Raw genomic sequence first — 56,932 nt, forward strand, 5'->3', positions numbered from 1 at the left:
GTTATCCCGGTTTTACCCGCCAGCATCAGGGCGACCGGCTTGATTTTTGAAAGGTCTTCCATGCTGTTGCGCCAGGCAGGATTGGGGTGGGCCAGGACCTGGCCGGTCTGATCAACAATGACCGCATGCCCCTTCTTGCCAAAGGCGACACTTTTTCCAACTTCGGAGAGATACCCGGTGGAAAGGTTTGCAACGGTGTAATTCCCATTGTTTTCAGCCCGGATCATAAAAAGACTGGGGGCACCGTTTTCGTCCGGTAAAACGCGACTGAAGATGATCTCGCCCACTTTTGATCCGGCCAACAGCAGCTCTGGCCCCAGACGGGTGAGTTGATCAGGGGTGATCTCTGGGCGGACCTCGCCCAGGGCGTTTTTCTCGACATGCTTCAACTGGGTGCCGTCCGGGGCGATAAGGCAGATGTGGTTGAAGTCGATCCCCTGGAGCAGCTCTGAAATCTGAGAGGAAGGCAGGTCGGTTAGCATGCTTTGCGCAAGGACCCTGAACAGATTTTCCGTATCGGCAACATAGTCTTCCAGCCTGCTCGCAATGTTGGTTGCAAAAAGCAGATGCTTGTCCTCGACGATTGCCATTTCCCTGTTCTGTGCCGATTTCTGAGCCCAGGTGGCCAGAAAAAAAACCGGCAGGGTTGATATGATGGTGAACCCGATGAACAGGATGTGATGGAGTGCCAATCGCCTTGGTTGTACCTTTCCCGTAGAGATCGTCAACTGGGGACGCCCCTCCTGATCCTGTCAGCCAAAGATGCCCGGGATAAGGCGCCAGAGAGCGGCCTGTTTCCAGAAATCCAGGCGGATGGTGAAGTCAATAACGCCTGCACTATACCAAACCTGCCCAAGTATAGCTGAAAGTGCCCGTTACGGATAGCTGGATGATGGATTTTATCGATTTGGTTGAAGTGTAAACGTACCCGTTGATGCAGAAATTATTTTTCAAGCAAGAGTTTGTTAGGGGCGGTTTTAAGTAAAAACGGAGACTTGTGATTTTATGTTCTTAAGAGATAAAATTAAACTCTTGGTTGTGATGTTCTGTTTTTATGAATTGTAAGTAAATATTTGTTTATTTTAAGAATTAGAATTTTTTATTTTGTATTCATATTGTGTTTATTTAATTTCTGATTAATTTTTATTTTACATAATGTTCCTGCTCGCCAGATGGGCGAATGGGAGAAATGAAACATGCAATATCCAGGCAAGGAACTCTTCTTTGACCGCAATGATTTGATCGTCAGCAAGACAGATCTCAAAGGGCGTTTGACCTATACGAATGATATTTTTCTGCAAATAGCGAGTTACTCCGAGAGTGAGGTGATCGGTAAGCCTCATAACATCATCCGCAATCCCAATATGCCTCGGGCTATTTTCGAGCTTTTGTGGAAAAACCTGGCCGAGGGCGAGGAAATTTTCGCCTATGTGGTGAATTCCTCCAAAAATGGGGATCATTACTGGGTGATTGCTCATGTGACCCCCAGTACGGTCAATGGGGAAATCGTTGGTTATCACTCTACCCGGCGAGTACCAAACCCGCAGACGATCAAGAAAATCATCGAACCGCTATATGACAAGCTCAAGAAAATTGAAGATGCCAACAGTAATCGCAAGGAAGGTATCAAGCAGTCAATTGAAGCCCTCAACCAGATCCTGGCCGAGAAAAACCAGTCCTATAATGAATTCATTGCCACTCTGGCCCGGGAGGATTGAGTATGTTTGCGCGGAAAAAAGAAACCGTTCAGAGTAAAGGTATCCGCCCGGAAGCCCTGGAGCAGATACTTCAGGTCTGCGAAGCGATCTGCCAGGGTAATTTTGAAGCCCGTATTCTGGATATTACCCCTGAAGACAACGTTGAACGCAAACTCTGCAACCGGATCAACGAAATGATCGACCGCACGGATGCCTATGTCCGGGAATCAACAGCCTGCCTGGGCTTTATCTCGAAAAACCAGTATTTCCGTAGAATTGCGGTTCATGGCATGGTCGGGTCTTTTGGTGAAGCCGCCCAGCAGATCAATACTGCAGCAGACGGTGTCGAGAACAAGATGAAAACCTTTGGCGAGATGGTTGATGCGATTGCCTCGATTTCAAGCCAGTTGAACAACAGTGCCCAGTCGATGAACCGCACGGCATCCGAAGCGGCGGAACGTACCGTTACTGTCGCTGCAGGCGCTGAAGAAGCCGGAGTAAATACCCAGACTGTTGCGTCTGCCGCCGATCAGCTCAATGCATCGATCAAGGAAATCAACCAGCAGGTTTCTCGTTCCTCTACGATGGCAACAAATGCCTTTACCGAAGCCGAACAGGCCAATCAGTTGGTGCGCGGCCTGTCAGAGGCCTCGGCAAAGATTGATCGCGTGGTCAGTCTGATTAATGATATTGCCGGGCAGACCAATCTGCTGGCACTTAATGCGACGATTGAAGCGGCACGGGCGGGCGAGGCAGGCAAGGGCTTTGCCGTTGTTGCTTCCGAGGTCAAGGCGCTTGCGACCCAAACGGCCAAGGCCACTGAAGATATCAAGATACAGGTTGCGGAAATTCAGGAAGTTTCTGGTAGTGCCGTAACAGCCATTGCCCATATTACCAAGTCGATTGGTGATATCAACCAGGGGGCTTCGGGGATTGCCGCTGCTATGGAAGAGCAGGGAGCCGCGACCCAGGAAATTGCCAGAAACGTCGGCGAGGCGGCTTCCGGTGTGAATGATATTACAGCAAACATCAGTGGCGTGACCCAGAACGTTGATCAGGTCCACACTGTTGCCGGAGAGGTCATGGGCATTGCCGAAGACCTGGCAGGACGTGCAGATCGTCTGTTGAAGGTATTGAACAGTTAGCCGGATCTGCTGTTGCAGACGGAAGACAAAAAACCTGTGAACGCGCCTCTCATCCGGGGGCGCGTTTTTTTATGGGCCGAGGGAAGAGTTACCTCCTTGTTTTTTCGGTATTTGTCCTTGTGATATTCTGCCCGTCTAGTTCGTTACTCTGCCAATGTAGGAGAGGCCGTAACGGGCAGAAAGCTGGTTGATTTCTCCGGTGGCGGCGAGGTGATCGAGCGCGTCGTTAAACCGCTTTTGAAAAGCGTGGTCTGTATTTTCCCTGGGGAAGGCAAAATAGCCGACTACAGTTCGAAACTCTGGCTCCTTGATCTCTATTTCCTCCAGCGCTGCTTCTTTCCTTATCTCATACAAGGCATTTCGCTCGTTCAGGGCAACGAGATCGACCTGGTCATTGCGGAGCATCAACAGGGCCTGTGCTGCCGTGGCAACCTTCTCGGTTCTAAGCAGGGGCCGCGCTGCATCAAATTCCGGTCCGTAAGCCCAGCCGTTGATTGTCAGGATACTGTAACTGCTCATGGATCTGAAATCACCATCCCAGGGGACGGGCTTGTCCTTGCGCTGCAACAGCACCATGCGATCTTCGTAAAAATGAGTGTTGGAATAGGTCATGTAGCCATCCCGTTCCGCAGAGCGGTAGGGGCCAACAAGACCATTGACGGTGCCTTGCTTTAGCAACTGCTGTGCCCGGGCCCAGGGATAGACCTTTACCTCGATTGGATCTCCGGTTAGTGCGGAAATTCTTTCAAGGATATCGACCGATAATCCCCGTGGCGTCCCTTCGTTATCCTGTTCCAGTATAAAGGGAAAAAATGCACCCGCAAAAATCTGGGCTTTGCGGGGTTCCTCTGCCTGGACGGAACCATTTGCAATGACAAAAAAACAACAGGCGGCAATCAGGCGAACAATCACTTTTTTTCCAACTCTTTAAACTTGTTGTGCCAGAGTTCGTCTCCTCTTTTTCCTGCCCGCTGTCAGGACAGAAAAACTTGTCACAGTGTGACAGTAAATGCGCTTTTGATCCATCACAAGCAGTTGAAATTCTATTTTTTCTTCATTTTTCTGACAGAGTAACCGAGACGGGACGATGGTCGCTGCTGTGGGCGTATTGAGGCAGGGGGGCATTGATTTCTTCGTGGATTTCGTGCTCGACCCTGCCGGCACCGGATCTGATCTCGAAGGGTTTGGAGCCATCCACCAGCGCCTGGGTAAAAAGAATATGGTCGAGCAGGATATGCGGATCGCGTTCGGGGTCGACAAAGTCCTGAAAGTTTACCGACCAGCGCAGCTCTTCGGGTGCATCAAAAAGGGCGTGGTTGAGGAAACGTCGGGCAAAAAACACATCCCCCTGGATGTTGGAGAGCAGATCAAAAAACAGATACTGGCGTTCGAAATACTCCTTGCCGGGACCATCGTTGAGATCGCCCATGACAAAGATGTTTGGTGCGGCCAGCTGGGCAAACTTGCGATCGATATAGTTGCGGACGTTCTGGGCTTCGGTGGTCAGTTTGATGCGCGCCTTGATTGCCGCACGGATATAATCCTGCTTTTGCTGTCCGCCTGCTGCCCAGTCAGAGGCGCCTCGCTGGACAAACTTGCTCTTGAGATGCAGGCCGATAAACTCCAGCCGTTCGCCGCGCCAGTCAAGCAACAGGGTTTGCGGGGTGCGATAATGGCGGTGGGTCTGTTCCTCGAAATCGCCCCAATAGTGAACTTTCCAGCTTTCCCCGGCAAATTCGCGAAAGGTCGCAACAGGCAGAAGAGAGGCATCAGAAGCAAGATGATTTTTGACCAGGAACCAGATGTACTGGCTGCCCCGGATGCCATACTGGTCATCTGCCGCTTCGATCAGTTGCCACTTACCCGCTAGATCATTGTCACAGAATTCCTTCATGTCCGTAGCCGAAGCGGGGCCTTCAAGAACGCAGAGTACATCGGCATCAAGGGCTGTGATCTCGGCGGCGACTGATTCCCGTCGTCGGGCACGCCGTTGCTGGACAGTGGCACTGCCCCCGGTTTCGAACAGGCGTTTCATGTGCTCGATGTTCCAGGATGTGATTTTAAGATCAGACATGGATACCTCCTGTTGGGCTGTGTTCTTTTTTGTCTCGCCAGAAATGCTGCTTGCTACCTTGCCGCGTATCCTTATAACACGCATGGATTTTAAATTTACAGCGTGTCGCGATTTTCCTGTTCACGATTTATTGCTTTAATTGAGAATTATTCTCATTGAACTGATCGTGACGACGCCCTATATGGCAGAACAGAAAACCGCAAACTCTATATGAGTGCTTCTATCTTGAGGGGGATAGTTTGATGACAGACAAGACCAGAGCAGCATCGTCCAGAACAGAAGAAGCCCCTGTTTCGCCTTCAGGGCAGACTGATGGACGATCAACGGCGTCGGCAGCTGGCGCAGGCTGGAATGTTCCCAAGGTTTTGAGGGAACAGGCGTCCCTGCGGCCTCTTCCCACGGGGGCTGCCAATGATGGTCCCGTTGCTGATGGTTCTGTCACTGAACGCCCGAAAGCCAGATTGCCCCGCATTCTTTCGGTGATCAGCCGACGTCAGCTAAGCCCGCATATGTTGCGGGTGACGCTGGGTGGAGAAGGGTTGCGCAATTTCCCCGAGGGGCAGGAAGGGGCGCATGTGAAGCTGTTGATCCCAGAGCCGGACATTGATCCGGCAGGCTTTCTGTCCCAGATCGAGCAAGGACAACGCCCGGTGACGCGAACCTATACCATTCGTCATCATCGGCCCGATCTGCGGGAAATTGATATTGACTTTGCCTTACATGGTCAGGATCAGGGAAAAGAGGAAAGTCCGGAAGGGGAGGGCAGTGGAGGCCCCGCGAGCAACTGGGCCCAACGTGCCATTCCCGGTGATTTTATCGGCCTGTTTGGGCCTGGCCCGAAAAAGATGACCTTCCTGAACGCAGACTGGTTTTTACTGGCTGCTGATATGACGGCTATTCCCGCTGCTGCCGCTGCGCTGGAAGAAATTCCACGTGATGCTGTTGGTACAGCCGTGTTTGAAATTACGTCAGAAGACGACCGCCAGGAGATTGATGCCCCGGAAGGGATCGATATTCACTGGCTGGTGAACCCGACCCCGGAAAAACCCAGCAAAGAGCAAAGCCGGTTTATCCGCGCGATCCGCTGGAGACCTGGCCGACCCAGTATTTTTGTTGCGGGCGAAGCCTCTGTGGTCAAGGAGCTGCGTGTTCACCTTTTGCAGGAACGCGGTATCCCGCGCGAGGACAGCTATGTCAGCGCGTACTGGAAAATCGGTGTCAATGAAGATACTCATCAGAAAATCAAGCGCGCAACCGCAGATTAACGGGCTGGCTGGTTCCGGTTTTTTTGCCAGTCAGCAATCAGCTTTTCCGCAGCGGCTCTTGCCTCGGGCTGAAGCTGTCGGGCTGCAGTGTTTTTGCGTTCCAGCGCTTCTTCGTGGCCATTAAGCGTGGCAATACCAAACCACATATATGCCTTGGTGTAATCCGGGCCCAGTTCGTTCTGGCTCTGATAAAGCTCTCCCAGCGCAAACTGGGCCTCCAGAAAGCCGCGGTTGGCGGCATTGCTGAACCAGGTTGCGGCCTGCCAGTCGTTGGGCAAAGTACCTTTGCCATCGCGGTAGAAGGTGCCGAGACGGTACTGGGCTCTGGGATGTCCCTGGTTTGCAGCCTGCTGGTACCAGCGAAAGGCTTGGCTCTGGTTTTCTTGGTTGCTGCCGCGGTCGTCAAAAAGCTGGGCGAGGGCATATTGGGCGTCGACATGCGTGCTCTTGGCGGCTCTTTCAAACCAGAACACGGCCTGTTCCATGTTTTCTTCCGCACTGTTTTTGTTCGGCAGGCCTTCCCCTTTTTGATACAGCAGTCCAAGCAGATATTCTGCCTCTGGCCTTCCGAGTTCTGCCGCTTTTTTTAACCAGGGAAAGGCGGCACGTGGATCTGTAATTGCGGAGGCCGGGAGACTGTTGGTCGAGGCCGATGTGGAAATGTTCTCGCCAGGAGAAGCTTCACTAGATAACTCACCCGAGAGTTCCAGCGTGATCTGACCGTTCAAACCTGCAGTGTCTATCTCGATCTCTCCGTCAGGGCCTTTTCCGGTAAGGTGCATCAGCCCCAGCGGCAGATAGGCGGCTTCGATACCCTTGTCTGCGGCCTTCTGATACCAGAAAAGAGCCTTCTGGTTATCCTGTTCAGTTCCATAGCCATTGCTGTACATGTGTGCCAGATAATACTGGGCTCTTCCCTGTCCGCCTTCTGCTGCCTTGCTCAGCCACTTGAAAGCTTCTTTCTGGTTTTTAAGTGTTCCTGTGCCGCGGTTGTACATGATGCCCAGCTCGGTCTGGGCCAGGCGGTCTCCTTTCTGGGCCGCGGTTTTGTAGAGGGCAAAGGCTTCTTTCTTGTCGCCGCGTTCCAGTGCAGCAATTGCGTCGGCATTGTCATCCGGGATCATCAGCAGCAACCAGCCGCTGACCAGAGCGAGCAGAAGAATCAACAGAACCAGAATTCGGGCCAGTACAGGTTTCATCTTGCCATTTCCTCTCGTGTTGGAACGGCCAGGTTACTGTGATTGCTTAGTATATCTGTAAAATCGTGCTAATTCTATGCCCGCTTTCTGAAGGAAGGGTAAAGACGGCAGACGAACAGTTTTGTGGCACAGTTCCAACAATCACGGGCCAGAAGCCCAGCTAAACCGGTTTTAGGGTCTGGGTTATCTCTCTGCTTTGTTCTGCTTTGTTCGGACCAGAACGGTTTACTGGTTGTTACGCCTGGTAATCCATTCCGCTGTAAGCTTGTTGGCCTGTAGGATCTCGTTCTCGTTCATTTCGCTCGAGATTTTCTCAAGCAGGGCGGTGATCCCTTCTTCATCGTGGACGCCATACTCCAGCGCTAGTGCCGCATGGCTGTGGGCCTGTACCAGATCCTGGCTAACACCCCGCCCCTCAAAGTAGAGACGCGCAAGAGCCGCGAGGGCCTGGGGGTCGCTTTTTGCCCCGGCTTTTGCGTACCAGAAGAATGCCTGGGCCGGGTCTGCACTGGTGCCACGTCCTTTATCATAAAGGCTGGCGAGGTCGTACTGGGCGTCCGTTACGCCTTTTTGAGCCGCCTTTTCGTACCACGGCAGGGCCGATTTGGCATTTTCAGCAGCGCCTAGCCCGGTGTTGTATGCCACGGCAAGGGCGTATTGTGCCTCGGCAAATCCCTGTTCTGCCGCCTTGAGATACCAGAAGAAAGCCTGATCGTAATCCTGTTCCGTACCCTGGCCGTCTGCGTGCATGAAGCCAAATTTGTACTGGGCCCGGGCCAGTCCCTGTTCAGCAGCCCGGCCATACCATTTGTAGGCCTCGACGTAATCCAGCGGGCGTCCCTGACCCAGGGCGTAGAGATCCCCCAGCCGTTCCTGGGCAATTACATAGCCCTGATCAGCCGCCCGTTTGACCCAGACAAAAGCCTGCTCGGAATTCTTCCGGGTGCCGTATCCCTGACGATACATACGTCCGAGGTTGAACTGGGCCGGTGCCGAGCCTGCTTCGGCGGCAGCACTGTACAGCTCGAACGCGTCTTCATAGTCCCCACGCTGATAGGCCTGGACAGCATCACTGTAATCATCGGCAAGGGCCGGGCTGGAAATGCCAGACGTCGAAATGAAAGATAAGGCTGTGTAAACAGACAAGGCAAGAACAGGCCCGAAACGTTTCATGAATTCCCCCACTATGTACAGTTATGGCTGTATCCCCGAGAGTATAGCCATTCTGTTGTATTCTTCTCAAGCAGCTGCTTTATCTGCGAAGACGAAAAGCATCCGAGATCATTATTCTGCAAGACTGTATCTATGATAGCAGGAAATAGGAAGTTTATTTGTTTTGGGGGAACACAATCAGAGAGGCGGTACTTTCCTGCCCTGTGAAGGACGTTTTCCGGCAGGTTGTTCCTTTCCTGTAAATATCGAATGGTATTTTCTTGACGATCCCTGCTGATAAGTTTTTGATCCTATGGTGAATTATAATGTTCTGAACGTCTGTTGCGGCGTGTCGGATATTTATCAGGCAAGGAAAATGTGGTGCCCGGACATGATCATCCCGAGAAGGCTAATATGGCGGTAACTCATCTGGCAGGAGAGGTGATCGAACACGATGGTTTTGTCGAGTGGGAGAACATCTGGATTGGTCTGAAGGATGGACGCAGGCTTTCGGCCCGGGTCTGGATGCCACGGGTTGCTCTGGAAGAGGGCGGGACGGTTCCGGCCATTCTCGAATATCTGCCCTATCGCAAGCGCGATGGCACCGCGCCGCGAGATGAAAGCAACTACCCGATTTTTGCCCTTGCCGGTTATGCCGGGGTCCGGGTGGATATCTGTGGCACCGGGGAAAGTGACGGCGTGTTCGATGACGAATACTCGCCGCGGGAGCTGGCAGACGGGGTTGAGGTGATCAACTGGATTGCTGCGCAACATTGGTGCAGCGGCAAGGTCGGGATGATGGGGATTTCCTGGGGCGGGTTTAATGCACTGCAGATTGCGGCATTGCGGCCGGAAGCGCTCAAGGCTGTGATCTCTATCGGGTCGACCACGGATCGTTATAACTGTGACATCCATTACAAGAACGGTTGCCATCTCTACAGCAACCTCGGCTGGGCCGGGGTGATGCAGTGTTTTGCCAACCGTCCGCCTGATCCGGCACTGGTGGGGTCGCACTGGCGGGATAAGTGGCTGGAACGGCTGGAAGGCGCAACGCCGATCCTTGCGGGGTGGCTGGCGCATCAGCGGTTTGATGATTTCTGGAAACGCGGGTCGGTCGGGCAGGACTATGCCGCCATCACTGCGCCTTGTCTGGTGATTTCCGGCTGGGCCGATGCCTATCGCAATGCACCGCCGGATGCGGCTGCGAACTTTACGGCGGTGACCAAGGCGATCAACGGCCCCTGGATCCACAAGTATCCGCATTTTGCCTATCCCCATCCGCGCGCCGACTTTCACAAGGAAGCGCTGCGCTGGTGGGACCGCTGGCTCAAAGACGCGCAAAACGGGGCCGAGGATCTGCCGGATTACCGCGCCTATATTTCGCAGAACGTGCGCCCGGGCACCTGGCGCGAAGTTGAGGAGGGACGCTGGGTCGCGGAACAGTCCTGGCCCTCGCCGGATATTGAACAGCGGAGCTGGTATCTCAACGGGGATGGCAGTCTTGGGCCTGCTGCGAGCGGGGAAACCCTGCTGTCGATCTGTTCGCCGCAAGACACCGGGACAGCCTGTGGCGAGATCTTTACCCTCAAGCCTGATTCAGAAATGCCGGGCGATCAGCGCGGTGATGACGCGGGATCGCTGGTGTTTGAGACGCAACCGCTTGAGGCACCACTTGAAATCCTCGGGCAGGTCCGGATGGCGCTTGACGTGGCAATCGATGCACCGCTGGGCAATCTGGCGGTCCGGTTGGTTGATGTCCATCCTGACGGGGTCGCGCAGCGGGTGAGTTTTGGTCTGCTCAATCTTGCCCATCGCCAGAGCCAGGAACAACCCGAGCCGATGATACCGGGACAGGCCGAGCGGGTAGAGATTTCGCTGGATGATGCGGGTTATCGCTTCCTGCCCGGACACCGCATCCGTATTTCGATCTCCACAGCCTACTGGCCAATGATCATGCCATCGCCGTTTCACGTCACTGCGACAATAGAATGTGGGGCCGGGGCGGTTGTGACCTTGCCGATCCGCAAGAACGCCGCTGCTGCCCTGCCGGGAACGATAGATGAAACCGATATGCCAAAACCTGATGCGTCGGTGCCGGTACCACAATATCAAATGAACACGCCGGGCAAGGTCGAGCGCTGGGTCCGCCGCGATCTGGCCAACAACCGCAGCGAATATCATGTGGTTGAGGACACAGGCGAGAGCGAACAGCCGCACGGCCTGCGCGACCGTCACCTGCGCGAGGACTGCTGGAGCATCTGCCCGGATGATCCCTTGGGCGCAACCGGGCGCTCGGCCTGGACCTGCTGGATGTCGCGACAGAAAACTGAGGCCCGGGAATCAGAAGCCCGGGAGAAAGAAGTCAGGGAGAAAGAGGGCGGGACCAGCGACTGGTCGATCCGCTTCGAAAGCGTCGTCGCCATGACCCTGCAGGCCGACAGCTATGACATCACCATTGATCTGCGGGCCTATGAGGCAGAAGAGCTGATCTTTGAACGCAGCTTTGAACACTCGATTGTCCGGGACTGTATGTAGAAAAGGCTCTGTGCTGTCGTAACCAGAGAAAGCCTTTCACGGAGGAACGGCAGGGGGAGCTACCGATCGTTTAACCCCTTGCCGTCGAGAATTGCCGGTATGGATTTTTCAATTCTCGCCATACGGGTCCGGGACTGTTTGGCACCTGAAAAATGGAGGTTGTAGGCTCTTTGCCGTCCGGGAGTTAAAGCTGTAAAGGCTTTTTTCAGGGCAGGGTTTTCTTCCAGTCTCGTTTGAAACTCTTCGGGAAATACGAGTTCATTTTTCTCTTTGAAATCGACTTCCTGTCCCGATTTTTCCAATTCAATGGCTTCATGAATATAGGCTTTCAGGATGGCTTGTTTCTCTGTTATCTCCTGAACACTGGTAAACTTGAACCAGCGCATTGCCTGTGAATTCTCTCCCGGTCTGATGAGAAGGGCATCGCGATCCTTGAGCAGGGAACCTTTTAAAAACCCCAGCGTACAATGGTCTTTGAGGGCAAATATCATAACGACGTTATTTTTCTGAAAGGTGTAACATAGCTTGCCCCACTTCACGTTTTCGACCAGATCACAATCAAGCACGATTGTTCTCAAGGCCTTGCGTTCTTCCTGCCATTTGGGACTTTGCAAAAGGGCATCAACCTTTGGGTTTACCATGTTCATTTTTATGGATTTCCTCTAGTTTGTTTTCTTGCGGGATTCAAGAAGGGCCTTGATTTCATCAAGACGTTTTTGTGCCGCTTCCAAGCCATGGTCAGCCGACTGGCCGTACCAGTAAGTCGCTTCCTGTAAATCGCCGGGGCGTCCCAGACCTTTCTGAAAGATCTCGCCCATTTGGTACTCTGCTTCGGGCAGGCTTTGTTTTGCAGCAGCCAGTGTCCAGTGAAATCCTTCAGCGAAATCCGGGGGAGTGATTCTGTTGATATACAGATAGCCAAGGGCGAACTGGGCTTCCGGCAGGTTTTGATCCGCTGCTTTTCTGAACCATTTCAAGGCTTCGCTTCTGTTGGCGGCTGTGCCACTGCCGTTTTCATAACTATGGCCAAGAAAGTACTGATAGGTAGCGCTGCCCTGTTCTGCAGCTTTCCTGATCCAGAAGAAAGCTTGGCTGCTGTCCTGGGGCGTACCCTGACCTTCCTGATACATCCGGCTGAGCAGGAACTGGGCATCTTCATGCCCGTCTTCTGCCGCGATCTTGATCATAACAAAGGCATTGACCAGATCGCTGTCGTGATAGTAGGCGCGACCCACATTCAGAAAATCCTCCGGTGTTTTCGGGGTAGCACTGTCCAGGTGATCTTTCGATTTCTGTTCCGCGTCAAATCCTGAGGACTGGCGAGATGATTCCTCTGTCGGCTGAGGCGGGTCTTGATAAGGGTTTACCTGTTCACTCAGAATTAGCCCGATCAGGTCAAGAGCAGGTTGGTAGCCCTGTTCGGCAGATTTTCCAAGCCAGTAAGTGGCTTTGTCTGTATCCCGCTTCACGCCTTCTCCATCGAAATATCGCGTTGAGACAATAAACTGGGCTTCAGGGTCTCCTCCTTCTGCGGCACGCAACAGTCTCTGAAGCGGGGTGACAGTAATTTCAGGTTTGCGTTTCGGGAAAGGAACCTGTGATTTGTCAAAGGTCTCTTGTTGTTTGGTCGTGTTGGCAGGGGGGCTGCTGGCAATTTGTCCTGTATTATTCTCACTATCTGGTCCACTATCCGGCCCGGCTTCCTGACTAATATCGGGGCTTAACTGCTCCTGTCGGGTAGAATACTCGCTGGTGCCCTGTTCCCCTGTTGAGCTGTCATCTTTGCCCGGTGCGTCATTATATTCAGCCGCATCTTCATCTTCATCCGGGCCAAACAGCTTCTGGAACAGGCTCTGGTTTTGTGAACCAGTTCTTTTGCGCGCAGCGATCGCCCGTTCCAGGGCGTCGAAAAAGCCAAGCTTTTCGTCTGTGTCCCCGGTTGCGGGAGGCAGTTCGCCTGAGGGTTGTTCAGCTGCGGCCTGGGTCTTTTTCTCGTGTGCCTTTCTGGCGAACTGTTCTTCTATCCGGGTATTATGTCTGGCTCCTTCAGCACTGCCGAGCTTTTCTGCTCTGCGGAACCAGTCCTGCGCGATGCGGTCATCCCGGGGGACGAGCAGGCCTTCTTCATAGTATCGCGCCAAATCGAGGAGGGCGGGTTCATGGTCCTGTTCTGCCGCCCGTTTCATCCATGCCACAGCCTGTTTTGGGTCCGGCGCTGTGCCCAATCCCTTTTCATATAGCAAGGCGAGTTCGTATTGGGCTTTTACCAGGTCTTGCTGTGCGGCGGCCTTGAACCATCGTACGGCTTTTTCATAGTCCTGTTCGACCCCTTCACCGTTCAGGTGCAGGGTCGCGAGAAAGTATTGTGCGTCCCGGTCATCAGCCTTCGCGCCTTTTTCGAGCCAGAAACTGGCGAGGCCAGAATCCTTTGGAGTGCCGATCCCTTCCTGATACATCAGGCCCAGGGGGTAGAAAGCCATGTCGAAGTCCAGATCTGCCGAGCGCTTGAACCATTGGAAAGACAGATCTGGGCTGTGAAATTCGGTGTTCCTTTTAAGATAGAGCCTGCCCAGTTCATGCATGGCAATTTCATTGCCCTGTTCCGCTGTCAGCAAATGCCATTTCAGGGACGTTGCAAGATCATGGTCTTTATTCCTTTTGTCGCCGTAGTGGATGCCGAGGTTAAACTGGGCATCCGAACTGCCCAGATCTGCTGCACGGGTCAGCAGTTGGATGCCCTTGTCGGTATCCTGTCTGACGAGGGCATATGTGTTGTCGTTTCCATTAAGATATTGATTGCCAAGATAAAACAGGGAAGGTATGTGATCCTGTATGGCAGCTGCCGCGAGGTAGCGAATGCCCGTTGCTGGATCGGCAGGGACCTCTTCCCCGGCCAGATATGCTTTGCCGAGAACGTATTGGGCTTCGTCATAGCCCTGTGCCGCAGCGCGAAGATACCATTCAAAAGCGACCGGGATATCCCGGTCGGTGCCGATGCCCTTGTGATAGAGACCTGCCAGTTCAAACTGGGATCCAGCGTCGCCTGCCTGGGCTTTTTTCAGGGTCTGCTCAAACTGTTTCTGGTCCGGGGTCATGCTTTTCGAGGAGGCTTCTTCCATAAGCTGGAGCCTCGCCAGACTTTGCTTTGCATCGGGGTTGCCCTGTTCGGCGGCTTTCCGATACCAGTGAATTGCCTGTTCCTGATTCTGTTCAGTTCCGGTGCCTCTTTCCGTCATATAGCCGACAAGATACTGGGCGGCCGGGTTTCCGGCCTCGGCATGTTCGTGAAAAAAGACAAAAGCCGTGGCAAAGTCACCCTGGGTCATGGCCTGCATGGCCTCTTGCTGGGTAATGGCAACGGCGGGGGCAACAGGAAGCAGGAACAGAAATCCGGACAGGAGAGCCGGGGTGCAAAGCCGTAACAACAAGCGAGGTAGCATGAATAATCCCGAAAGAATCTCGAGGACAGGAGGCCCTTGGTTTTTGGAAATCCTAGCGGGAGATCACAACCTTTGGAAGATTTTTATTCCGGCGAGAGTCATTGTTAAGAGTTTTGTCGGGGTTAAGAGTTTTATCGGGGTTAAAAGCTTTATCGAACACTGCTTTGTGCAGCTTCCAGCGGGACAGCAGGATTTTCCCACCAGCAGGCACCCGCTGGATCGGGCGGGATGCGGGCGACAAAGGGGTTTTCGATGCCAGTCAGCCGGGCGACGCGGTCATGGCGCCCCCGTTCCCACGGGCTGACGGGATCGGCCTTGCTCCAGCGTTCGAACCGGTCCGCTTCTCCTGCAATCAGCGCTACCCCGTGGCGGGCAGACATATAGAGCCAGATCCGCGCGACATCCCCGCGTTTGCAAGGCGGCGGGGCAAAGCTGCTGTTGGTGTCCTCGATCTCGCATCGGCCAAAGTCAGAGGTCTGGGCGGGGAGTTCGCCATAGCGGTCATTGCCGCGCAGGGCATTGACCTGCCCGATGGCGGGCACAAGGTTGTGCAGATCAAAGATCATGGCCTGGGCGGCGGGTGACTCTTTCTCGCAGCGACTGCGTGAACCGCGTTTGCCGTCGGCCTCTTTGGTCCAGCAGTCAAAGTTGCGCGCTGGCATCAGCGAAGCCGGAACCACATGTTCCCACTCGACCCGACCGGCACGGTTTTTGTGTTTGTCCTGGATTTTATAGCCACAGGATTCCCCCTCTATCGAAACCGGGTCGATCTTGCCAGATCCGTCGCTGTCACCATCACTGCTGTACCTGCAGCCACAGTAAAAACTGCGCGGGCGATCCTGAAAGATGACATCATCGGCAGCGTTCTTGGCTTCGCGCCAGCTCTCAGGTTGCCATAGCGGAACTTGTTCAGCCAGTGCCCTGTTCGGGTCAGCAGGGGCAGCGGGCAGGGGCAGGCCAGCCATTTCGGACGGGGGGCTGCCGGGGGGATCGGACAGCTCTTCAGCTTGTAATTCGCCTGATGCCTGTTCACCTGATGCCTGTTCGCCTGATGTCGGTCTCGGGGGCACCTGTATCGGCGACCCTGTTCCGGATGTGACAAGCGCTGCAGCAGAGGTCTGGGCGGAAAGATCATGGGCCGATCTTTCCTGCCAGATCTGCTTCAAAAGGATGATCAGGGCAATGGCGAAGAGGGCACAGAGCGGGGGGATCAGGCGTCGGGAGAGTGATTTGCGGGAACGTGATTTGTAAGGGGGCATGGATGCAATCAGAAAGAGACAATAAAGTGAGAGGGGGTATATACTGCTTGCTCTGGACAGGGCATCCACAGGCATTTTCAAGGTTGAATTTTTAAAGGAAATTTGTCGTATTAAGTGTTTTGATGCAGTATGTTAGAAAGCAGAAGCGAGCTGGCTCGCCTCATATCATGTGTGTGCGGTATCGAAAGGGTTCTTTTTGTGGCAAAGCGGGATTTTCTTGGGTTGATGGCGGATCATGCCGTCATTGACATGGCAGAGGCTGCCTGGATTACGAATGATCACCTTGAGAAGATCAACTGGAAGGTCTCGCAGCTGGCCCTTCAGCAGGAAAGGGACCGCCTGAACCGTGAACTGCTTGAAAGTCACCGTGCGGCGTTGTTTGAGATCAACAACTTTCTGGAGGGGTGGGAGGAAGATGACCACCCCGGACTTACGCCCAGCGAGGAGATGTCGCAGCTCTACAGCTTCAAACATTATCTGGCGAGGCTGGAACAAAGCGACTTTCCGGATCTCTCTGACAAGGAATATCTGGAGAAAACCCGGCAGCGGGTTAACGGGCTATGGAAGGCGACCAGCGCAACCTATGGGCCGAGGCTTGCCGAGGCGGTGGAGGAGAGCGGAGAGCTGCAGAAAAAGCTGTCAGAGCTGAAGCAGCTTTACCCCCTGATGTATGTGCGTGACCAGATGGCTGCCAAACGTTTCTGGTTTGGTCGCGAGATTACCTTCCTCAAGTTTGCTCTGGGAATCAGCGGATGCTTGCTGCTTCTGTTGTTGCGGGGAAATAGTACGTCCGGTTTTATTATCGAACCGGTCGTCGCGGGTTCCCTGACGTTTTTCGGGTTGCTAATTTTGCTGATCCAACTGCAGAAAAGTAAGGCAAGGCGTCTGCGTGCCGAACTGGAATATATCTGTGATGAAGGCGGATATCCCCTGCCGGATATCCGTGCCTACCGATTTAATCTTGAGGGGATGATACGAACCCTGCGGGAAGACATTGGCGCGATAGTCTTTAGCAAGTGGCCCGTCCGACACGGGCCGAGTGGACTATCCGAACGCCAGGGCGCAGTTCTTGATGCGGCCTGGCTCATGGATATTATTGTGGACACAAAAAACAGGCTGATGGCGTTGAAACAGGAATACAGAACACTGGATCGGAAACTGGACGCCCGCTAATGCAAGTTTCTGCTTGGGACCGCTTGCCATAAAGCTGGTTATTAAAAGGAGAGTTGTCGTATTAATTGTTTGAGCGCAATATGTTAGAATAATTTCAGAAGCGCGGGCGTCATCGCAAAGCGCAGCCAAAGTGAAAGGGTTCTTTTTGTGGCAAAGCGGGATCTCTTCTCCCTGATTGCGAAGCAGGCGGCACTACGTAAGGCAGCTTCTGCCCGGACAAACGCGGCTGAACGGCGCAAGCGCGACAGCGAGGCCCGCAAGAAGGAAATCGAGGCGGAACGCGACCGACAGGCTCTGCTCCTGCTGGAAGAACATCGCGGGGCGTTGTTTCATATCAACGAACTGCTGGACAGTCGGGAAAAGATGATGGCTGCTTCATCTTCTTCTTTTTCCGGGCAACCCGTTTCCCCCAGCGCAATGATGGAGCAGTTGCGTGAATTCCGGCATTATGTCGGGGAGCTGGAACAAAGTGACTTTCCGGACCTATCCGACAAGGAATATCTGGTCAAAACCCGGCAGCGGGTCGCGGAGCAGTGGGAAGCAACCTGCCAGCGCTGTGGTCAGCTGATGCGCGATGTGGTGCGCCACAAAAGTGAACTGCAACAGCATCGGCGCGAACTGGAACAGCTCTATCCCCTGATTTTCCTGCGCGATCGTATGCGTGCAGGCCGCTTCTGGTTTGACGGCGGGGTGACAAGGCTGCGTATCGGACTGGGGTTCGGGGCTTTTATCCTGCTGCTGTCCATTTTGTCCCTGGGGGAAAGCCGATACCAGGATCTGTTATTTGTCGTGACGGGCGGATTTTTGCTCTGCCTGCTTGGTCTGTTCGGTTGTTCGCTCATGCAAAAAGGTGCCAAGGACAAATTGCGGCAGGAGCTGGATCTTCTCTGCAAGTCTGAAAACTGTCCGCCACCGGTAATTGCGAAGGACTATTTTGACCTCGACGGAGTAGAGCACCTTATCCCCAATGATCTTGCCACGATTGTCTATGGCAAGCGTTACAGGACAAAGGGGAAGTCAGGCCACCCCGAACGCGACACCAGCCAGGAGGCTGAACGCGAAGCCGCCAGGCTGACCAGTGCCGGGTTGAGCGGGATTACCGATGCAATCGAAAGCGAACTGCGCGGGATCAGGCTGCAACTGGCCGAACTGGACCGCGAGCTGGGCTGGGAAGCAGCTGCAGAAAGCCCCCCGAAAACCACAACCTGATCCGGGGCGGGTATCTTGATGGTTGTCATAAAAAAATGATCTTCCCGCGTGTGCTCTCCTGACATAAACTGTCATCAGGGATGGCTATGCTGCAGCCTCTTTACAGGATTATAGCTGGGAACATGGGGACGTTCTGGTCGGGAAAGCCGGAAAATCGAAAAGCCGGGAAATCGGGGGAACAGGAACTTGGTTCCGGGTTTTTCCAATACCGCGCTGTTTAATGCCCGGCATTCTTATATACCCGGCTCACTTTTCAAATGAGGGAAAAAAATGACACAGCAGGAAAAAGCAAAAGTTGCGAAGATGACCGGAAAGTGCCTTTGCGGGGCTGTCAAATTCACGGCGACCGACGTGACCACAGATCACGGTGCCTGCCACTGCGGCACCTGTCGCAAATGGGGCGGTGGTCCGGCGCTGGCCACGGATGTCGGCAGCATTCGCTTTGAAGGCGAAGAGAATATCTCGGTTTATGCTTCGTCGGACTGGGCCGAACGCGGTTTTTGCAAGAGCTGCGGCACCCACCTGTTCTATCGCCTCAAGGAAGGTGGCATGAACGTGGTCTGGGTCGGGGCCTTTGACCAGCAGGAGGCCTTCTCGCTCGCAGCTGAAATCTATATCGACAGCAAACCCAAAAGCTACAACTTCGCCGGCGACCACCCGCGCCTGACCGAAGCCGAATTCCTCAAGTCTATCGGCATGGGGGGATAATCAGCCCATGATCCGTTTGAAAATGACGAAAAAAATGGACCCGGTTCATCAAAAAACGCTGTAAACCAGCCGTTTTTATTTTGATGAATCGGGTCTTTTATATTGTATTTCAGCCTGTTATCGGGCCTCGGTCATAGCATAGCGGTGCATAAAGGGAAGCCATGACAACAGGGCTGTGGTCAGTGTCACAGTACAGCGAAGCATAAAAATACCCCGCGCCTGGCAGCTGTATGGCCTTGATTCTTATCGTGGTGCTCTTGTCGGCCGTTACTCTGAAATAATCGTGGATAGATCTTGAATCGGTTGTGCAGATGATCTTAATTTGCTACCTCTTCGTGCTGGTTTTTAAGGTGGAGACGATTGATGAGAGTACGAGGTTTGGTTGTGGTGTCGCTGGTTCTGTCGGGGTTGCTGGTCGCAGCTTGTGCCGAGACAAGAGATCCACAGGTGGTGAGCATAAAACAGGCTGATGACAAGTCATTGACTTGTCAGGATATCCAGACCGAATACAAGACAAACACTGAAGTTGCGGCGAGCAAGATCTCTAAAAATAACTCGGACGATACGCAGGACATTATCGTCGGGGGCTTGATATGGCCGGGTCTGGCTGATTTCAAGAACGCCGATGGTATTGAAGGGAATGCGTTACTTGACAGGAATGTATTTCTGAGGGAATTGGCCAGCTCAAACGGTTGTGAGGTTGCTGCCTGGCCTTTGCAGCCAGTTCGATACGATTAATTCTTCGCGGGCAATGTTTTTACGATCAACCTGGTAAACTCCCTGTGATATTCCGGAACAGCTCAAGGCCCACACTGGCCGGACCGATCTGGAATATCTGATGGGCCTGACGCTCAGATGCTTTCCATCATCAGTACGGCAGAGGTATCCGGGGCGAGGGCTTTGAAGGTGTGGGGGCGGTCGCCGGGGTAGGTGAAATAATCGCCGGGGGCCAGTTCGACCGGGGCCTCAAGCGGGCCGACCAGGGCGCGGCCGCTGCAGAGGATGACATGTTCCATGGTCCCGGCGGGGTGGGGGGCGGAATCGCGTGCCTGACCCGGCTGGACGCAGACCCGGAAGATATCCCGCCGGGCCGAGGGTGGACAGCTGGACAGCAGGGTGGCGATATAGTTGGCTTCTGACGAGAGGGCCCTGGGGCCTTCGCCCGCGCGGATCAGCCGGGTGGTTGGCTGCGGCGCATCAATCAGGCGGCTGACGGGGATGTTCAGGGCCGTGGCCAGGGCCCAGAGGGTTTCAAGGGCGGGATTGCCTGCGCCTGATTCCAGCTGTGACAGGGTTGATTTGGCAATCCCTGCCTGTTTCGCCAGCTGCGACAGGGACAGCCCGGCGCGTTGGCGTTCGCGGGGCAGGGTGGCGGCAATCAGCTCTATCGGTTTCATTCTGCTTGGTCTCTGTACTGGCGGGTTAACTTGTTGGTATGTTTGTTCGGTAAAAAGAACATAAGTTCATCTTGACGAACAAAACAGCTCTTGGCACTATAACGAACAAATGTTCGATATGGAATGAAAAGATGCTGAAGAACACTCCGAACAGCCCGGACGATCCGAACACGCTGAACATCGGGAACAGCCCGAACATCCGGAACATCCGGAACAGGCTGGGCGATCCGGGGCACCAGAGCCCGGACAAGGAATCAGCTGCGCCCCTTGCCCCGGCAGAAGAGGGAAGCTCACCCGATGTTTTTCAGGAAGGGAGCAGTGTTCCCCGATCCGAGTTCTGGCTGGGCGTGCTCGATATCTCGCCGCTGGCGCTGGGTGTGGCGATATACGGGCTGGCCTTTGGCCTGCTGGCGGCGCAGGCGGCAATGGACGAGCTGGAAACCGGAGTGATGGGGGCACTGGTTTTTGCCGGATCATCGCAGATCGTCGTGGTCGAGCGTCTGGTTGCGGGGGCCGGGGCGGTTTCCGCTGTGGTGGCCGGGATCGCCCTCAACCTGCGCCTGTTGCTGGTGACTGCGTCCATCCGCGAGGTGTTCCGGGGCCGTCCCCTGTGGCAACAGCTGCTGGGGGCGCATCTGACCACGGACGAAAATTGGGCGTTGATGCTGGCGACCCGGGCCCGGGGAGTGACGGTGGGCTATTGGTATCTGGTCGGGGGCGGGGGTGCTTTACTGGTGACCTGGTTGATCGCGACCGTGTGCGGGGTGCTGTTTGCCTCGGCCATTCCCGAGCCCAGAGCGCTGGGCATGGACTTTGCCTTTACCGCCGCCTTCATCGCCATAGCCCGCTCGCTCTGGCGCGGGGATCTCTGGCCCTGGCTGACGTCTGTTGCTGTGGTGGCGCTGGTGGTTCTGGGCAAGCTGCTCGACCCCTCTCATGCGCTGGTGCTCGGCGGGGTTCTGGGGGCGGTAATGGCCAGTTGGCGCAAGGAAGAAACAGCATGACGCAAGCCGTTGCAGATATCTATCCGGTGATTTTTATCCTGGCGCTGGCGACCTTTTCCATCCGCTTGTCCGGGGTTCTTCTGGGGCAACGCCTGCCGCAGAGCGGGCGCTGGGCCCGCGGGCTCAAGGCGCTGCCGGGCTGCCTGATTATCTCGCTGGTATCGGTTTTGGTCTTATCCGGCGGGCCGAGGGAATGGCTGGCGGGGGCCGTTGCGACGGCGGTTGCCCTGTTGAGCCGCAGCCTGCCGCTGACCATGGCCACAGGTATTGCCACGATCTGGCTGCTGCGCCATTTTTTCTGATCTCCTTTATCTGATCCCCTTTATCTGGTCATCGTTATCTGATCTGTCGGGGATCTGTTCCGGAAGGCAAAGGTCTGCTCTCCTGTCGCTCCCCTGGCATCCCGGCCGGGATCAGGGCTTGAGGCTGGCGTAAAAGCATGATTTGCTGAGGAACTCGTCCGGTTATCTTCCGGTTCGCGATTTATTTCCGATCTCATTATTCCGACCTTTGGAGCAGACAAGAGCATGGACCACAATCACGCAGGCGACAGCTATTCCGATGACTATCTGCGCAAGATCCTGCAAGAGACCAGAAACATTGCGCTGGTCGGTGCCAGTGACAAGCCTCACCGGGCCAGCAACAGCGTGTTCGGGTTTCTGTTGCAACAGGGATATGATGTGTTTCCGGTCAATCCGGCCCTTGCCGGATCGGGGGTGCGCAGCCAGGGCGGTGCCCCCTGCCTGATCTGGGGGCGGAGCTGTCATGCCTCGCTCGCCAGCCTGAAAGCGTCGGGGCAGGATATCGACATGGTCGATGTTTTTCGCAGCTCTGATGCGGCGCTGGAGGTGACAAAGGAAGCCATTGCCGTGGGGGCAAAGGTGGTGTGGATGCAGCTGGAAATTGTCAATCACGAAGCCGCGGCCCTGGCCGAAGCCGCCGGGCTTAAGGTGGTGATGAACCGCTGCCCGGCCATCGAGATCCCCCGGCTTGCAGGGCTTGGCCTGCTGTAACAGCCAGCCTGTTCGGCAGGCGCTAGGCTGTACGCGTACAGGCCGGTTGGCCCGTTTGTATGGGCTGTCTTCATACGGCAGGGCGAATTGACTGTTTCTGTCGCCCGATGTGCCAGCCCGGAATAGGACCATTCTATCCCGATGATACGCAAAGGCTAAACCCTGGCGCGGTCAGATTACTTTGGGCTCGGTAAACACCTGCGGGGTGATCGCCGTGCCGTCGTTGGTCATGGCGTGGGCGAGAAAACAGTTGATCCCGGCGGGGATAATCGTGCCGCGTTGTGCGGCCTCGAGAAAAATGTGCTTGGCAGTTTCGCCTGTGCGCTCAAACCAGTCCGGATCGTCAAAGGTGCCGCCATAAACCCCGACAGCATCGGCAAAACGTTCAAAAGTCAGATAAAGCTTGGTGCCACAGGTGGCGCAAAAATGGATATAGACCTTTTTGCCGCTGCCCTCGGATTTGTGTTTATAGACCTTTGCGCTGCCCCGGATGGTGGCGAACTTGTCGGCTTCGAAAATCGGTTCCACCAGATAGGCGCTGCCTGTGGCCTTCTGGCAGAATTTACAGTGACAGAACGTGACACGGCTTGGCGCGGCCTGGACAGCATATCTGACCTCTCCGCAAAGGCATCCTCCCTCGGCAAGGGACATGATCTATTCCTCCATCATAGCCAAGGATACAGCGTAGCATAGTCTTGATTATTTCCCCCATGATTTAACAAACCGGTGAATTGGCGAAGCAAGCTGCAAAAGCAAGGAGTGTATTTGCTGGCTCTGCTGTTCTCCTGTGATAATTCAGGCGCAATCATGGATTGTTTTATCTTCGTTTTGGCCTCGATCTGTGCTATAAATCTGTCCCTGTGAGGGGTGCTTTTCCTTGGCTTTACCTAAAACGAGCCCGGTTCAATTGAAACAGTGCCCGGTTAAACAACGCGTGGGGATGACGCCATGTCACCACAGGAAGTGGCGCGGATCAATCAGGTCTATCGTGCCTATCTCAATTCGCTTTATGAAATAGATTATCATCACGAATGTCATGACCGCCTCGCCAGCCGGTCGCAGCATATCGACTTTCTGATCGCGCTGGGGGCTGCCTCCAGCGGGGGCACGGGACTGGGCATTCTGGCCTCGCCGGATTTTGCCTGGCTCTGTGCCATCCTGACCACCATCTCGACCGTCGGCGCCGTTGCCAAGGGCATCTATGACTGGAGTGGTCGCCTGAAAAAATCTATCGAGTTGGTCGAGTTCTATACCCCGATCAAACACGGCTTTGCCAATCTGATCGAGGATATCAGAGCGCAACAGAGCTGGAACGATGATTTCGAGGCACGCTATACCAAACTGCGGGATGAGCTGGCACTGGTGCCGATTGATTCAGGCAAGGGACTGCCGGTGGAGATACAACGCCAGATCCAGAACCGGATCAAGGAACGGATGCAGTATAAAAACTGGTGGGGCTGGCAAGCACAGTAGGCAGGATATCGACCTGCCCTAGGATATTGAATGGCCAAAAGATATCGAACGGCCAAAGGATATTGAACGGCCTGTGGCGGTATGCGCCCGTGAAGGAGAAAGATGATGAAGAAACAGCTTGTTCCGTGCCGGAAGGTTTTGGCCTTGTCAGGTCAGGGCGCGGCGCGAAAACAGACCCGCGGCCTGGGTCTTGTCCTGCGTCTAGGCCCGCGCCCGCGCCCCGGCCAGAACCCGGACAACCCGAACCAGCCCACACCCGAAGGCCCGCCCGATCCCTGGCTGGTGTGATCTCTGGCCTTAAGTAAATTTCTGGCAAAGGTGAAGTCACTGTTTCCACCGCTTTCCCACCCAGAAGTTTTCGTGGCTGGAGCAGGCTATTTGTCAGGAACAACAGGGGGAATTGCGCTCTGCTGGCGTTTGCGCAGGGCGTTTCGGTGGATGGTGTAGAGGGTCGAGGCGATGATGATTGCTGCGCCGCTCAGGGTGTAGACGGTCGGGATTTCGTCAAAGAAAACAATGCCGATCCCGGTGGCAAAAAGCAGGCGGGAATATTCCATCGGGGCCACCGCGACGGTTTCGGCGACGCGAAAAGCCTGGATATAGAGCCAGTGCATCAGCGACATCAGCGCGGCAATCACCCCGATAATCAGCACATCCGAGAGCGAGGGTGGCACCCAGTACCAGATGGCCGGACCGATCATGTAAAGCGTGATGAAGCTGTACTGATAGGCCATGATGGTCGAGGGTTTGTCGACCTGCGAGAGCTTGCGCAGAATGATCATGACGGCAGCAACAAAAAATGCCCCGGTCAACGCCAGCAGGGCATAGAGATGTTCCTGCACAAAAGCGGTCACTGTGGCAAGAAAGGCCTCGAAGGTCAGAAGGGTTTCTCCGACCACCTCCGGCCCGGAGGAAAGGTCGGGACGGATAATAATCAGCACGCCGATAAAGCCGACAATGGTCACCGACCAGCGCCGGATACCGACGACTTCGCGCAGGAAAACAATCGCCAGCAGGGTGGTGAAAAGCGTGCGGACAAAGCTGATCGCCGTGACCTGGGCCAGAGGCAGGTGCACCACGGCGGTGAAACCTGCACTCATGGCAATACCCGAACAGATCCCGCGCAGCAGATGAAAGCGGAAAAGCGTGGTGCGAAAGGTGGTGCGCCAGTTGCGGATGACCACCGGCGCGATAATGCTGACAGCGAAGAGCTGGCGGATAAACAGGATCTCGAACACCGGGATACGCTGGCCGATCAGCTTGATCAGCCCGCCCATGCAGGCCCCCGCCAGAGCGGCGAGCAACACCAGCAACGATCCGCGTACATTGCCGGGGATGTTGCCCCAATAGGGGTGCCAGCGGTTGTGCAGGGTGTGGCTGCAATAGTTCTGGAAGCGGGCCGGAAACAGCTGATCGGGTATCAAGGGCATATAAAGGTTCACAGAAACAGTGGCTATAGGAACAGGGCGCGAGACAGGATAGGTAAACTGGTAATCAAAAAAAACGGCGAGACACAGATCTGCTGGGGCCTGAGGCGTATGGCCCTGAGGCATGTGACCCTGAGGCGTGTGACCCGGAAACATATGACCCGGAAACATATGACCCCGAGAGATAAAGGGGTGTCTTGCGCGGAAGGATTTTCTCTGGCCCGGTCGAAAGCCTGCGGGGGGATCCAGAATAAAACCTGAAGATAACGGAAATTGCGCGAAGGGGTACAGCTTGCACCTCTTCGCGCTGCGGTGCAATAGGGGGGATTGCTGTTTTATGACAAAGAAATAAAAGCCTTGGGGAAAAGTGACCGGGGGCGACTTTTCTGCTGGATTAAAATCATGGATTGCAGATATCTTACGCGGAATATGCCCGACTGATGTCTGTCGGATCAGATTTTTTGCCCGGAAACAGACAGTTCAGCCAGAAACAGACAGTATAGAACGCCCCGGTCGTAAATTGACCCCTTGTCGTTCAGCGACAGTGCCGAACTCTCCTTGTGCTGGGGGCGTTGGCTGGGACGTTTGGGTGTGGGGTACTGGACCCAGGGCCGAGGTGGTGTGGTAATAAAGGGGGGGAAATGGAGATCATATTTTTCGGGGGCCTGGCTTTTATTGGCTTTTGGCTGATCCGGGGATTTTATCGGCAGCAGCGCCGTCTTAAATGGCAGGCCGGGGCCAGGATTATCGGCAGCCAGCAGTTTCCCCAGACGGTCAGTCGCAAGCTGCAGGAAACCTATCCGCATCTGCAAGATAACGAGATTGAACAGGTTCTCGACGGTTTGCGTGACTATTTTCATATCTGTCATCAGGCAGGCAAACGTATGGTGTCGATGCCGTCGCAGGTGGTTGATGTCGCCTGGCACGAGTTTATCCTTTTTACCCGGGATTACGGGGAGTTCTGCGAACGGGCTTTTGGGCGTTTTTTACACCATACACCAGCGGAGGCCATGGCAAGCCCGACCCGGGCACAGGACGGTATCAAGCGCGCCTGGCGTCTGGCCTGCGAGCTTGAGGGGCTGGAACCCAAAAGTACGAAAGTCTTGCCCGCGCTCTTTGCCCTTGATGCGGTGCTGAATATCCCGGATGGATTTTATTACAGTCCCGATTGTTCAGGTAACCTGACGGGCAAAAGTAGCGCGGCAGGCAGTTCCTGTGGTGGTTACTGTGCAACGCATATCGGCTGTTCGTCGGGTTGCGGCGGGAGCACGGGTGGTTGTGGTAGTGGCTGTAGCAGCGATTCCGGTTGTTCCAGTGGCTGCGGGGGAGGCGATTAGTGGCGGTGACTAGAGGGACAAACTGTGAATTTTGATTTCAGTTATCAGGAACTTCTCCTGGCGGCAGGCGGTGTATGTCTCGCAGGCTTATGGCTGCGGCGCTATTTCCCCTGGGAGTATTATCAGGCAGAAATCAGGCTTTCCAGGATTGTCAGGGATCTAAAGTTTCCTGCCTCTGTCGATCAGAAACTGCGCGAAAGCTATCCTCATCTGAATGACAAAAATATCGCGAAGATCAGGGATGCTTTACGGGAGTATTTCTATTTGTGCCAGGATGCAGGCAAAAGTGAGCTGGCAATGCCTTCGCGTGTCGCCGGTGTCGCCTGGCAGGGCTTTATCGATGCGGGTGGGGAGTACGAGGTCTTCTGCCAGCAGGCTTTTGGCAGACTTCTTCCCTATAGCAAAGCCGAGGGTCTGTTCCCTTCAGAGAAAACCCAAAACCAGATCAGGCTCCGGCGCACCTGGAATAGGGCCTGTGCATTTTATGATCTCCCCGCGGATGATCCCGTAATCCTGCCCGATCTCTTTGCTCTGGACCGCGATTTGGCTATTCCGGATGGCTTTCACTACAGTCTGGATGAGTATGATAAAAAAGGGCGAAAGATCGAGAAAATCGAGGATATGCCCTTCGGCTTTGTCAAAGACTGAAACGCTTTACGTTTTCACCTGCCCGCCAAAGTGGGATTAACATCAGGCGGCTTCCTGTTCGATGCAGATCTTGTGACTGTCGTGGTCGCTCAGGGGTTCTTTAAGCAGGCTGCAGAAGTGCGGTTGGCCTGCTGAAAGCTTGCCGTCCGGGCTGTTTTTACGAAAGTGGCGGCAGCTGTTGCAGATGCCAAACGGGCGGTTGCCCTGCTGCTGCAGCTTGGCACGGAGCAGCTGTTCCATGGCGACTTCCAGGCTCTGTCGCTCCGGCGGGCTGAGGGCCTCGAACAGGCTGCCAAAACTTGAGAGGGCGTCGCTCTGGGCCAGTTCTTCCCCGGCGGCGGTCAGTTTGAGCGCAACCGAACGGCGGTCCAGCGGGTCGGGATTTTTTTCAACCAGTCCCTTTTTTTCCAGAGACATCAGCGTTTGTGACGTCGTGCCCTTGGTTGCGCCGAGATAGGCGGTCAGGCCCCCCGGCGTGCGCGAGAAACGGTTGGCCCGGGCAAGAAAACGCAGGGCATCCCACTGGGCAGGCTTCAGCCCGCTGGCATGGCCGTCATGATTGACCAGGCGGGAAAGCCGGGCCAGAAGGCTGATAAAATGCTCGACGCTGCTTGTCTTGGGGGGCGTCATGAAAGTCTCTTCCGGGTTAGGTCTGGTTTCTGGCAGATTTCCTGATCAGAGTTTGCATCTGCTCACAGGAAAAATAGTATCGACTAAAAACAATTGTTGCAAGCCGGAAAGGGGATTGTTATCTGTTATTGAGTATCGAGTCGATACTATTTGATAAAGAACAGGAGCAAATGATGACAAACAAGGATAAAATAACAGGAGGGGCCGTGGCCCGACGGGGGCTTGTGATGGCTGCGGTTGTTTTGGGCAGCTGGTCGGCAGGTCCGGCAACATCCCTGGCGCATGATATCCTCAGCCCGGTCAACCAGGCGGTCGAACCGCCTTTTGATATTATAAAGTCATCCGCCACGACCGACGGGCGCTGGGCCAGTTTTATGATGGAGCTGGCCGGGAAAAGCGGCAGCATCGTGCCGGAGGCAACAGGGGCTTTTCGCGGGGCAGAGGTTTATGCCTATGTCTGGCCGACAAAAATTGACCCTTCCGGTGTGGGCTTTGCCGAAGGTTCGGGCATTCTGGCGCTGGCGATTACAGCGCATCCGGATTTTGATGACACGCCGCTGCACGATGAAAACGGTGACGGCGACCCGGCCAATGATGGCAAAAACTGGCACGCACACTGGGCGGTTCTGGCCGAAGATGCTGCCTGTGGAGCTGGATTCAAGGTGAAGGAAATCTCGCCCGGTCGGGATCTGGTGCCCGCAACCATGCCGGACCTGCCGATTGCACTGGATGCGCCGGGACAAAGCCCGCTGTTGAACGATAACAGTCTGAAGATTACCCTGCCAGTCAAGGGTGCAGAGGCCGCCGCCTTTGACGCCATGACCGCGCGCCTGACCGTCTCGCAAGAGGGAAGTGAGGGGGCTTTGCTTTGCGTCACACAGGCCCATGACGTGGCATCCGGTGATCTGTCGTTCCCTGGCATCATCATGAACAAATAATCCGGGGACAGGGCAGAGGGAAATTTCGGGAGCAGGTTGTTGCAGGTACCCAGGCCTGCTCCCCGAACTCTGTTGTGAAAACCTGCTGCTGAAATTAAGGGAGAGAAACCATGAGAAAGTTGCAAAAAGCCCCGGCGCTACAGGTCGCGCAGTGGTTCAACAGCAAGGAAGACATCACATTGGAAAGCCTGCGCGGGCGGGTGGTGCTGATCGAGGTGTTCCAGATGCTTTGCCCCGGCTGTGTCGAGCTGGGACTGCCGCAGGCCAAACGGGCAGCACAGCTTTTTTCGCCAGATGATCTGGTTGTGCTGGGGCTGCATTCCGTGTTTGAACACCACGCCGCCATGAGCCCGGTGTCACTGAAAGCTTTTTTGCACGAATACCGTATTTCCTTTCCTGTCGCGGTGGATCAGCCTGCGCTCAAGGGCACAATCCCGCAAACAATGGAGCTTTACCAGTTGCAGGGCACCCCCAGCCTGATCCTGATTGATCGACAGGGCTATCTGCGCCGGGTCAAGTTTGGTTCAATTGATGACATGCAACTGGGGGCCGAGATCATGTCCCTGATCCGTGAAGATTGCGCCGTGGAGGAGGACGGCACGGCAAGAACGGATGCTGCGTCTATTTCCCCGCAAGATAGAGGTGATAGGGAAAGCAGGGAAAATAAAGATGAGCAATCAGGTTGTGGTGACAGTAGCTGCGCGATTTGATCAGCCAGATCATTCAGCAGATTGTCCAACCGATCATCAGGCTGGTGAAAGGTAACAAAAAGCGGGTGTTTCAGGGGAAGGGGGCAAGTGCAAGGTTTTACCAATGGATTTGAAAGGGGTGTTTTTCACGCAGTTGTGAGAACCGCAAAAGCCGAAACTGTTCTATTGAGAGAGTACAATTGACGTGAGTTCAATTGACGTGGGTTGAAAACAGGAAGGCCTTATGGACAGGATCAAGTTTGTTCATCTTGCTGAAATAAAACAGGAAGAGATTATCGCGCTAATGAACGACGCGCAGATTGGCAAACAGATGCCCCTGCTTGCTGGCGGTTTCTCGGCCGAAAGCTGTCGCGCCTTTCTCAAGGCCAAAAAGCAGCTTTGGGACCAATATGGCTATGGCCCCTAGGCCTTTCTGATCGAAGGAGAGTTTGCCGGATGGGGCGGCTTGCAGCCGGAACAGGGCGACGCTGACTTTGCCTTGGTTCTTCATCCCAGATTCTGGGGTTGGGGGCGGCAGATCTTTAACAAAATCAGGGATCAGGCTTTTAATGAAATGGGCCTGAAGTCCATCACAATCCTTTTTCCGCCAAGCAGACCGAACTCAAAAGCCATCTACCGCCTGGGGTTTGTTGAAGACGGCCAACTGGTCGTTGACGGGGAAGCGTTTATGCGGTTTCGTCTTAAGGCAGAGGGCGGCGGAAAAGCTACTGGGGGCATTCATGAGCGGGTGGATAATCGATATCCTTAAAGATGCGGTTGCAAATGGCGGGCCTTATTGCTGGGTTTCTCCTGAAGATGTGGGGGGGATTGATCGGCAGGAAGTCTTGGCGAATAACCGGAAGCGGTGGTTTTTAAGTGTAAAAGAATATCGCCTTTTGCGAGACGATGAGTTTGCGCGTGGGCATGATCCCGCGGATGTGTCTCTGACCGAGTATCTGACTGATTGTCTTCTTGAAAGAGAAAGTCTAACAGCCATACCTCCAGAACTAAGAATTACCGGGCGAGATTATGTAGAAGCTGTAAGGTACATGATCTGTGAATTGGGGTCATCCTATGCATCGAATATGTTACAAATGTATCGCGATCTGATTGATGAAACCAACGCAAGTGCGTGCCTTGTTTGTCTTCAAGAAGAGTTTGAGCCCGCGGAGCCATTTATCAAGGACATACTGCGAGATTTCATTCTCGAAGTCTTTCAGTTCGGCGAACTCTGGTATGAGGAAGGCAAATATAAAAATGTTTTAACCGATGCTCAAAATCGGTTTTTGCGGAAAATATATGATGATCTTTACTATACCTACAATAACGATGACCTGAGATTTTTCCGTGATGGCAGTCCAAGATTTTGAAATGGGTCTTGAGGTCATGAAGATCCTTTTTCCGCCAAGCAGGCCGAACTCAAAAGCCATCTACCGCCTGGGGTTTGTTGAAGACGGACAGCTGGTCGTTGACGGGGAAGCGTTTATGCGGTTTCGTCTTAAGGCAGAGCCAGGTATGCTCCAGAAATGATACAAAACATCTTAAGTTGACAAAATGTATCAAAATGATCATGGTGGAACAAAGGACACCAGATCATGACCGACAGTATTTCCATGACACCGCAATTTCACTCAAAGAAAAACAGGCAGGCTGAGGATCAAGTCCAGATCCCGGAAAGGCTGCGTTGTTATATTCCTGTCTGCGAGGCCATTGCCACATTGCTGGCACCTCAGGTCGAGGTGGTGCTGCACGATCTGGCGAGCCAGCGCATCGTCCATATCGCCAACTGTTTTTCCCGGCGGCGGGTCGGGGATGACTCGCTGGCCGAAATTGACGAATTGCCATCCCTTGATCAGGATGTGATCGGGCCCTATGCCAAGGTCAATTACGACGGGCGGGCGCTGAAATCGATCACCTCGGTCTTGCGTGATCCGGCGGGGCAGCCGATTGGCCTGCTCTGTATCAATCACGATCTCAGTCTGGCTTCGGGGCTGATGGCGCAGTTGCAAAAGCTGGTTGGCTTACCCCAGATATCAGGACTCCAGATATCAGGACCTCAGGCATCAATGCCTCAGGCCTCTGGGGCAGAAGGCGATCGGGCAAGTACCAAAGATCAGGCGGCGGTGCTTTTTGCCAATGACTGGCGCGAGCAGATCAACCAACAGATCGATGTATTCCTGCGGGCGCGGGGTCTGACCCTTGCGGCGCTGACCCGGACAGAGCGACAGGAACTGGTCAGTGATCTGGCCGACCTCGGTTTTCTCGAAATTCGCAACGCGGTGCCCTATCTCTGTGATGTGCTGGGGATATCGCGGGCGACACTTTACAAATGGCGCAAGCAGCAAGGCGGTTGATTGCGTCGCCGTTCCTTTTGACTTTTAACAGGCAGAGACAAATCCCATGCGTGACTTCACCCTCGAGACTTTCTTTTCCAAGTGGGAATTTGCCGCCCGCTATCACATGACCGCGTCAGACATGCAGAGCATGAGCGTGAGCGAGCTGCTGGCGCTGGCGGATCAGGACGACCGCGAGGCTTTTGACAAGCTGCATCTGGGCTACACCGAAACCTGGGGCGCACCGGATCTGCGCGCGGAAATCGCGAAAACCTATGACCGGGCCGAGCCGGATGACATCCTCTGTTTTGCCGGGGCGGAAGAGGGCATCTATATTGCCATGAAGGTATTGCTTGAACCTGACGACCACGCGATTGTTGTGGTGCCGAACTATCAGGCCGCCGAAACCCTGCCGCTGTCGATCTGTGCGGTCAGCGGGGTGCCGCTGGATGCCGGGGACAACTGGTCGCTGGATATCGCGGCGGTGCGGGCGGCGATCCGGCCCAACACCAGGCTGATTTCGATCAACTTCCCCAACAACCCGACCGGCGCGGTGCTGGAACGCAGTCGCTTTGACGCGCTGGTTGCACTGTGTCGCGAACACGGGATCTGGCTGTTCAGTGACGAGGTCTACCGCGGGGTCGAACGCGAGGAAAGCCTGCGCCTGCCCCAGGTCGGGGATGTTTATGAACGCGGACTGTCGCTGAATGTCATGTCCAAAGCCTATGGCCTGCCGGGCCTGCGCATCGGCTGGATCATGACCCGCGACCGGGAAATCCGCAGCAGGATGGAGCGTTACAAACACTATCTCTCGATCTGCAATTCCGCCCCGAGTGAGCGGCTGTCGCTGATCGCGTTGAAGGCTCGCGATAAAATCCTTGCGCGCAACCGGGTCTTGCTGGCGGAAAACGCGCTCAAGCTCGGGAATTTCTTTGCCGAATTCCCGGATCTGTTTGACTGGCGCCAGCCCGAGGGCGGCTGTGTCGGTTATCCGCGCTACAAGGGGCCGGGCTCAACCGATGATTTTTGCGAGAAACTGGTAAGCGAAAGCGGCGTGCTGTTGCTGCCGCCGCACATCTATCACTCTGAACTGCTGCCTACGCCCTCAGACCGTTTCCGCGTCGGCTTTGGCCGCGCCAACATCGACGAAGGCCTGTCCGCCTTTCGTGCCTGGTTGCGGCGGAACGGGTAGATTTGTAATATTTTTGACCCCAATACTGTCTAATAGTGCGTTGTATTGCTCTTTGTCCGAAGTACGTATTTTCTCTAGAATATAGTTAGATAGCTTAGTGATTTCTGGGATATCTATTGGGTTCATTCCCCGCTCAAAACCACCATCTAAATGCGAGAGTTCATTCGTTATCCTTTCAGCAATTGTTTTTACCGCGGGATCATCTTCAAAAAACAGCTGTAATCGTGTATCCTTCATTTTGTGAGAAGGGTACTTAAAGTATAGATAAATTTCTAAAAATTTACGCAGATTATTTCCGAAGCTATAAAAGTGGGAACAGTCTGAGTTATTTGTAGGTTCATCTTTGCATTTGAATATTTGGTGAAAAAGATAATTAAATTCTGTTATGTGTTCTTTCAGGTATATTGGCATTATGTTTATTTTGCTGTTTTCATTTGATCTTTCGATTATAAATGTTCCGTAATCAAGCTTATCCTTACCATTGATTTTTATTTTTGGTATTGATATTTGTTTTAAATATTTTAAAAACTCTAGGTTGTGTGTTGATATAAATAATTGCTGGTACTTGTAAGTATTTGGCTGATTTTCATTTTTTACAGGTGCAGTAATTATTTTCTCGATTAAGCTGAATATATAAAAAATATGATTGCTATCTAAACTTGAAATTGGGTCGTCGATATAAATTGTAAGATTTTTTCCTGCAGTTTCTGTGTCTTCTAATTTTGCTATAAAATAACAAAATGCGATAAGGCTGCACTCTCCTTCACTTAGGTTGAAGGCTGGTATATTGTTTCTAAAAACTGAGAAGCGAAATTTCGCGTCTTCATTTTTCTCTGCTCTTAATTCGATGAATTTGTGTCCAAAATAATGATTTAGTAAGGCGTTAATTTTTTCAGCGCCTTTGTTTTCGTCTTTTATTGCATGCTCAAATTTTCGTATATTTTCCTCAATGTTGTTTATTTTATTGATTGTGGCTTTCCATTCTCGGCGAGCAGATTCACATATAGCTACTTGAGACTTTATTTCGGCTTCTTTGTCTAATAAGGAAATTTGCTCCATATACTCAAGCACATGATTTAATCTTAATTTGTTTCTGATAATTTCGTTGTCTTTTGCAAGAGATTGAGTTTTGGCTTTGTTTTTTGAAATTAACTCTTTTAACTCTTCTGTTGCTTTTCTGTAGCCAGTTTCATCAATTTTTTTGGGGGAATCAGCCGGAATAGTATTAGGATTATTGATGCGATCTGAAAGTATAGATTTTAATGCGCATAGATTTTCTGTAATTTGTTTTGATTCTTCATTGATTTTTTTATTTATTGTTTTGTATTCTTCTTTGTGGTTTTCGTAAAAACTATCAATATCTGGGAGGTTTTGATTGTTTACTTGGTGTATTTTTTCTTCAATATCTTTGATTTTTTTTAGCGCGTTTTTTTCAAATTCTTCAGTATTTTTGTCGAAATGCAGAGATAGTTCATCAAACAAATTTTCAGACAATTTTGATCGACAAAAACCGCATTCGCTTTTTTTATTTTTGTGTAAATTTATACCTGTTTTTACCCACGCCTGTAGTTCTGGGTTATCTAACAATTCTTGAATTGGTTTTGTTGGGATTACGCGTTTCTCTAGTAATGATTTTGATGTTTCATATAAATTTTCTAATGATAGGGGGGTTGCTGAATGAAAGAGAATATCAGGAAGGGGGGTATCTAAAAGGGACTTTTGATACTGATTTACTGTGTAGCTATCTAATTTGGTTATTGATTGTGTTTGTATGATTTCAATGTCTTTGTATAATTTATTTATGTTGTATTTTGCATCCCCATAGTCTCTGTTCGATTTGATGATATCGTTTGCAAATCGTGTATGGGTAGATTTTAGGTTGTTAGAAAGTTGCTCTTCTCGCTTTAATTCTTCATCGTATTTCTTTTTTTTATGCAGTGCTTCATATCGCAATCCGGATTTGTTTTCTATTGAGCCTAAGGTTGTTTGTTCTTTTTCTATTTTCTCTTTTATTTCGATATTCTCACTTCCCAGTATGGCAAATGGGCGTATTTCGCCTTCGTTACTTCCACTTAAAAATTGTAAATTTTCAGTCACAAAATCTTTATTGTAAACTCTAATGTCCAATGAGTGGTTTGATAAATCTTTATGAGTGTAAGTATTCTGCTCTATGGTCATGTCAAAGCTTATGTTTTTATATTTTGGGGGAAGTGTGCCTGTCTCATAACTTCTCAAAATACGTGAAAGTGTAGTTTTTCCTGAATAATTCCGACCATAAATTATGTTAAGTTTTTTAAAGTACTGAGTATTCTCTCCATGGTCACGTACTTGAGCACGCCATGAAAAATCTTTAAAAGCGCCAAAATTACCAATATCTATTGATCTGATCATCATTCACCTCAGGGCTTGTCGTTTAATCATCGAAGCTTTTAATGATTGTTTTTGCAAGCAAAAATAGAAATATGATTCAAGTATTTTTATTAAGTTGTATTTAAAGTAAGCGCAGTGCCTCTTGTGATAAGAGAGATCATTAACATTCAAATGAGCCTATTTGGGCTCTACTTCTCTGGAAATAGATGGTGGAGAGGCTGACCAAGGAAAGCATGACCGGACCTCGGCCTGTCCGCCTTTCGCCCTGGTTGAGGAGGAACGGGTAACAGGCCAGAGCGAGAGGGGGATAAGACCTATCCCCCTGACACAGCTAGTTCATCTGATGGGGTTCATAGCTGATCCCGTTTGCTGATTGCAGTTCACGCACATAGCTGATGATCGCCTGCAGCTCTTCTTTGCTGACCTGCGGCTGGGCGGGCATGTCGCCGAAGGGCCAGTGGTGCTGTTTCACCCCATAGAGCACCGCCCGGACAAAGGCTTCATCTGCGTGGTGGCCGGGGTTGTAGACCGGGTGAATAAAGGTCGGCCCCTGTGGGGTGCCGAGGGCATTGGTCCCATGACACTGGGCGCAGTTCCGGTTGAAGGCGACCTGTCCGTCTTGCGCCAGAGGAGAGAATTCAGGGAGTGTCAGCCCGGTTTCGGCGCTGGTTTCCTTTTTGGGGAAAAAGTTGGAAACGGCAAGGGCAAGCCCGCCAAGGACGACCGCCGAGATCAGGATTTTTGGCAGCTGTTCTGTAATTTTCATGCTGAAAGTGTCCTCAATAGAAAAAGTCTGTGACAAGAGCACACAAGGTCTCTTGCCGATCGTTCGAGGCTTCAGGCAATCGGAGGGCGGAAGGGGGTTGAGTTTGTGAACAGGGCCACAGGGGCGTCGAAGGTGGGGGAGAGCAGGGCTTGTGGCAGCCGGGGAGACACATTGTTTGCTGCGCAGATAAATAACGGCAGGCAATGATTTTGGTGAAAGCAGCTACCGACTGCGGCATGCATCTGACATTGATCTGCCCGGTCAGGGCAAGGAACAGCGTCTGTCTTGGTCCGGGTTTTATGTTGGCTGTTTCCCGCGCTCTGGTCCATGGCGTGACCGGGAACACTTGAAAGCGCAGCAAAAGGCACAGAAGATATACCAGACAGGTTAAGACCATCCGCAGCTGAGCTGCCCGGCACAAGGCCAAGGTTCGCCACAAGAAAAATCACTGCGACGAGAAAAGCGACAAGACCTGTCTTCTTCTTTTGTGCCTGCATGGAACGCCCTTTAACGACTTGGCCAGGGTGGCTTCTTTTATGGCCAGTTACCATGATATAAATCAAGCAGGTCTTCGACCCGTTGAATAATGATGGTTTTTTCAAAACTCTGGTCGCGCTGTGCGCGTTACTTTTCGGGGAAGAGATGGCGGGTGGCTGTGGAGAGGCTGACCAGGGACAGCATGACCGGAACCTCGACCAGCACGCCGACCACCGTTGCCAGGGCGGCACCGGAATGCAGGCCAAAAAGGCTGATGGCGACGGCCACGGAAAGTTCAAAAAAGTTCGAGGTACCGATCAGGGCGCAGGGGGCGGCGACGTTAAAGGGGATGCGCCAGAACCAGGCGCCGAGGTAGGCGATGAAAAAGATGCCATAGGACTGGATCACCAGCGGCACAGCAATCAGGGCAATCAGCAGCGGATTGTCGAGGATGACCTGTCCCTGAAAGGCAAAGAGCAACACAACGGTGGCAAGCAGCCCCAGGACCGAGAAGGGTTTGACCCGGTGGGTAAAGCGGTTCAGCACTTCGGAAGTCTGGCGGCTCTTCCGGGTGAGAAAGTGCCGGGTCAGGGCACCGGCAGCCAGCGGAATGACGACATAAAGCAGGACCGACAGCAGCAGGGTTTCCCAGGGAACGCTGAAATCGGTGACGCCAAGCAACAGGGCGACGATCGGGGCAAAGGCAAAGATCATGATCACGTCGTTGACCGAAACCTGCACCAGCGTATAGGTGGCATCGCCGCGCACCAGCTGGCTCCAGACAAACACCATGGCCGTACAGGGCGCGGCACCGAGCAGGATCAGTCCGGCGATATACTGCTGCGCATCGGCGGGGTCGATCATATCGGCAAAGAGGCCTTCGAAAAACAGCACCGCAAGAAATGCCATGGAAAAAGGCTTGATCAGCCAGTTGACCACCAGTGTGACAACCAGCCCCTTGGGCTTGTCACCGATATGACGCAGGCTGGCAAAATCGACATTGACCATCATGGGATAGACCATGGCCCAGATCAGGACGGCGACCACCAGATTGACCCTGGCGTATTCAAGGGCGGCGAGAAACTGGAAAACAGCGGGAAAAACAATGCCGAGAACGATCCCCAAGGTAATGCACAGCGCAACCCAGAGCGAAAGCCACTTTTCAAAAAAGCCGATACCGCCGGGGGGAGGGGTATCCGCTGTTATCGTTTCATTCTGAAGGGATTTCGGAAGCGGGTTGTTGGTCATGCTTTTGTTCTTGCTGCCTGGGCTGATGATTTATCCAGATCGAGTAATCCAGATCGAGTAATAGAGTACACACCGGGGAAAGTCACGAAAGGCAATACCCGCTGCAGAAATAAATCCGGGATCAAAAAAATCCGGGACGGGAAACAGGGACGATCCTTTCGATGTCGTCTTGACCTTCCCCTTGCTGGAACTTTTAAAGAAGCAGACTTGATCTGGCGGGGAGTGGGGATCACAGCGCGGTGTTGTGGCATCTTTCCCCGGTATGGGATTTGTAATGCGCAAGCTCCATCTGTTTTTTGCCCTCAGTCTGGGCCTGTTTTTTGTGATCCTCGGCCTTTCGGGCGGGGTTCTGGTCTTTCGTGCCGAGTTACAGCAGGCGGCTTTGCCGCAGGTAAAGCTGTCGGTGCTGGAACTTGATAACGATGCCCAGCTGTTGCCGGGACCTGATCAGCTTTTTGCCCGGCTGAAAACAGAGTTCCCTGATGCCCGACTGCGTTCCCTGAAGCTTCCCCAGCGCCTTATGGACCCTTATCTGATGACTGTGAGTTATCAGGAGCAGGGGAAAACCCGGCTGGAACAGTTTCTGGTTGATCCCCTGGGGGGAAAGGTCGGGCGTCAGGCTGATTTTACTTCGCCTTCGGAAGCGTGGATCTATGAGCTGCATAGCAGCCTTTTTCTGGCAACGCCGGGGACGTTTCTGGTTGGCGCTATCGGGACAGGGTTGCTGGTTTTGTTGCTACTGGGTTTGGGAATCTGGGGGCAAGGGCTGGTCGCTGCTGGTCCGGAACAGGCCAAAGCGTGGTTGATGATGTCAGGCAGGGCCAGAGGCAAGGGCCGGCTTGCGCTTTTGCACAGAGTATTGGGGTTCTATTTTTCCCCGCTGCTGTTGCTGTTGGTCGCCAGTGGTGTTCTGCTGGTCTTCCGCGAAGATATTCTGGCACCGTTCGAAACCACGAGGCATGAACTGCATCACTCGGAAACTGCGGGGGAAAACGCCGGGCATCATCAGAGCACGACAGAAGATATCAGTACGAAAAACTGTGTCGGTGTACCCGATATAGAAGATTACCTGTATCAGGCTGAACAGGTTTTCCCGACAGGAGTTGCGACCTTTATCCGCTTTCCCCGTAGCAAGGAACAGCCGGTTAACGTGACCCTGCGTCAGCCTGGAGAAGTCCCGTCACCTCTGGGGTTGAGCCGGGTTCTGCTGGAGATGAACTGCGGGACGGTGGTGGGGCAACAGAATGGTCTGGCGCTTGATTGGAGCCAGACCTTGATTGAACGGACTGTCGCTTTGCATAATGGAAGCTATTGGGGGCCTGCAGGGCGGTTGCTCTATGCTTTTGCCGGATTTTTGCCACTGTTTTTCATGGTGACAGGTGTTCTTTTCTGGCGCCGTCGGAAAAATCAAACAGGCCGGGAAGTGACGAAAATCGCCCAGTCTTGATCCGGGAAACAATTTTGAAATCAATCCCGAAAAAAATATATAGCTGGAAAAATATTTCCGGCTGTAAAAATTCCTTTGATACCCCTTGACCTTCCCCCTGGGGGAAACATTATCTGATGATCATGAAACACATTCTGCACAGTCTTGTTTTGCTGGTTTTTGTTCTCTCTGCCACCTTGCTGGGGGCAGAGCCGGATACCCATGACGGTCCTTTGCATCACCCGCAGGTCCCTTCTGTCAGCGATAAAAACAGACTGGCAACAGACATGGCAGCTGAAATGGCTGCAAAAAGTGTTCAGGCAGAGGAGCAGGGTGTTGCTCATTCCCATAGCGATGCAGTTGCATCTGGCCTTGTGCCGGAAAGTAAAATCCAGTCGCATTGTCTGGGGATCTACAGCTGCAGTTTTACCAACGCGCTGGCGTTTGTTTTCTCGCACCCTGATCCCGTTGTGTTTTACCAGCCGGCAAACTGGTTTCTTGCCCGGAGTGACGAGTTTCTTTCCCTGACCCGGCCCGTTGACGTACCTCCACCCCGATATAGCTGATCCTGTCGTTACACACGATCTTGCCTGTGATCTTTGCAAGAGAACAGCAGGCAAGAATACAGGTGTGAAGTGAGATCTACCTTGCCTGTCGAGCCCGCCCTGAATGTCTTCAGGATGCAGGGACAGTGTGTCGCGATCATTCTGATTAATTATCTGAAAATGAACAGTTATATCCTTTTATGGAGCTATCATGTCTAACGTTGATACCCGTCGTAATGCCCTGCTTTCATCCGCTTTTGGTTTTTCGGCCGTTCTCGGTCTTGTCCTCTCGTTTGGTCTGGCTTCACCGGGCTTTGCGGATGCCACGCACGGTGAAACATCCCGGATTGCCATCGGCGAGGCCGGAGTTGCCGCAGAAGTGACAACCACCATCGAAATCTCGCTTCAGGATAATTATTTCGAGCCCGAACATATCGGTGTGAAGGAAAACGAAACCGTTCGTTTTGTTATCCGCAACAATGGCGAGTTTGTTCATGAATTTAACATCGGCACCGCCGCCATGCACGCAGCCCATCAAAGCGAGATGGAAATGATGGTCAATCACGGTATTCTCGAGGCTGACAGGATCAACCGTGATATGATGCACATGGACATGGGGAATGGCCAGACCATGGAACATAATGATCCGAACTCTGTTCTCCTGGAACCCGGTGAAACCGCCGAGATTATCTGGAAATTCTCTGAAGCAGCAGAATTGGAATTCGCCTGTAACGTACCTGGTCATTATGACAGCGGCATGATGGGTGATTTTAAATTCACCCCTGGTTCGTGATCGCGGGTACTGATCAGAAGCAGAAGGCAAAGGGGGCGCCAGAAGAGTTTCTGGCTTCCCCGGTGCCGCGACAAAAGCACAAACCACAGATCGAGATGTTCACCGACGGGCTTTGTCAGTTTGGGGACAGCCCCGCATTTTCTGGCAAGAAATAAAGTCTGGTGCGTTTCATGCGAAGCAGAAGACACATCCTTTGGAGAAGTCTCTGTAACGCGGTTTTCGAGGAAATATTCATGATTCAATACAAAACAGATATCACAACCAGGATTGCTGCGCTGTTGCCCAGAGCAACAGCCCTGACCGCGGTTGTGGCTGTTGCTCTGGCTTTCGCTCTGGCATTCACTGGGCTGCAGACAACGTCGGCCTCAGCCGCCGTCTATGATCTGACGGTTGATCCTGTAACCATCAGGACAGGCGATTTTACCCGTGAGGGGATCGGCTATAACGGCAGTTCGCCGGGGCCCGTCCTGCGCTTTGAAGAAGGCGAAGAGGTTACCATCAATGTGACCAACAACCTGGCGGAATCAACCTCGATCCACTGGCACGGTCTGATACTGCCGCCGGAAATGGATGGGGTGCCAGGGATCAGCTTTGATGGCATCGCGCCGGGTGAAACCTTTACCTATAAATTTCCCATTGTTCAGTCCGGCACTTACTGGTTCCACAGCCACAGCCACCTGCAGGAACCTGATGGTGCCTATGGTGCGATTGTTATTACGCCGAAAAAGCGCGATCCCTTCAAATTTGATCGTGATTATGTCGTGCAGCTGACCGATGCCCATCCGCACCGCGCGGCAACCATCCTGCGCAATCTCAAGATGATGGATGACTATTACAACCGCAGCCAGCGCACCCTTGGTGATTTCTTCAGCGATATGGCTGACAAGGGACTTGCCAAAACCCTGTCTGATCGTGGCGATTGGGGCGAGATGCGCATGACCCCGACCGATATCGAGGACCTGCAGGGCTACACCCCCCTGATCAATGGCCAAGATGTGACAGGAAATTGGACCGGAATTTTTGCCCCGGGGGAACGGGTGCGTCTGCGTTTTATCAATTCCTCGGCCATGGCCTATTTTGATATCCGCATTCCCGGCCTGCAGATGACCGTGGTCAGTAGCGATGGTAACAATGTGCAGCCGGTCAGGGTGGACGAATTCCGTATTGCCGTGGCCGAGACCTTTGATGTGATCGTGCAGCCAAAAGACGATCAGGCCTATGGCATTATCGCAGAATCCATGGGGCGTACAGCCATCACACGGGCGACACTGGCCCCCCGTGAAGGTATGATTGCAGCCCTGCCGGAACTGCGGGCCAAGCCCCTGTTGACCATGGCGGACATGGGCATGGATCATGCCGGAATGGATATGGGTATGGATATGGGCGGCATGGAAGGAATGGATCACTCTGGCATGGACATGTCTGAGGGTGAGGTACCAGAAACGGATCACAGCCAAATGGATCCCGCCAAAATGGACCACAGCCAGATGGACCACAGCCAGGTGGATATGTCTCAAATGGACCACTCTCAAATGGACATGTCCAAATCCGCTTCCGGTGATATGCCGGGAATGGACCATTCCAATATGCCGAGTATGGACCATTCCAATATGCCGGGTATGGATCATTCCAATATGCCGGGAATGAAGAAGCAGGCGAGCGCTGATCCTTTCTATGCGCCGGGCAGCGGTTTGACCCCGGTGGCCGCCGAGGGCGGGAAGTTTCTTTCCTATGCTGATCTCAAGGCACAGAAACCCTTGTATGAACATCGGGACGCAACCCGGGAAATCGAGCTGCGCCTGACCGGAAACATGGGCCGTTACAGCTGGTCGATCAACGGTGTGAAGTATGAAGATGCCGACCCGATCCGGTTGCAGTACGGCGAGCGGGTCCGTTTCAAGTTCGTCAATGAAACCATGATGACCCATCCGATGCACCTGCATGGTATGTGGTCGATCCTGGATAATGGCAATGGCAAGTGGAACCCGGTCAAACACACCATCTCGATTGCTCCGGGGACCACGGTTTATTCTGAAACCGAAGTGGATGCCCCCGGCGAGTGGGCGTTCCATTGTCACCTGACCTACCACATGGCCACAGGTATGTTCCGCAAGATCGTTGTCGAGGGCGGAGACCAGCCAATCAAACTTTCCGCGGCTGAAGCACCTGCAAGTGTGACAGCCCCGGCACCTGTCAGCGAGCATGAGGGACACCACTAATGAAAACGAACATTTTTTGTAAAAAAAGATCCAATGTCCCCATCACCGCTTTGTTGACGGGCGTAGCTGTCAGTTTTGCCCCGATCAACCTGGCCTGGGCAGTGGAGCCGGTTCCCTATGTCTATTACGGGACGAACATCGAGCAATTCGAATATCGCTTCAGCGATGACAACGAAGTCGCCGCCTGGGATGGTTATGCCTTTGTCGGCACGGATGAGCTCAAATTCCGGCTGGAAAGTTCGGGCGAGTATGCGCTGGATGAAAGCGCTTTTGAAACGCTGGAGCATCAAGGGTTGCTGCAAATCCCTGTCAGCGGTTTCTGGGACGCCAAGGCGGGCCTGCGCTATGACGCCCCTGTGGGCGAAGACCGGGGCTATGCGGTTCTGGGCCTGACCGGGCTGGCCCCGCAGTGGTTCGAGGTCGATGCAGATCTGTTTCTCAGCGAGAAAGGTGATTTTTCGACCCGTCTGGAGGCGGATTACGAGCTGTTGCTGACCAACCGTCTGATCCTGCGACCTGTGGCAGAGGTCAATATCGCCTTTTCCGAAGATGAAGAGGTCGGCATCGGGCGGGGCTTGTCCTCACTCGAAACCGGGGTGAGGTTGAGCTATGACCTGGTGGACCGGACCATTGCCCCTTATGTCGGGGTCCATTACGAGCGTAACTTCGGAGACACCCGTGATCTGGTCAAAGAGGATGGCGGCAAGACCGACGAAGTCTTCTTTGTCACCGGACTGCGCGTGATGTTCTAGAACCAGTCCGGCCCTGATCGTCCCCGGTGCTTTCGGTTTGCCGAAACCGGGGACGATCAGTTGGTTCTGTCCGGTGAAAAAATGGTCCGGATGAAAATATGATTCCTGCTGTCAGAAGAATGTAACAAGACGAGGCATGCAGGCTGCTGTATGCTGTGGTGTCCGGCTTTGATTTTCCTTTTGTTACAGGGCCAGGACTTGCCGGTACAGACACCCGGTACAAACACTCGACACAAACACCCGGTACAATTACAGGGCACAATTACAGGGTAAAACACAGATCATGGACGACGAGAAGAATGCTGGAGTTTTCTATGGCCTTGCTTCTGTCTCGCGGCAGGCGGATGTTTTCAGCCGCGGCAGTCTGGTCCTGACCTATGAACTGTTGCGCGGTTCTGCCCCGCAGCTGGCCCTGGAGGTGCGCAACATCGTGCACGGGAAAGCCCTGCAAAGTCATTCTTCTCAGGCGTCACAGGCGCAGGATGAACTGGTGCAGAAAAGAAACCGGAACAGCGATCATTTTCGGGTGCAGCTGTCTGCCGTACAGGTTCGGGCTATTGTCGAGGGACTGGCCGGGCACCGTGAAAAAGCTGGCGCAGGGAGCGGGAACGCGGTTATGGCACAAACCCTGATCGAGGACTGGGTCGTTCTGGCACAAAAAATGGTTGAAGAACTGTCCGAATAAGATCTGATCGTTCGAAAGTATATCTTTGATCTGGGCAGTGGGAGCTGGGCAGCGGCAGGATAGGGCAAGGGATATCAGCTTGCCGCTGGATTTTTCCACTGACACAGCTGGCTTGCCTAGAGCAGGACCTGTTTGTCTTCCAGAATTTTCCCCCAGCTATAGATGACATAGCGCCGATATTCCGAACTGTAAAAAGGATCGCGCAGGATCAGTTGCACGACATCTTCACGTGCTGCGGCCTCAACGATCCAGAGTGCGCCACAGAAATCCCCCTCCGGGTTGGTTTTCAAACCGCCGCCGATCAACAGTTCCGGATGGGCGCGAACATAGGCGACATGCGCATCCCGGCGCGCCTTGTCGGCGCGAACATCCAGCATTTCGGGACTGTCAGTAAAAAGAACGGCCCAGCGTGTCATGATTTTTCTCCCTGTTCACAGAAGTCTATTCCATGCCGGGACGGGATCATAGAGCCAGTTTCATCTATTCACTTTTGCCAGTTGTCTTTCCTTACATGAGGTTTCCGGGATCAGCAGGTTTATTTTCAGGGTTTAAGTCTTTTGCCGAGAATTTCAAACAGCGGGCCGTTTCGTTTCAGTTCGTCGCCGCGGCCTTCTTCCATCAGCCAGTAAAACCGTCCTGATGGTTCAGAGGGACTGAGCTCGTAATCCATGCCGTCCCAGACATCCTCGCGGAAGGCATAAAAGGCCCAATGAGCTGATTTTTTCTCGAGAATATCGGTGACATCCTCGAGGTAGCGGCCACAGTCTGACCAGAAACGCATACAGCCGAATTCAGCAGCAACCAGTCTGTTGGCGGGAATGCCCTGTGTTCTGGCCCAGTCAAAGGGGGCGGAGATATGGGCCTGAACTGCCGCTTTGTTCCAGATCTGTCGGCCTGTGCCATAGTCCAGCTCGACCCCGGGATAACGATAGGGCTCGGCCCGTTTCATGTTGGGCGCGCTGGTGGCCTCGTAGGGTTCGTACATATGAAAGGCATAGAGCACCCGGCCATCTGCAAGAGCAGCGGGAAGCGGGCTGGGCCAGTAATCAAAACTGAGGGCGTTGGCATAGAACCCGGCATCGAGCATTACCGGGGTCAGAGGATCGGTCTTGCGGATTGCAGTGATCAGTTTTTCATAGAGTGCGGGCAGATCGCGTGGCGTTCCCCGGTGTTTTTGATACCAGGCCTGCCTGTCTGCTGCGGTGCCGTTTTCGGCCAGTCCGGTACCGCGTTCGGGCGCAGGCTCATTGATCAGATTATAGGCGGCGATGGCCGGGTGGTCTTTCAGGGCGCTGGCCAGATCGGACCAGAAAGCCACGGCCTGATCGGCATAGACCGGGTCACTCCAGAGGCGCTGGTCAAAGACGCCACCGTTCTGTTGCTGCCAGCGGGCACCGGGCAGGCTGAGCGGGGCGAGCACGACTTTTAACCCTGCCTTGTCTGCGCGATCCAGTGCCCCGCGTAATAGCGCAAGATCTGCGGCTGGAATCGCTTGATAGTCATCGGCTGAGCCAAGCAGGAAATCGCGCTCTGTGGCTTTCCACTTGCTAAAGGTCAGGCGTACCCAAGTGGCACCCGTATCCGCCAGTGCATTGAAATAGGCCTGATCTGGCACAGCCTGGTTGAAGCTGTTGCCGCCGCGTTGCGGCTGATCCCAGAAAGTGATCAGGTCGGCTGCACTGGCAGGATGAATGCTGACCGGGGACACAAAGCCGAGGGTGAGGAGGAAAACAAAACCGCGGAAGGCTGAACGCAAGAAAGGTCTCCGGTAAAACAGGACAGACAATAAAGATACGGACATCAGGAAAGCTATCAGATGAAACCGGTCCATCAAGGGAAGGGTTCGCGCTGCTGCATTTTTTTGCGAACATGGCTGGAGACTCTTATGGGGGCGGCTGGTTCTGTTTATCGGTTGGGGGGCATCCCTTTGAAGACGCGGCGATGAGAGAAAGGTTTGGCGGGGAATATCAGCTATACAGCAGTAAAGTATGGTGCTGGATATAGGGGCTGAGGTTTCCTGCGGGAATAACACTCTTGCTGATCTTGTCATACCATCGTCGTGGAACAGGGAATTTTTGGGGGGCGTAAAACCGGATCGTTATGTGTGATTTGCTATAACATTATTCACAATCACACCTTGCAAAAAAATCTGAAACCTTGCTCTATGAGGGGACCATTACAGGAGCAGGTGGATGTCGGCAGGATCAGGAAGCAATACAGCGAATAATTTTCGCGGGGCGATGATGATGGTGATTTCGCAGGCGGCTTTTGTCTGCAATGACGCGATCATGAAGCTGGTTTCGGCTGACCTTTCCCTGTTCCAGACGATATTTCTGCGTGGACTTTTTACCACCCTGCTTTTGGGGATTCTGGTCTGGTATCAGGGGGTAAAGCTCTCGGCTGTGACAAAGGGTGACCATCGCATTCTCAGCTTGCGGCTGGTGGGGGAGGTCGGGGCGACACTCTGTTATCTTACCGCCCTGTTCAACATGCCGATTGCCAATTCCACAGCGATTTTACAGGCCTTGCCGCTGGCTGTAACCTTGGGCGCGGCGCTGTTTCTGGGCGAGGCCGTGGGCTGGCGCCGGTACAGTGCGATCCTGATCGGCTTTTGCGGGGTGCTGATTATCGTGCGTCCGGGGGCCGAGGGCTTTAATGCCTATTCTTTCTGGGCTCTGGCGTCGGTGGTCTTTATCGTCGCGCGGGATCTGGCGACCAAACGGATTGCCAGTGGTATTCCTTCGTCGCTGGTTGCCTTGCTGACCTCCATTGGACTGACGATTACCACCGGGGTGCTGTTGCCGTTTTCGGGCTGGCGTCCGGTTGAACTGCAATCGGTAGCCTATCTGACAGGGGCCGGGGTGTTTCTGGTGCTGGGGTATCTGACGGTTATTTCGGCAATGCGTACCGGGGAAATCTCGTTTGTCTCGCCCTTCCGCTATACCATTCTGATCTGGGCGATCCTGCTGGGACTGTTTGTTTTTGGCGATGTGCCGGACAGCTGGACCCTGATCGGCAGCTTTATTGTTGTTGCGACGGGGATCTATACCTTCTACCGCGAACGCCGCCTGCAGAAACGCGATGCGCTGGAACTCAAACGTGATGTGGTTGCACCAGAAGTGCTGCGGCACAGATAGGAACTGTTCGCGCTTCAGCTGTTATCGGGCCTATTCTCGGGTTTATAATCTCGGGCTTGTTTTGGGGCCAGTAGAACTTGAGCAGACCTTGATGCAGGAACAGACATGAGCCAGGATTACCGTATCAACACGAGCGAAACAGGCATGACGGTGCCTTTGTCAGCAGGTAATCTTCGGGGTGCCGGTCTGATGGTGTTCGGACAAATCGCCTTTATCGGCAATGTGACCCTGATGAAGCTGGTATCCGAGGACCTGACCCTGTTCCAGGCGCTGTTTTTACGGGGCCTGTTTACTGTCGTGGTTCTGGGGGCACTGGCCTGGTATCGCCGAGAGCTGTTTCCCAAGGTCACGCGGTCCGACGGTCTGGTCTTGAGCTTGCGCGTGGCAGGGGAAGTCGGGGCAGCACTCTGTTATTTTATGGCGCTGTTCAACATGCCGATTGCCAATGTCACGGCAATTCTGCTGGCGGTGCCGCTGGTCCTGACGCTGGGGGCCGCATTGTTGTTTGGTGAAACCGTCGGATGGCGGCGATATGGTGCCATTGCCCTGGGATTTTGCGGGGTTCTGATCATTGTCCGTCCGGGGGGAGAGGGGTTTGACGTCTATTCTCTCTGGGCGCTGGGATCCATGTTGTCTGTTGCGGCAAGGGATCTGGCGACACGCAGGCTCTCCAGCGGACTGCCGTCGGTTTTTGTGGCCTTCGTTACCGGAATAGTCGTGACGCTGGTCTGCGCGCTGCTGTTGCCGACCATGGAGTGGAAAGCCGTAACCACCGGAACGGTGGGACTTCTGGCGGGGTCAGCCGCCTTTATCATGCTGGTGCATATCTCGATTATCATGGCGATGCGCTGTGGCGAAGTCGCCTTTGTTACGCCTTTTCGCTATAGCCTGCTGGTCTGGGCCATTGCGCTGGGATATCTGGTGTTTGATGAAATACCCGATCGCTGGACCCTGACGGGAAGCGCTATTGTGGTGGCGACCGGGATCTATTCGCTTTGGCGGCAGCAACGGAAAATGCCCGTGTGATGAAAGACCCGCGTGATAAAAGACCCGTGTGATAAAAGAACGGAATCAGAGAGCGTAATCAATAAGGTGTTGTCACTGGGTGTCGTTCCGCATTACAGGCCGGAACGACAACCCGTGTCATTCTTCTGAAGTCTGTAACTTTCAGACCAGCGTCATTTCATTGATAATCATATTTTCAATGGTGCCCTCGGTGGCCGCGATAAAGGCGGCGAGGTGGGGTGCCTGCATGTGATCCTGCCACAAGGCACGGCTGGTCCAGTTCTCGACAAAGACAAAGTGACAGGGGTCGTCATTGTCCTGATGCAGATCGTATTGAAGGCACCCTTTTTCTGCGCGGGTAATCGGGATCAGCTTTTGCAGCTCGGCCTTGACCAGATCAAGCTTGTCACGCTTGACCTGGATGTTGGCGATAATTGTAAGGTCGGACATTCAGGTGACTTTCAAAAAACATGTTCCCGGGTGAGATAGTCAAGGATCAAGCCGGTTGCAAGGTGTCGGTTTTACTGTGTTTGGCAATGATCACCAGCGCGAGCGAGAGCAGACCACAGCCGCCCATGGCGATGACGATGTGCATGACCGTGCCGTCATAGAGCCGGCCTATGCCGATAGAGACGACCACGGCAACCAGGCTGGAAATCGACGCGATGACCGAGGCTCCCAGCCCGGCCATTTTCCCCAGTGACTGCATGGCCATGGCGTTGATATTGCCAAAAAGAATCCCGACACAGAAAAACAGCAGGAAGCCAATGACCATGAAGGCGGCAAAGGGAGGAATGCCCTCATAGGGCTGGGCGACGGCAAACAGCAGTCCGGCAAACCCGGTCATGCCTGTCAGGGCGATCACGACCAGTCTATGCATGCCATAGCGCATCACCATGGCACTGTTCAGCAGGGATGAAACGGCAATGCTGGAGGCAAGAATGGCAAAGTAAAAGGCAAAGGCATCACCGGTATGATAGATGTCATGAAAAATCGCCTGTGAGGTACTGACGTAGACCAGCAAGGCCCCGAACATCAACCCGGCGGCAAGGGAATAGGCCATGATGCTGCGGCTTTGGATGATACGCCCGGTCGAGCGAACCAGTTTGGCTGGCGAAAAAGCCAGGCGGGCCTGCTGCGGCAGTGTTTCGGGCTGACGCAGCCACAGCCAGCCGCCAGCAATGCTGGCAAGCAACAGAAACGACAGGAAGATCTCGCGCCATTGACCAAAAGCCAGTACCAGCTGGCCAAAGGCCGGGGCAACCATCGGCACGAGAATAAAGATCATCATGATCAGCGACATGACCCGGGCCATGGCAGCACCTTCGTACTGATCGCGGACCAGTGCACGCGAGGCGATCTTGGGTCCGCCAGTACCAATCCCCTGAATGACACGTCCCAGAAGCAGCAGTTCAAAACTCTGGGCCGTCATGGCAACCACGGTTCCAGCCAGATAAATGAAGATACCGAGCAGAATGGCGGGCTTCCTGCCGATGGCATCAGAAATCGGGCCGCCGAGCAGATCACCGAAGACCATGCCAAAAATGAAGAGGGTGATAATCAGCTGGTTGTTGCGCGGATCAACGACGCCGAGATCCCGCCCGATCTGGGGCAGGGCTGGCAACATGGCGTCAATACTCAGTGCCGTGAGCGAGGTGATCAGGGCGAAGAGGATAACAAACTCGGGCAGTCCCAGCGGAGTGAGGACCTTGCGGTGTTTATGGTTTGGCTGAGGTTGAAAGGACTCGGGTTTCGAGCTGTTAATCGGGGCGGGACTTCCAGGAATCTCGGCCAGGGAGTGATCACTTTTCATTGTTTTAAATCTTTATCGTAACGGGGGCAGAATTTACCCGGATATGAAATTTCGGTTATAAATTTTCTGTGGCATTCAGGCGTTGCAGGGCAGGGCGTTGTTCCATCCGCCTTCTGTGATCGAGCAGCCTGGGAAAACGGGTGGGAGTGATCCCGTCTGATTCCATCCAGCCCGCGACCGTGTGCAGGTAGCCGTCGCAGATGCTGTAGTTTTCGCCGAGAACCCAGGGGCCCTTGAAGAGATTTTCCTCGATCTGGGTAAAGGCAGCCGCAACGGTTTCCGGTACTTTGCGTTTCATGTCTTCCAATGAACCCGGATCATCGGCCCAGCGGTTGCCCCTGCGGCCATGGGCATGGGCAACATGCAGGGTTGAACTGATGAAGCTGTTGAAAGACTGCGCCTGGGCCAGAGCAAAGATATCCTGCAATGGCGCCAGGGCTGCTTCGGGAAAACGCTGCGCAATATAGAGCAGAATTGCCGGGGTTTCTGTCAGAATACCGTTTTCTGTTGCCAGGGCCGGAACCCGCCCCCTTGGGTTGATCGCAAGGTATTCTGCTTTGTGCTGATCCCCGGTCGCAAAAGAGACAAGCTGGACCTGATAGTCAGCACCTGCTTCCTCGAGGGCAATGCGTGAAGCCTGAGAACAGGCACCGGGAGTATGAAAAAGTGTCAGCATGGGAACCGGTCTTTCAAAGTATCTTGTCTGTTTTCGGGGTGCCTCTTGCAGCGCTGAAAGGCGTCGCGCTACAAACGGACTGATTTGTCTAGTTCTATTCTGGTCTATTCTGGCTTCCTCAATCCGTTCCAGATCACGACTGACCGCTATATGGGATCCAGAGACAAAAAGGCCAAAGGCAAAAAAACCGGAAGGCAAAAATGCCAGAGCCAAAAGAAAAGCTCTTCGTCATTCAGACGCGGACCCCACAGCCTGATGTGACAGGAGATGGGCAGATGAGTTAGGGGTTGGATATCAGAGCCACGGGAACAGTAATCCCTTGGCGAGCAATTTCGTGTCTTGTCAAAGCGTCGTCACCCCGGCTGTTATGAAACAGCAACCGGAAGCAGGGTCCAGGCTACGACATTGGAGCCTGACCATTCGCTTTCTGCCTTATAATAGAAAGGCCATTTGATTTCAGCATTTGACGTTGTTCTGGTCAAGAGATAAAAAACGAGGGGTTGTGTGTTTTTGTTTATCGGCTTCTTTTTTTTTCTTTGCCTTTTATCAACCTTTTCTAAACTGTTTTAGCGGATATAGTCAGAGGAATGACAGGGTGAAAAACCCTATGTGGAGGCATGATTGGTTGAGATCAAGGATTCAAAAAATCGACGATTTTTTGATTATTGGCAAAGTTTACCGCGGGATCAGGGGTGTCTTGTGCCGCGTAAAAGCAGCTTCCTGCCGGAAGAGGTTCCTCAGCTCTTGCCAAATATGCTGGTCTTCGAGGTCATTTCCCGGCACGAAATAAAAATCAGGCTTCAGGGAACCGCGATTGACGAGCAGTACGGGCAGAGCATGACCGGGGGTAATTACCTCGACTATGTTGAACCGCACCGTCGCGATGTGGCAGCCTCGGCTTTCTGGCAAATGGCAGAGCATCCTTTTGGTATCGTCGCCGAACTTGACCAGGCTTTGTCCTCTGGCCGTTATGTGACTGTCGAGGCAATTGGTTTCCCCCTGATTAACGACACAGGTAAAAACCCGATTATCATCTATCAGAGTAACGAGATCAAAAAAAGCAAGCGCCCGGATCACGACGATGAAGGCAAGCTCAAGTGGATTTATGTCCTGAGCCGGCAGATCATTGATATCGGGAATGGTGCACCGGTTTTCGTTGATTAAATTTGCTTTTCCAGTGGATTTTTCCACCGGTGCTGTTTTAGTCGCAGGATTTTCCCGGCTGTATGGTCATTGCTTTGTTGAAGAAATGCTGCATTGCAGGGCAATGTTTTGCTGGAAATGATTAATTGTTTATAATCAAGCTTTTCTTGAGGGGCTTCTCCGCTGTAGTATAGCCAGTACGGGTAGAAAATCTTACATAAAGGGGGCGGTGTTGTTCGAGATCAGAAACCCGCGAAATCAGATTTTTTATGATTACTGGCGCAATTTACCAAGGGTTGAAGGTGAACTTCTGCCCCGGAAAAGCAGTTTCCTGCCCGAAGATATTCCTTCTATCCTGCCCAATATTATTGTCTATGAGCTGCAGGACAAGGACCAGATCATGATCCGCCTGCAGGGAACGGCAATCAACCAGCGTTTCGGGCACGATATGACCGGAGCCAATTATCTGGATTATGTTGAACCGGATCGCCGCGAGAAGGCCGCATCCGCTTTCTGGCTGATGGCTGAACAGCCCTGTGGTATCATCGCCATTCTTGATCACGCACTGTCATCGGGCCGGAGCATTACCGTTGAATCGATCGGCTTTCCGCTGATCAATGACTTTGGACCCAATCCGATCATCATCTATCAAAGCAATGAAATCGAGCGGGAGGAGTGGCGTAACCGTCCGGAGAACGAGAAGCTCAAGCTGATCTTTGTCCAGGAACGCCACCTGATTGATCTGGGAACCGGAACCCCCCAATTCGTTGACTGAGCCCTACTGCTGCCGCGCAGTCCGTGTAGTATTTTCCTGATTTTTTATAAGGCCGGGGGGCTGTACCCTCGCACGTGGAATATTTTGTTCCCGACAGAGATCCTGGATAGTACAGTGGCAGATGCCACAGTGGAGGAATTCCCGGATGAAACGTTCCGCCAATTTACGCAGACCTAAAAGAGGCCTTGTCAGAGGGCTGTCCCTGTTTCTGGTTGCCCTGACGGGACTTGGTCTGACGGGCTGGTTCTTTGCCCCGCATCTTGAACTGGCCCGGCAGTTTCACCCGCTGCATGGTATTGATGTCTCGCACCATCAGGGAGAGGTGGACTGGCAGCAGGTGGCAGGGGAAGGCACCAGTTTTGTCTATATCAAAAGTACAGAGGGCGGTGATTATGTCGATCCGCTGTTCAGCGCCAACTGGCAGGGAACCCGTGCCGCCAGCCTCCCCCGCGGGGCCTATCATTTTTTCAATCTCTGTCATTCCGGCAAGGATCAGGCCGCAAACTTTATCGCGACGGTTCCGCTGGAGGCCGATATGCTGCCGCCTGTTGTCGATGCAGAAGTGATGGAGCCTTGTCAAAAACCGGAAGATGCCACAGCTGCAGATGATCATGTGGTCACAGATGTGGTGGCAGAGCTGACAGATTTTATCGAGGCACTGCAACAGCACTATGGCCAGCGTCCGGTGATCTATACCATGCGCCACTTTGATGAACGTTATCTTAAGGGCAAATTCCTCTACGATCGTTTCTGGATTGCGAGTATGCCGCTGGAGCCGAACTTTCGCGAAGACCAGTGGGTGATCTGGCAGTATCAGGACAAGGGGAAAAGGGCAGGGATCACAGGCACGGTTGATCTCAACGTTCTGCGCAGCGGCGTGACAGACTTTCCCCTGCCGCAAAACCAGCGCGACCAGCCCCAATAGACCTAAATAGACGTGCCAATAAACGTGCCGCCTATTTTACCAGTTGGGATCGTCTGGTCGCGGGCATAAAGGCAAAGAGAAACCCGGTGACGGTAAAGATACTGCCCCACAAAAGATAGATCTGGGCCGTTGAAAAAGCAGTCAGAAATGAGGGAGAGAGGTGGACAAAAATACCGATCAATCCCGTGATCGCCTGCACAAGGCTGCGGACGCGGCCAATCTTTGTTTCATCGCAGTGCTGGAGAAATTCCCCCTCTGCAATGGCTTTTGCCGTGCTTGCGGTGGCTCCCATGGCCAGTTGAAGGCCAATCAGGATGACGGGATTTATCTCGAACCACATCATGATCATGGTGCCGCCGATCAGGGCCAGGCACCATGACTCTATCCTCTGTAATTGATAGCGGACGACCAGCAGGGCAACCGTCATGCTTGCGCCGACGGCTCCGATTGCCCAGGCAGCATCGGCAAAGCCATACAAGTCACTGCCTGACTGCATTTCTACAAAGACATAAGCAGGTAACAGCGTGTTCGTGACCTGACCGGATGCAAAGGCAAGGCCGATTGTGATCGAGGTCACCACCAATATGGGATTTCCTGCCAGATACCCCAGACCTTCCCGAAGATCTGAAAGGTACCGCCTGTTGTTTGCCGGGATATCAGTTGCGGGGGTGGCATCTGCCGGGTTGCCTGTTTCCGGAAGATCTGTCTCGGGTATGTCTGCTTCTGCAACGCTCAGTCCGCTTGTACGCGCAGGAGGCAAAGGCCTCAGGAGTAAGACGCTCAACCACATGATCAGGCCAGAGGCCGCTGAAAGCAGAAAAACAATGCCCGGGCCCTGATAATGCATGACCAGGCCCGCAACCCCAACGCCTGTAACCATAAAGACCTGTCGAAAACTGCCGAGCTGCGCCCCGACTTTACGACGGTGATCCCTTGGCACGACAGCCTGGACCAGGGCATCAAAAGGCCCGCCGACAAACAGCCCCCCGATTGACCATAAGGTGGCAGCAATAAACAGCTGTTCAATCGCCAGCTCTATCGCCAGTTCCCGGGCAAAGAGACTGACGAGACCAGGAAAGGCGATCGCCAGAACAATCAGCAGCTGCCCTGCAAGAACAGATTTTTTGTGATCCCGGCGCTCGATCACCGTCCCGACGAAGGGGCCGACAAACAGGGCGATCAGGCTCCAGATGACCAGTACCAGACCAACCATCGCCTTGTCGTTTGTCAAGACCAGCGCCGTCCAGGCCACGGCAACAACAAAGGCACCGCGCGAAAAGGCCCCAGCTGCAGCAGCAAAAAAAATCACCCTTTTCTCCCTCTTTTGTCCTGTTTTGTCCCGATTTTTAAATCAGGTTTTAGCTCTGGTTTTAAATGTGGAACCAGTACATCATGGGTTATGTGTAGTTATGATTGCGAATTTTAATTTTCAAACAAGCATAAATAGAGTTTTTGATGTGTTCCGTCCATCGTGATATGGCGTTTTTGCAAGATGGCCCTGATGGTTTTCCCGAAAGATCTCCAGACCGGATTATCGCGGTTGTGAAGCCAGAAAAAGTCAGTCAGGAAGCGGACTTAATCAAGCTGGCAACAGCACCGACAGTCAATTTGATAAGTAAGTATTGCTTACTTATGATTGAAGTATGATTATTTTTTGTTGAAATTTTATTTCGTCAGATGTATGTCTGGTTGTGCGTGAGACAACATCACGTCATAGCAAATTGAGAGGATATTTTGATGAATAAGCTAAGTTCAAAACAGGCAAAAAAATCACTCACAAAATCAATTGCTTCTACAGGGAAGCCAACACAGTTCAAAATCAAGCTAAGCACCAAAAAAGCCTTTTGTGGAAAACTCTGCATGCCGAACGTCAACTGACGGTAAGCATGTCTTCGCTCCCTGATCGTTTCTTGTTCCAGGCTTTCTGCTCTGGGCAGGAAGGACAAATGATTTCGAAGGCCTGAAAGACAGACACGGTTTTTCTATTTGTTATATCATATTGTTTTTTATGATGTAATAACCCTTTAAATCGTTTGGGGAGTTCTTGCCAGGCGGGTTCGGGTAATCCGTCTGGCAAGCCAGATCAATCATGAATACAGAGCTGTCGAACGATATTGTAAAGACTGCTTTAAAATCAGCCCACCCTGTTCCTGTACTGAGTGCAAGATCTTTTCCGGTCCTTGTGATCAGAACTCCAGGTCTTTTTCGGGGATAATTCTGGCTCCTTGTCTAAACGGCAAGACCGAAGCAACGGGCAGACTTTCTGCAGTGTAATTTCACCGGAAATGAGGGAGGGACAGAAATGGAATTGGCGCGGGTCGAAAAGGATTTGACGGGCAATCTATGGTTGCCTTTGAAAATTGAAGGTATCAGGCATCTGGAACAGCTTGAGGAGGTGAGGGACTATATCTTTACAATGGATATGTCGATGATCTTCTTCAAGATGACCAATGAAGAGTCTGCCGGGGAACTGGGGCTGCTTTGGGAAGAAGAGGATGCAAAATTCGCGATCAATCAGTATCGGCAGTATCTGTACCTGATCCGGAAATACGAAGCCAACATTTCGCCGACACTGGCGATTGATGCGGTCTGGCATAACCATATCCTGGATACCCGGAAATACGTCAAAGACTGTCAGGTTATCTTCGGGCATTATCTGCACCACTTCCCCTATTTCGGGTCGCGAAGTACAGAAGATCGACGACAGCTTGAAATTGCCTTTGGCAACACGCAGAAGCTGTTTCTGGAAGAATTTGGCGTTGATATTACCCAGGGCACCTGAAGGTTTTCTTGCCCGTTCTGCCCTGTCCTCTTCAGGAGACAAAGGCGTATTTTGTTGACGAGGCGGGTTTCCCGTAAGAACCTCGGATAACATGATATCCTGATACAGGGCGGGGATAGCTTTTTTGCATGGGGAGCGGCTATCAAACTGCATCACATGCTGTTACGCCAGAGTAATCACCAGAGCGAGTAATCACCAGAACGCAGGATAAACGATCCAGAATTTCCACGCATATTTTATGCCGGATATTTTCCATGACACGAAAAGAGTTTCTGAAATATCTGATCAGGGTGAGCGCAGGGGCCGGGATAGCGGCAAGCTCTGGCAGGTTGTCACAAGCTTTGGCCGATACCCGCGATCTGCCGGTTCTGGTGATCGGGGCCGGAGCTGCCGGGCTTATGGCGGGGTATGAATTGCAGCGCCGTGGCATAGATTTTCGTATTCTCGAGGCCTCCGCT

Annotated in this window: 57 protein-coding genes (2 of these 57 cut by a window edge); 35 read left to right on the plus strand and 22 right to left on the minus strand. The window is 53.3% G+C overall.

From position 1 onward, the window contains the following. Window positions 1-728: the 5' portion of an ATP-binding protein gene (locus O4H49_RS02535; protein WP_269421839.1), read on the minus strand. Its footprint begins 1,621 nt before the window's first position; the window shows 728 of its 2,349 coding nt (coding positions 1-728); the start codon lies at window positions 726-728; the stop codon falls past the left edge of the window. A 468-nt stretch (window positions 729-1,196) separates the two neighbouring features. Between O4H49_RS02535 and O4H49_RS02540 the strand changes: the two genes are divergently transcribed. Both O4H49_RS02540 and O4H49_RS02545 read left to right on the plus strand, forming a co-directional pair. Continuing rightward, on the plus strand, window positions 1,197-1,718 hold the full coding sequence (locus tag O4H49_RS02540) for a PAS domain S-box protein (protein ID WP_269421840.1): 522 nt from the start codon (window positions 1,197-1,199) through the stop codon (window positions 1,716-1,718). 2 nt (window positions 1,719-1,720) lie between these two features. Beyond that, window positions 1,721-2,842: a methyl-accepting chemotaxis protein gene (locus tag O4H49_RS02545; protein WP_269421841.1), complete on the plus strand. Its 1,122-nt coding sequence runs from the start codon at window positions 1,721-1,723 to the stop codon at window positions 2,840-2,842. A gap of 135 nt (window positions 2,843-2,977) precedes the next feature. Here O4H49_RS02545 and O4H49_RS02550 read toward each other — a convergent pair whose 3' ends face one another. Then, window positions 2,978-3,754 (minus strand): substrate-binding periplasmic protein, encoded by a 777-nt coding sequence (locus O4H49_RS02550; protein WP_269421842.1) that lies wholly within the window; start codon window positions 3,752-3,754, stop codon window positions 2,978-2,980. Between the two features lie 142 nt (window positions 3,755-3,896). Continuing rightward, a complete protein-coding gene (locus tag O4H49_RS02555; protein ID WP_269421843.1) occupies window positions 3,897-4,916 on the minus strand; it encodes an endonuclease/exonuclease/phosphatase family protein in 1,020 nt (339 codons plus the stop codon). Window positions 4,917-5,158: 242 nt separating this feature from the next. Here O4H49_RS02555 and O4H49_RS02560 point away from each other — a divergent pair, with 242 nt between their 5' ends. Further along, on the plus strand, window positions 5,159-6,181 hold the full coding sequence (locus O4H49_RS02560) for a siderophore-interacting protein (protein ID WP_269421844.1): 1,023 nt from the start codon (window positions 5,159-5,161) through the stop codon (window positions 6,179-6,181). Here O4H49_RS02560 and O4H49_RS02565 read toward each other — a convergent pair. Both O4H49_RS02565 and O4H49_RS02570 read right to left on the minus strand, forming a co-directional pair. Further along, window positions 6,178-7,380 (minus strand): SEL1-like repeat protein, encoded by a 1,203-nt coding sequence (locus O4H49_RS02565; RefSeq protein ID WP_269421845.1) that lies wholly within the window; start codon window positions 7,378-7,380, stop codon window positions 6,178-6,180. The two genes, O4H49_RS02560 and O4H49_RS02565, sit on opposite strands and share 4 nt — an antisense overlap. A 225-nt stretch (window positions 7,381-7,605) precedes the next feature. Beyond that, complete coding sequence (locus O4H49_RS02570) at window positions 7,606-8,553, minus strand: tetratricopeptide repeat protein (RefSeq protein ID WP_269421846.1); 948 nt, start codon at window positions 8,551-8,553, stop codon at window positions 7,606-7,608. A gap of 360 nt (window positions 8,554-8,913) precedes the next feature. Between O4H49_RS02570 and O4H49_RS02575 the strand changes: the two genes are divergently transcribed. Next, the gene (locus O4H49_RS02575) at window positions 8,914-11,067 is read left to right on the plus strand and encodes a CocE/NonD family hydrolase (RefSeq protein WP_269421847.1); all 2,154 of its coding nucleotides are present in this window, start codon (window positions 8,914-8,916) and stop codon (window positions 11,065-11,067) included. A gap of 59 nt (window positions 11,068-11,126) precedes the next feature. Here O4H49_RS02575 and O4H49_RS02580 read toward each other — a convergent pair whose 3' ends face one another. The 3 genes from O4H49_RS02580 to O4H49_RS02590 form a co-directional block, all read right to left on the minus strand. Beyond that, window positions 11,127-11,714 (minus strand): YdeI/OmpD-associated family protein, encoded by a 588-nt coding sequence (locus O4H49_RS02580; protein WP_269421848.1) that lies wholly within the window; start codon window positions 11,712-11,714, stop codon window positions 11,127-11,129. A gap of 15 nt (window positions 11,715-11,729) precedes the next feature. Continuing rightward, window positions 11,730-14,507, minus strand: coding sequence for an SEL1-like repeat protein (locus O4H49_RS02585; protein ID WP_269421849.1), 2,778 nt, complete (start codon window positions 14,505-14,507; stop codon window positions 11,730-11,732). A 149-nt stretch (window positions 14,508-14,656) separates the two neighbouring features. Continuing rightward, on the minus strand, window positions 14,657-15,766 hold the full coding sequence (locus O4H49_RS02590; protein ID WP_269421850.1) for an endonuclease: 1,110 nt from the start codon (window positions 15,764-15,766) through the stop codon (window positions 14,657-14,659). Window positions 15,767-15,964: 198 nt separating this feature from the next. Between O4H49_RS02590 and O4H49_RS02595 the strand changes: the two genes are divergently transcribed. From O4H49_RS02595 to O4H49_RS02610, 4 genes are all read left to right on the plus strand, one after another. Next, complete coding sequence (locus tag O4H49_RS02595; protein ID WP_269421851.1) at window positions 15,965-16,939, plus strand: hypothetical protein; 975 nt, start codon at window positions 15,965-15,967, stop codon at window positions 16,937-16,939. 147 nt (window positions 16,940-17,086) lie between these two features. Continuing rightward, window positions 17,087-18,148 carry a hypothetical protein gene (locus O4H49_RS02600; protein WP_269421852.1) on the plus strand — a complete coding sequence of 354 codons (1,062 nt, stop codon included), beginning with the start codon at window positions 17,087-17,089 and terminating at the stop codon, window positions 18,146-18,148. Between the two features lie 270 nt (window positions 18,149-18,418). After that, complete coding sequence (locus O4H49_RS02605; protein ID WP_269421853.1) at window positions 18,419-18,856, plus strand: GFA family protein; 438 nt, start codon at window positions 18,419-18,421, stop codon at window positions 18,854-18,856. Window positions 18,857-19,219: 363 nt separating this feature from the next. Next, window positions 19,220-19,594, plus strand: coding sequence for a hypothetical protein (locus O4H49_RS02610; protein WP_269421854.1), 375 nt, complete (start codon window positions 19,220-19,222; stop codon window positions 19,592-19,594). 113 nt (window positions 19,595-19,707) lie between these two features. Here O4H49_RS02610 and O4H49_RS02615 read toward each other — a convergent pair whose 3' ends face one another. After that, complete coding sequence (locus O4H49_RS02615; RefSeq protein ID WP_269421855.1) at window positions 19,708-20,253, minus strand: helix-turn-helix domain-containing protein; 546 nt, start codon at window positions 20,251-20,253, stop codon at window positions 19,708-19,710. Window positions 20,254-20,384: 131 nt separating this feature from the next. Between O4H49_RS02615 and O4H49_RS02620 the strand changes: the two genes are divergently transcribed. The 3 genes from O4H49_RS02620 (at window position 20,385) to O4H49_RS02630 (ending at window position 22,270) form a co-directional block, all read left to right on the plus strand. Next, window positions 20,385-21,257, plus strand: coding sequence for an AzlC family ABC transporter permease (locus O4H49_RS02620; protein ID WP_269421856.1), 873 nt, complete (start codon window positions 20,385-20,387; stop codon window positions 21,255-21,257). Beyond that, entirely contained in the window at window positions 21,254-21,559 is a 306-nt protein-coding gene (locus O4H49_RS02625; protein WP_269421857.1) for an AzlD family protein, read from the plus strand. The genes O4H49_RS02620 and O4H49_RS02625 overlap by 4 nt, the downstream gene beginning before the upstream one ends. 225 nt (window positions 21,560-21,784) lie before the next feature. Continuing rightward, the gene (locus tag O4H49_RS02630) at window positions 21,785-22,270 is read left to right on the plus strand and encodes a CoA-binding protein (RefSeq protein ID WP_269421858.1); all 486 of its coding nucleotides are present in this window, start codon (window positions 21,785-21,787) and stop codon (window positions 22,268-22,270) included. A gap of 171 nt (window positions 22,271-22,441) precedes the next feature. Here O4H49_RS02630 and O4H49_RS02635 read toward each other — a convergent pair whose 3' ends face one another. Next, on the minus strand, window positions 22,442-22,921 hold the full coding sequence (locus O4H49_RS02635) for a GFA family protein (protein ID WP_269421859.1): 480 nt from the start codon (window positions 22,919-22,921) through the stop codon (window positions 22,442-22,444). Window positions 22,922-23,218: 297 nt separating this feature from the next. Between O4H49_RS02635 and O4H49_RS02640 the strand changes: the two genes are divergently transcribed. Next, entirely contained in the window at window positions 23,219-23,743 is a 525-nt protein-coding gene (locus O4H49_RS02640) for a hypothetical protein (RefSeq protein ID WP_269421860.1), read from the plus strand. 102 nt (window positions 23,744-23,845) lie between these two features. Beyond that, complete coding sequence (locus O4H49_RS02645; protein ID WP_269421861.1) at window positions 23,846-24,031, plus strand: hypothetical protein; 186 nt, start codon at window positions 23,846-23,848, stop codon at window positions 24,029-24,031. An 86-nt stretch (window positions 24,032-24,117) separates the two neighbouring features. Here the strand turns inward: O4H49_RS02645 and O4H49_RS02650 are convergent, their stop codons facing one another. Then, on the minus strand, window positions 24,118-25,173 hold the full coding sequence (locus O4H49_RS02650) for a DMT family transporter (protein WP_269421862.1): 1,056 nt from the start codon (window positions 25,171-25,173) through the stop codon (window positions 24,118-24,120). Window positions 25,174-25,811: 638 nt separating this feature from the next. Between O4H49_RS02650 and O4H49_RS02655 the strand changes: the two genes are divergently transcribed. Together O4H49_RS02655 and O4H49_RS02660 are read left to right on the plus strand one after the other, a co-directional pair. Next, window positions 25,812-26,507, plus strand: coding sequence for a glycine-rich domain-containing protein (locus tag O4H49_RS02655; protein WP_269421863.1), 696 nt, complete (start codon window positions 25,812-25,814; stop codon window positions 26,505-26,507). Window positions 26,508-26,531: 24 nt separating this feature from the next. Then, complete coding sequence (locus tag O4H49_RS02660; protein ID WP_269421864.1) at window positions 26,532-27,155, plus strand: hypothetical protein; 624 nt, start codon at window positions 26,532-26,534, stop codon at window positions 27,153-27,155. 42 nt (window positions 27,156-27,197) lie between these two features. Here O4H49_RS02660 and O4H49_RS02665 read toward each other — a convergent pair whose 3' ends face one another. Then, window positions 27,198-27,785 (minus strand): MarR family winged helix-turn-helix transcriptional regulator, encoded by a 588-nt coding sequence (locus O4H49_RS02665; RefSeq protein ID WP_269421865.1) that lies wholly within the window; start codon window positions 27,783-27,785, stop codon window positions 27,198-27,200. 170 nt (window positions 27,786-27,955) lie between these two features. On the opposite strand from O4H49_RS02665, the gene O4H49_RS02670 reads away from it, so the two are divergent. The 7 genes from O4H49_RS02670 (at window position 27,956) to O4H49_RS02700 (ending at window position 32,937) form a co-directional block, all read left to right on the plus strand. After that, window positions 27,956-28,723: a hypothetical protein gene (locus O4H49_RS02670; RefSeq protein WP_269421866.1), complete on the plus strand. Its 768-nt coding sequence runs from the start codon at window positions 27,956-27,958 to the stop codon at window positions 28,721-28,723. Window positions 28,724-28,833: 110 nt separating this feature from the next. Continuing rightward, window positions 28,834-29,433 carry a redoxin domain-containing protein gene (locus O4H49_RS02675; protein ID WP_269421867.1) on the plus strand — a complete coding sequence of 200 codons (600 nt, stop codon included), beginning with the start codon at window positions 28,834-28,836 and terminating at the stop codon, window positions 29,431-29,433. 223 nt (window positions 29,434-29,656) lie between these two features. Then, window positions 29,657-29,839, plus strand: a complete 183-nt coding sequence (locus O4H49_RS02680) for a hypothetical protein (protein WP_269421868.1) — start codon at window positions 29,657-29,659, stop codon at window positions 29,837-29,839. Between the two features lie 223 nt (window positions 29,840-30,062). Beyond that, window positions 30,063-30,782: a hypothetical protein gene (locus tag O4H49_RS02685; RefSeq protein ID WP_269421869.1), complete on the plus strand. Its 720-nt coding sequence runs from the start codon at window positions 30,063-30,065 to the stop codon at window positions 30,780-30,782. Beyond that, on the plus strand, window positions 30,763-30,942 hold the full coding sequence (locus O4H49_RS02690; RefSeq protein ID WP_269421870.1) for a hypothetical protein: 180 nt from the start codon (window positions 30,763-30,765) through the stop codon (window positions 30,940-30,942). Before O4H49_RS02685 ends, O4H49_RS02690 begins: the two co-directional genes overlap by 20 nt. A gap of 65 nt (window positions 30,943-31,007) precedes the next feature. Beyond that, a complete protein-coding gene (locus O4H49_RS02695; protein ID WP_269421871.1) occupies window positions 31,008-31,766 on the plus strand; it encodes a helix-turn-helix transcriptional regulator in 759 nt (252 codons plus the stop codon). Between the two features lie 46 nt (window positions 31,767-31,812). Next, window positions 31,813-32,937 carry an aminotransferase class I/II-fold pyridoxal phosphate-dependent enzyme gene (locus O4H49_RS02700; RefSeq protein WP_269421872.1) on the plus strand — a complete coding sequence of 375 codons (1,125 nt, stop codon included), beginning with the start codon at window positions 31,813-31,815 and terminating at the stop codon, window positions 32,935-32,937. Here the strand turns inward: O4H49_RS02700 and O4H49_RS02705 are convergent. The 4 genes from O4H49_RS02705 to arsB form a co-directional block, all read right to left on the minus strand. Beyond that, a complete protein-coding gene (locus tag O4H49_RS02705) occupies window positions 32,851-35,331 on the minus strand; it encodes an AAA family ATPase (protein ID WP_269421873.1) in 2,481 nt (826 codons plus the stop codon). The genes O4H49_RS02700 and O4H49_RS02705 overlap by 87 nt on opposite strands. A gap of 307 nt (window positions 35,332-35,638) precedes the next feature. After that, a complete protein-coding gene (locus tag O4H49_RS02710; RefSeq protein ID WP_269421874.1) occupies window positions 35,639-36,073 on the minus strand; it encodes a c-type cytochrome in 435 nt (144 codons plus the stop codon). Window positions 36,074-36,144: 71 nt separating this feature from the next. Continuing rightward, a complete protein-coding gene (locus O4H49_RS02715) occupies window positions 36,145-36,570 on the minus strand; it encodes a hypothetical protein (protein WP_269421875.1) in 426 nt (141 codons plus the stop codon). Between the two features lie 127 nt (window positions 36,571-36,697). Then, the gene (arsB, locus tag O4H49_RS02720) at window positions 36,698-37,798 is read right to left on the minus strand and encodes an ACR3 family arsenite efflux transporter (protein ID WP_269421876.1); all 1,101 of its coding nucleotides are present in this window, start codon (window positions 37,796-37,798) and stop codon (window positions 36,698-36,700) included. A 274-nt stretch (window positions 37,799-38,072) separates the two neighbouring features. On the opposite strand from arsB, the gene O4H49_RS02725 reads away from it, so the two are divergent. The 6 genes from O4H49_RS02725 (at window position 38,073) to O4H49_RS02750 (ending at window position 44,218) form a co-directional block, all read left to right on the plus strand. Beyond that, window positions 38,073-39,245, plus strand: coding sequence for a PepSY-associated TM helix domain-containing protein (locus O4H49_RS02725; RefSeq protein WP_269421877.1), 1,173 nt, complete (start codon window positions 38,073-38,075; stop codon window positions 39,243-39,245). A gap of 116 nt (window positions 39,246-39,361) precedes the next feature. Continuing rightward, the gene (locus O4H49_RS02730; RefSeq protein ID WP_269421878.1) at window positions 39,362-39,790 is read left to right on the plus strand and encodes a hypothetical protein; all 429 of its coding nucleotides are present in this window, start codon (window positions 39,362-39,364) and stop codon (window positions 39,788-39,790) included. A 190-nt stretch (window positions 39,791-39,980) separates the two neighbouring features. Next, window positions 39,981-40,562 (plus strand): cupredoxin domain-containing protein, encoded by a 582-nt coding sequence (locus O4H49_RS02735; protein WP_269421879.1) that lies wholly within the window; start codon window positions 39,981-39,983, stop codon window positions 40,560-40,562. Between the two features lie 233 nt (window positions 40,563-40,795). Continuing rightward, window positions 40,796-42,781, plus strand: a complete 1,986-nt coding sequence (locus O4H49_RS02740) for a copper resistance system multicopper oxidase (protein ID WP_269421880.1) — start codon at window positions 40,796-40,798, stop codon at window positions 42,779-42,781. After that, a complete protein-coding gene (locus tag O4H49_RS02745) occupies window positions 42,781-43,533 on the plus strand; it encodes a copper resistance protein B (RefSeq protein WP_269421881.1) in 753 nt (250 codons plus the stop codon). The genes O4H49_RS02740 and O4H49_RS02745 overlap by 1 nt, the downstream gene beginning before the upstream one ends. A gap of 283 nt (window positions 43,534-43,816) precedes the next feature. Then, window positions 43,817-44,218 (plus strand): hypothetical protein, encoded by a 402-nt coding sequence (locus O4H49_RS02750; RefSeq protein WP_269421882.1) that lies wholly within the window; start codon window positions 43,817-43,819, stop codon window positions 44,216-44,218. Window positions 44,219-44,334: 116 nt separating this feature from the next. On the opposite strand, the gene O4H49_RS02755 is transcribed toward O4H49_RS02750, so the two are convergent. Both O4H49_RS02755 and O4H49_RS02760 read right to left on the minus strand, forming a co-directional pair. Next, window positions 44,335-44,634 (minus strand): YciI family protein, encoded by a 300-nt coding sequence (locus O4H49_RS02755; RefSeq protein WP_269421883.1) that lies wholly within the window; start codon window positions 44,632-44,634, stop codon window positions 44,335-44,337. 125 nt (window positions 44,635-44,759) lie between these two features. Beyond that, window positions 44,760-45,974: a glycoside hydrolase family 5 protein gene (locus tag O4H49_RS02760; protein ID WP_269421884.1), complete on the minus strand. Its 1,215-nt coding sequence runs from the start codon at window positions 45,972-45,974 to the stop codon at window positions 44,760-44,762. A 436-nt stretch (window positions 45,975-46,410) separates the two neighbouring features. Here O4H49_RS02760 and O4H49_RS02765 point away from each other — a divergent pair, with 436 nt between their 5' ends. Then, window positions 46,411-47,355: a DMT family transporter gene (locus O4H49_RS02765; protein WP_269421885.1), complete on the plus strand. Its 945-nt coding sequence runs from the start codon at window positions 46,411-46,413 to the stop codon at window positions 47,353-47,355. 105 nt (window positions 47,356-47,460) lie between these two features. Continuing rightward, entirely contained in the window at window positions 47,461-48,381 is a 921-nt protein-coding gene (locus O4H49_RS02770) for a DMT family transporter (RefSeq protein ID WP_269421886.1), read from the plus strand. Window positions 48,382-48,522: 141 nt separating this feature from the next. On the opposite strand, the gene O4H49_RS02775 is transcribed toward O4H49_RS02770, so the two are convergent. Genes O4H49_RS02775 through O4H49_RS02785 form a run of 3 tightly spaced genes read right to left on the minus strand, consistent with a single transcriptional unit; the run spans window position 48,523 to window position 51,062 of the window. Then, complete coding sequence (locus tag O4H49_RS02775; RefSeq protein ID WP_269421887.1) at window positions 48,523-48,810, minus strand: putative quinol monooxygenase; 288 nt, start codon at window positions 48,808-48,810, stop codon at window positions 48,523-48,525. 46 nt (window positions 48,811-48,856) lie between these two features. Further along, a complete protein-coding gene (locus O4H49_RS02780) occupies window positions 48,857-50,173 on the minus strand; it encodes a multidrug effflux MFS transporter (RefSeq protein WP_269421888.1) in 1,317 nt (438 codons plus the stop codon). 55 nt (window positions 50,174-50,228) lie between these two features. After that, window positions 50,229-51,062, minus strand: coding sequence for a glutathione S-transferase family protein (locus tag O4H49_RS02785; protein ID WP_269421889.1), 834 nt, complete (start codon window positions 51,060-51,062; stop codon window positions 50,229-50,231). Window positions 51,063-51,470: 408 nt separating this feature from the next. Here O4H49_RS02785 and O4H49_RS02790 point away from each other — a divergent pair, with 408 nt between their 5' ends. The 3 genes from O4H49_RS02790 (at window position 51,471) to O4H49_RS02800 (ending at window position 53,692) form a co-directional block, all read left to right on the plus strand. Then, window positions 51,471-52,013, plus strand: a complete 543-nt coding sequence (locus O4H49_RS02790; protein ID WP_269421890.1) for a PAS domain-containing protein — start codon at window positions 51,471-51,473, stop codon at window positions 52,011-52,013. Between the two features lie 208 nt (window positions 52,014-52,221). Continuing rightward, window positions 52,222-52,767, plus strand: coding sequence for a PAS domain-containing protein (locus O4H49_RS02795; RefSeq protein WP_269421891.1), 546 nt, complete (start codon window positions 52,222-52,224; stop codon window positions 52,765-52,767). Window positions 52,768-52,912: 145 nt separating this feature from the next. Next, window positions 52,913-53,692, plus strand: a complete 780-nt coding sequence (locus O4H49_RS02800) for a GH25 family lysozyme (protein WP_269421892.1) — start codon at window positions 52,913-52,915, stop codon at window positions 53,690-53,692. 31 nt (window positions 53,693-53,723) lie between these two features. Here the strand turns inward: O4H49_RS02800 and O4H49_RS02805 are convergent, their stop codons facing one another. Then, window positions 53,724-55,001 carry an MFS transporter gene (locus O4H49_RS02805; RefSeq protein ID WP_269421893.1) on the minus strand — a complete coding sequence of 426 codons (1,278 nt, stop codon included), beginning with the start codon at window positions 54,999-55,001 and terminating at the stop codon, window positions 53,724-53,726. A gap of 993 nt (window positions 55,002-55,994) precedes the next feature. Here O4H49_RS02805 and O4H49_RS02810 point away from each other — a divergent pair. Beyond that, complete coding sequence (locus O4H49_RS02810; protein WP_269421894.1) at window positions 55,995-56,474, plus strand: glycine-rich domain-containing protein; 480 nt, start codon at window positions 55,995-55,997, stop codon at window positions 56,472-56,474. Between the two features lie 254 nt (window positions 56,475-56,728). Continuing rightward, window positions 56,729-56,932 carry the start of a flavin monoamine oxidase family protein gene (locus tag O4H49_RS02815; RefSeq protein ID WP_269421895.1) on the plus strand. The gene runs 933 nt beyond the window's last position, so 204 of the gene's 1,137 nt are visible here — the first part of the coding sequence; its start codon is at window positions 56,729-56,731; its stop codon lies beyond the right edge, outside the window.

Source organism: Kiloniella laminariae (assembly GCF_027214005.1).
Lineage (GTDB): Bacteria > Pseudomonadota > Alphaproteobacteria > Kiloniellales > Kiloniellaceae > Kiloniella > Kiloniella laminariae_A.

Coding starts and splice junctions, on each gene's coding strand:
- O4H49_RS02540 (WP_269421840.1), top strand. CDS start 1,197: ATGCAATATCCAGGCAAGGAACTCTTCTTTGACCGCAATGATTTGATC.
- O4H49_RS02545 (WP_269421841.1), top strand. CDS start 1,721: ATGTTTGCGCGGAAAAAAGAAACCGTTCAGAGTAAAGGTATCCGCCCG.
- O4H49_RS02555 (WP_269421843.1), bottom strand. CDS start 4,916: ATGTCTGATCTTAAAATCACATCCTGGAACATCGAGCACATGAAACGC.
- O4H49_RS02560 (WP_269421844.1), top strand. CDS start 5,159: ATGACAGACAAGACCAGAGCAGCATCGTCCAGAACAGAAGAAGCCCCT.
- O4H49_RS02565 (WP_269421845.1), bottom strand. CDS start 7,380: ATGAAACCTGTACTGGCCCGAATTCTGGTTCTGTTGATTCTTCTGCTC.
- O4H49_RS02570 (WP_269421846.1), bottom strand. CDS start 8,553: ATGAAACGTTTCGGGCCTGTTCTTGCCTTGTCTGTTTACACAGCCTTA.
- O4H49_RS02580 (WP_269421848.1), bottom strand. CDS start 11,714: ATGAACATGGTAAACCCAAAGGTTGATGCCCTTTTGCAAAGTCCCAAA.
- O4H49_RS02585 (WP_269421849.1), bottom strand. CDS start 14,507: ATGCTACCTCGCTTGTTGTTACGGCTTTGCACCCCGGCTCTCCTGTCC.
- O4H49_RS02590 (WP_269421850.1), bottom strand. CDS start 15,766: ATGCCCCCTTACAAATCACGTTCCCGCAAATCACTCTCCCGACGCCTG.
- O4H49_RS02605 (WP_269421853.1), top strand. CDS start 18,419: ATGACACAGCAGGAAAAAGCAAAAGTTGCGAAGATGACCGGAAAGTGC.
- O4H49_RS02610 (WP_269421854.1), top strand. CDS start 19,220: ATGAGAGTACGAGGTTTGGTTGTGGTGTCGCTGGTTCTGTCGGGGTTG.
- O4H49_RS02615 (WP_269421855.1), bottom strand. CDS start 20,253: ATGAAACCGATAGAGCTGATTGCCGCCACCCTGCCCCGCGAACGCCAA.
- O4H49_RS02620 (WP_269421856.1), top strand. CDS start 20,385: ATGCTGAAGAACACTCCGAACAGCCCGGACGATCCGAACACGCTGAAC.
- O4H49_RS02625 (WP_269421857.1), top strand. CDS start 21,254: ATGACGCAAGCCGTTGCAGATATCTATCCGGTGATTTTTATCCTGGCG.
- O4H49_RS02630 (WP_269421858.1), top strand. CDS start 21,785: ATGGACCACAATCACGCAGGCGACAGCTATTCCGATGACTATCTGCGC.
- O4H49_RS02635 (WP_269421859.1), bottom strand. CDS start 22,921: ATGTCCCTTGCCGAGGGAGGATGCCTTTGCGGAGAGGTCAGATATGCT.
- O4H49_RS02640 (WP_269421860.1), top strand. CDS start 23,219: ATGTCACCACAGGAAGTGGCGCGGATCAATCAGGTCTATCGTGCCTAT.
- O4H49_RS02645 (WP_269421861.1), top strand. CDS start 23,846: ATGATGAAGAAACAGCTTGTTCCGTGCCGGAAGGTTTTGGCCTTGTCA.
- O4H49_RS02650 (WP_269421862.1), bottom strand. CDS start 25,173: ATGCCCTTGATACCCGATCAGCTGTTTCCGGCCCGCTTCCAGAACTAT.
- O4H49_RS02655 (WP_269421863.1), top strand. CDS start 25,812: ATGGAGATCATATTTTTCGGGGGCCTGGCTTTTATTGGCTTTTGGCTG.
- O4H49_RS02665 (WP_269421865.1), bottom strand. CDS start 27,785: ATGACGCCCCCCAAGACAAGCAGCGTCGAGCATTTTATCAGCCTTCTG.
- O4H49_RS02670 (WP_269421866.1), top strand. CDS start 27,956: ATGATGACAAACAAGGATAAAATAACAGGAGGGGCCGTGGCCCGACGG.
- O4H49_RS02675 (WP_269421867.1), top strand. CDS start 28,834: ATGAGAAAGTTGCAAAAAGCCCCGGCGCTACAGGTCGCGCAGTGGTTC.
- O4H49_RS02680 (WP_269421868.1), top strand. CDS start 29,657: ATGGACAGGATCAAGTTTGTTCATCTTGCTGAAATAAAACAGGAAGAG.
- O4H49_RS02690 (WP_269421870.1), top strand. CDS start 30,763: ATGGCAGTCCAAGATTTTGAAATGGGTCTTGAGGTCATGAAGATCCTT.
- O4H49_RS02695 (WP_269421871.1), top strand. CDS start 31,008: ATGACCGACAGTATTTCCATGACACCGCAATTTCACTCAAAGAAAAAC.
- O4H49_RS02700 (WP_269421872.1), top strand. CDS start 31,813: ATGCGTGACTTCACCCTCGAGACTTTCTTTTCCAAGTGGGAATTTGCC.
- O4H49_RS02705 (WP_269421873.1), bottom strand. CDS start 35,331: ATGATGATCAGATCAATAGATATTGGTAATTTTGGCGCTTTTAAAGAT.
- O4H49_RS02710 (WP_269421874.1), bottom strand. CDS start 36,073: ATGAAAATTACAGAACAGCTGCCAAAAATCCTGATCTCGGCGGTCGTC.
- O4H49_RS02715 (WP_269421875.1), bottom strand. CDS start 36,570: ATGCAGGCACAAAAGAAGAAGACAGGTCTTGTCGCTTTTCTCGTCGCA.
- arsB (WP_269421876.1), bottom strand. CDS start 37,798: ATGACCAACAACCCGCTTCCGAAATCCCTTCAGAATGAAACGATAACA.
- O4H49_RS02725 (WP_269421877.1), top strand. CDS start 38,073: ATGCGCAAGCTCCATCTGTTTTTTGCCCTCAGTCTGGGCCTGTTTTTT.
- O4H49_RS02730 (WP_269421878.1), top strand. CDS start 39,362: ATGATCATGAAACACATTCTGCACAGTCTTGTTTTGCTGGTTTTTGTT.
- O4H49_RS02735 (WP_269421879.1), top strand. CDS start 39,981: ATGTCTAACGTTGATACCCGTCGTAATGCCCTGCTTTCATCCGCTTTT.
- O4H49_RS02740 (WP_269421880.1), top strand. CDS start 40,796: ATGATTCAATACAAAACAGATATCACAACCAGGATTGCTGCGCTGTTG.
- O4H49_RS02745 (WP_269421881.1), top strand. CDS start 42,781: ATGAAAACGAACATTTTTTGTAAAAAAAGATCCAATGTCCCCATCACC.
- O4H49_RS02750 (WP_269421882.1), top strand. CDS start 43,817: ATGGACGACGAGAAGAATGCTGGAGTTTTCTATGGCCTTGCTTCTGTC.
- O4H49_RS02755 (WP_269421883.1), bottom strand. CDS start 44,634: ATGACACGCTGGGCCGTTCTTTTTACTGACAGTCCCGAAATGCTGGAT.
- O4H49_RS02765 (WP_269421885.1), top strand. CDS start 46,411: ATGTCGGCAGGATCAGGAAGCAATACAGCGAATAATTTTCGCGGGGCG.
- O4H49_RS02770 (WP_269421886.1), top strand. CDS start 47,461: ATGAGCCAGGATTACCGTATCAACACGAGCGAAACAGGCATGACGGTG.
- O4H49_RS02775 (WP_269421887.1), bottom strand. CDS start 48,810: ATGTCCGACCTTACAATTATCGCCAACATCCAGGTCAAGCGTGACAAG.
- O4H49_RS02780 (WP_269421888.1), bottom strand. CDS start 50,173: ATGAAAAGTGATCACTCCCTGGCCGAGATTCCTGGAAGTCCCGCCCCG.
- O4H49_RS02800 (WP_269421892.1), top strand. CDS start 52,913: ATGAAACGTTCCGCCAATTTACGCAGACCTAAAAGAGGCCTTGTCAGA.
- O4H49_RS02810 (WP_269421894.1), top strand. CDS start 55,995: ATGGAATTGGCGCGGGTCGAAAAGGATTTGACGGGCAATCTATGGTTG.